Source organism: Kitasatospora sp. NPDC058218, assembly GCF_042882445.1.
Classification (GTDB): domain Bacteria; phylum Actinomycetota; class Actinomycetes; order Streptomycetales; family Streptomycetaceae; genus Kitasatospora.
The window spans coordinates 1-55,426 of the sequence record NZ_JBHVWC010000058.1 but is presented as its reverse complement, the minus strand read 5'-3'; the positions used below and the strand labels follow the sequence as shown (position 1 = coordinate 55,426).

Annotated in this window: 58 protein-coding genes and 1 pseudogene (1 of these 59 cut by a window edge); 32 read left to right on the top strand and 27 right to left on the bottom strand. The window is 72.9% G+C overall.

What is annotated here, in order from left to right; translation table 11 throughout:
* The 4 genes from hutI to hutU form a co-directional block, all read right to left on the bottom strand.
* Positions 1–908 carry the 5' portion of an imidazolonepropionase gene (hutI, locus tag ACFVYI_RS31445; protein WP_387891885.1) on the bottom strand. 262 nt of this gene lie to the left of the window's left edge, so 908 of the gene's 1,170 nt are visible here — the first part of the coding sequence; its start codon is at positions 906–908; the stop codon falls past the left edge of the window.
* Positions 909–1,014: 106 nt separating this feature from the next.
* A complete protein-coding gene (locus ACFVYI_RS31440) occupies positions 1,015–2,391 on the bottom strand; it encodes a formimidoylglutamate deiminase (protein WP_387891883.1) in 1,377 nt (458 codons plus the stop codon).
* Positions 2,382–3,578: an allantoate amidohydrolase gene (locus tag ACFVYI_RS31435; protein WP_387891907.1), complete on the bottom strand. Its 1,197-nt coding sequence runs from the start codon at positions 3,576–3,578 to the stop codon at positions 2,382–2,384. Before ACFVYI_RS31435 ends, ACFVYI_RS31440 begins: the two co-directional genes overlap by 10 nt.
* Positions 3,579–3,589: 11 nt before the next feature.
* Complete coding sequence (hutU, locus tag ACFVYI_RS31430; RefSeq protein ID WP_387891882.1) at positions 3,590–5,278, bottom strand: urocanate hydratase; 1,689 nt, start codon at positions 5,276–5,278, stop codon at positions 3,590–3,592.
* Between the two features lie 179 nt (positions 5,279–5,457).
* Between hutU and ACFVYI_RS31425 the strand changes: the two genes are divergently transcribed.
* Positions 5,458–6,030, top strand: a complete 573-nt coding sequence (locus ACFVYI_RS31425) for a Uma2 family endonuclease (RefSeq protein WP_387891880.1) — start codon at positions 5,458–5,460, stop codon at positions 6,028–6,030.
* A gap of 7 nt (positions 6,031–6,037) precedes the next feature.
* On the opposite strand, the gene ACFVYI_RS31420 is transcribed toward ACFVYI_RS31425, so the two are convergent.
* Complete coding sequence (locus tag ACFVYI_RS31420) at positions 6,038–6,367, bottom strand: hypothetical protein (protein WP_387891878.1); 330 nt, start codon at positions 6,365–6,367, stop codon at positions 6,038–6,040.
* A 69-nt stretch (positions 6,368–6,436) separates the two neighbouring features.
* Entirely contained in the window at positions 6,437–7,306 is an 870-nt protein-coding gene (locus ACFVYI_RS31415) for a MurR/RpiR family transcriptional regulator (RefSeq protein ID WP_387891876.1), read from the bottom strand.
* Positions 7,307–7,515: 209 nt separating this feature from the next.
* Between ACFVYI_RS31415 and ACFVYI_RS31410 the strand changes: the two genes are divergently transcribed.
* Positions 7,516–7,941, top strand: coding sequence for a hypothetical protein (locus ACFVYI_RS31410; protein WP_387891875.1), 426 nt, complete (start codon positions 7,516–7,518; stop codon positions 7,939–7,941).
* Between the two features lie 64 nt (positions 7,942–8,005).
* Here the strand turns inward: ACFVYI_RS31410 and hutH are convergent, their stop codons facing one another.
* A complete protein-coding gene (gene hutH / locus ACFVYI_RS31405) occupies positions 8,006–9,589 on the bottom strand; it encodes a histidine ammonia-lyase (protein WP_387891873.1) in 1,584 nt (527 codons plus the stop codon).
* A 75-nt stretch (positions 9,590–9,664) separates the two neighbouring features.
* On the opposite strand from hutH, the gene ACFVYI_RS31400 reads away from it, so the two are divergent.
* Together ACFVYI_RS31400 and fdhD are read left to right on the top strand one after the other, a co-directional pair.
* Positions 9,665–10,516, top strand: a complete 852-nt coding sequence (locus ACFVYI_RS31400; RefSeq protein WP_387891872.1) for a DUF4365 domain-containing protein — start codon at positions 9,665–9,667, stop codon at positions 10,514–10,516.
* Positions 10,517–10,591: 75 nt separating this feature from the next.
* Positions 10,592–11,416, top strand: coding sequence for a formate dehydrogenase accessory sulfurtransferase FdhD (fdhD, locus tag ACFVYI_RS31395; RefSeq protein ID WP_387891871.1), 825 nt, complete (start codon positions 10,592–10,594; stop codon positions 11,414–11,416).
* A gap of 66 nt (positions 11,417–11,482) precedes the next feature.
* Here the strand turns inward: fdhD and ACFVYI_RS31390 are convergent, their stop codons facing one another.
* Positions 11,483–11,977, bottom strand: a complete 495-nt coding sequence (locus tag ACFVYI_RS31390; RefSeq protein ID WP_387891869.1) for a MarR family transcriptional regulator — start codon at positions 11,975–11,977, stop codon at positions 11,483–11,485.
* Between the two features lie 124 nt (positions 11,978–12,101).
* On the opposite strand from ACFVYI_RS31390, the gene ACFVYI_RS31385 reads away from it, so the two are divergent.
* Positions 12,102–12,956, top strand: coding sequence for an alpha/beta fold hydrolase (locus ACFVYI_RS31385; protein WP_387891868.1), 855 nt, complete (start codon positions 12,102–12,104; stop codon positions 12,954–12,956).
* 83 nt (positions 12,957–13,039) lie between these two features.
* Complete coding sequence (locus ACFVYI_RS31380; RefSeq protein ID WP_387891866.1) at positions 13,040–13,663, top strand: TetR/AcrR family transcriptional regulator; 624 nt, start codon at positions 13,040–13,042, stop codon at positions 13,661–13,663.
* 72 nt (positions 13,664–13,735) lie between these two features.
* Here ACFVYI_RS31380 and ACFVYI_RS31375 read toward each other — a convergent pair whose 3' ends face one another.
* From ACFVYI_RS31375 to ACFVYI_RS31360, 4 genes and pseudogenes are all read right to left on the bottom strand, one after another.
* Positions 13,736–14,092: a hypothetical protein gene (locus tag ACFVYI_RS31375; RefSeq protein ID WP_387891865.1), complete on the bottom strand. Its 357-nt coding sequence runs from the start codon at positions 14,090–14,092 to the stop codon at positions 13,736–13,738.
* 751 nt (positions 14,093–14,843) lie between these two features.
* A pseudogene (locus ACFVYI_RS31370) lies at positions 14,844–16,001 on the bottom strand (diguanylate cyclase domain-containing protein); the annotation flags it as partial.
* Positions 16,002–16,474: 473 nt separating this feature from the next.
* Positions 16,475–17,599: an adenylate/guanylate cyclase domain-containing protein gene (locus tag ACFVYI_RS31365; RefSeq protein WP_387891863.1), complete on the bottom strand. Its 1,125-nt coding sequence runs from the start codon at positions 17,597–17,599 to the stop codon at positions 16,475–16,477.
* Between the two features lie 170 nt (positions 17,600–17,769).
* Entirely contained in the window at positions 17,770–18,663 is an 894-nt protein-coding gene (locus ACFVYI_RS31360; protein WP_387891861.1) for a biotin--[acetyl-CoA-carboxylase] ligase, read from the bottom strand.
* Positions 18,664–18,890: 227 nt separating this feature from the next.
* Between ACFVYI_RS31360 and ACFVYI_RS31355 the strand changes: the two genes are divergently transcribed.
* The 6 genes from ACFVYI_RS31355 to ACFVYI_RS31330 all read left to right on the top strand — a co-directional run bounded on the left by ACFVYI_RS31355 (position 18,891) and on the right by ACFVYI_RS31330 (position 24,536).
* Positions 18,891–20,471 (top strand): acyl-CoA carboxylase subunit beta, encoded by a 1,581-nt coding sequence (locus ACFVYI_RS31355; RefSeq protein WP_387891859.1) that lies wholly within the window; start codon positions 18,891–18,893, stop codon positions 20,469–20,471.
* Between the two features lie 25 nt (positions 20,472–20,496).
* Complete coding sequence (locus ACFVYI_RS31350) at positions 20,497–20,718, top strand: acyl-CoA carboxylase subunit epsilon (protein ID WP_387891857.1); 222 nt, start codon at positions 20,497–20,499, stop codon at positions 20,716–20,718.
* A gap of 137 nt (positions 20,719–20,855) precedes the next feature.
* Positions 20,856–20,981: a morphogenic membrane protein MmpB gene (gene mmpB / locus ACFVYI_RS31345; RefSeq protein ID WP_329487969.1), complete on the top strand. Its 126-nt coding sequence runs from the start codon at positions 20,856–20,858 to the stop codon at positions 20,979–20,981.
* 55 nt (positions 20,982–21,036) lie between these two features.
* Positions 21,037–21,636 carry a nucleoside triphosphate pyrophosphatase gene (locus ACFVYI_RS31340; RefSeq protein WP_387891855.1) on the top strand — a complete coding sequence of 200 codons (600 nt, stop codon included), beginning with the start codon at positions 21,037–21,039 and terminating at the stop codon, positions 21,634–21,636.
* Between the two features lie 166 nt (positions 21,637–21,802).
* Positions 21,803–22,540 (top strand): hypothetical protein, encoded by a 738-nt coding sequence (locus tag ACFVYI_RS31335; RefSeq protein ID WP_387891853.1) that lies wholly within the window; start codon positions 21,803–21,805, stop codon positions 22,538–22,540.
* A gap of 220 nt (positions 22,541–22,760) precedes the next feature.
* Positions 22,761–24,536, top strand: a complete 1,776-nt coding sequence (locus tag ACFVYI_RS31330; protein ID WP_387891851.1) for an acetyl/propionyl/methylcrotonyl-CoA carboxylase subunit alpha — start codon at positions 22,761–22,763, stop codon at positions 24,534–24,536.
* Between the two features lie 127 nt (positions 24,537–24,663).
* On the opposite strand, the gene ACFVYI_RS31325 is transcribed toward ACFVYI_RS31330, so the two are convergent.
* Positions 24,664–25,626: a DeoR/GlpR family DNA-binding transcription regulator gene (locus ACFVYI_RS31325; RefSeq protein ID WP_387891906.1), complete on the bottom strand. Its 963-nt coding sequence runs from the start codon at positions 25,624–25,626 to the stop codon at positions 24,664–24,666.
* 236 nt (positions 25,627–25,862) lie between these two features.
* Positions 25,863–27,380, bottom strand: coding sequence for an NAD(P)H-quinone dehydrogenase (locus tag ACFVYI_RS31320; protein WP_387891850.1), 1,518 nt, complete (start codon positions 27,378–27,380; stop codon positions 25,863–25,865).
* Between the two features lie 162 nt (positions 27,381–27,542).
* On the opposite strand from ACFVYI_RS31320, the gene ACFVYI_RS31315 reads away from it, so the two are divergent.
* From ACFVYI_RS31315 to ACFVYI_RS31305, 3 genes are all read left to right on the top strand, one after another.
* The gene (locus tag ACFVYI_RS31315; RefSeq protein WP_387891848.1) at positions 27,543–27,980 is read left to right on the top strand and encodes a gamma-glutamylcyclotransferase; all 438 of its coding nucleotides are present in this window, start codon (positions 27,543–27,545) and stop codon (positions 27,978–27,980) included.
* Between the two features lie 183 nt (positions 27,981–28,163).
* The gene (locus ACFVYI_RS31310) at positions 28,164–28,985 is read left to right on the top strand and encodes a purine-nucleoside phosphorylase (protein ID WP_387891846.1); all 822 of its coding nucleotides are present in this window, start codon (positions 28,164–28,166) and stop codon (positions 28,983–28,985) included.
* Positions 28,986–29,189: 204 nt separating this feature from the next.
* A complete protein-coding gene (locus ACFVYI_RS31305; protein ID WP_387891845.1) occupies positions 29,190–30,905 on the top strand; it encodes a phospho-sugar mutase in 1,716 nt (571 codons plus the stop codon).
* A gap of 83 nt (positions 30,906–30,988) precedes the next feature.
* Here the strand turns inward: ACFVYI_RS31305 and ACFVYI_RS31300 are convergent, their stop codons facing one another.
* Positions 30,989–31,663: a PH domain-containing protein gene (locus ACFVYI_RS31300; protein WP_387891843.1), complete on the bottom strand. Its 675-nt coding sequence runs from the start codon at positions 31,661–31,663 to the stop codon at positions 30,989–30,991.
* Positions 31,664–31,901: 238 nt separating this feature from the next.
* Here ACFVYI_RS31300 and deoC point away from each other — a divergent pair, with 238 nt between their 5' ends.
* The 5 genes from deoC (at position 31,902) to ACFVYI_RS31275 (ending at position 36,656) form a co-directional block, all read left to right on the top strand.
* Complete coding sequence (deoC, locus tag ACFVYI_RS31295; protein WP_387891842.1) at positions 31,902–32,888, top strand: deoxyribose-phosphate aldolase; 987 nt, start codon at positions 31,902–31,904, stop codon at positions 32,886–32,888.
* A 5-nt stretch (positions 32,889–32,893) separates the two neighbouring features.
* Positions 32,894–34,375, top strand: a complete 1,482-nt coding sequence (locus tag ACFVYI_RS31290; protein ID WP_387891840.1) for an aldehyde dehydrogenase family protein — start codon at positions 32,894–32,896, stop codon at positions 34,373–34,375.
* Entirely contained in the window at positions 34,368–35,270 is a 903-nt protein-coding gene (locus ACFVYI_RS31285) for an aldehyde dehydrogenase family protein (RefSeq protein WP_387891838.1), read from the top strand. The genes ACFVYI_RS31290 and ACFVYI_RS31285 overlap by 8 nt, the downstream gene beginning before the upstream one ends.
* Positions 35,271–35,553: 283 nt before the next feature.
* Positions 35,554–35,973 carry a hypothetical protein gene (locus ACFVYI_RS31280; RefSeq protein WP_387891837.1) on the top strand — a complete coding sequence of 140 codons (420 nt, stop codon included), beginning with the start codon at positions 35,554–35,556 and terminating at the stop codon, positions 35,971–35,973.
* A gap of 47 nt (positions 35,974–36,020) precedes the next feature.
* Positions 36,021–36,656 carry an ATP-binding protein gene (locus ACFVYI_RS31275; protein ID WP_387891836.1) on the top strand — a complete coding sequence of 212 codons (636 nt, stop codon included), beginning with the start codon at positions 36,021–36,023 and terminating at the stop codon, positions 36,654–36,656.
* Between the two features lie 219 nt (positions 36,657–36,875).
* Here ACFVYI_RS31275 and ACFVYI_RS31270 read toward each other — a convergent pair whose 3' ends face one another.
* Complete coding sequence (locus ACFVYI_RS31270) at positions 36,876–37,604, bottom strand: SigE family RNA polymerase sigma factor (RefSeq protein WP_387891905.1); 729 nt, start codon at positions 37,602–37,604, stop codon at positions 36,876–36,878.
* Between the two features lie 534 nt (positions 37,605–38,138).
* On the opposite strand from ACFVYI_RS31270, the gene ACFVYI_RS31265 reads away from it, so the two are divergent.
* From ACFVYI_RS31265 to ACFVYI_RS31250, 4 genes are all read left to right on the top strand, one after another.
* Positions 38,139–38,816, top strand: a complete 678-nt coding sequence (locus tag ACFVYI_RS31265) for a response regulator transcription factor (RefSeq protein WP_329487983.1) — start codon at positions 38,139–38,141, stop codon at positions 38,814–38,816.
* A gap of 69 nt (positions 38,817–38,885) precedes the next feature.
* Positions 38,886–40,520 (top strand): ATP-binding protein, encoded by a 1,635-nt coding sequence (locus ACFVYI_RS31260; protein WP_387891834.1) that lies wholly within the window; start codon positions 38,886–38,888, stop codon positions 40,518–40,520.
* The gene (locus tag ACFVYI_RS31255; RefSeq protein ID WP_387891832.1) at positions 40,517–40,924 is read left to right on the top strand and encodes a hypothetical protein; all 408 of its coding nucleotides are present in this window, start codon (positions 40,517–40,519) and stop codon (positions 40,922–40,924) included. The genes ACFVYI_RS31260 and ACFVYI_RS31255 overlap by 4 nt, the downstream gene beginning before the upstream one ends.
* Positions 40,925–41,123: 199 nt before the next feature.
* The gene (locus ACFVYI_RS31250; RefSeq protein ID WP_387891830.1) at positions 41,124–41,660 is read left to right on the top strand and encodes a VanZ family protein; all 537 of its coding nucleotides are present in this window, start codon (positions 41,124–41,126) and stop codon (positions 41,658–41,660) included.
* Here ACFVYI_RS31250 and ACFVYI_RS31245 read toward each other — a convergent pair.
* From ACFVYI_RS31245 to ACFVYI_RS31235, 3 genes are all read right to left on the bottom strand, one after another.
* A complete protein-coding gene (locus ACFVYI_RS31245; RefSeq protein ID WP_387891828.1) occupies positions 41,627–41,989 on the bottom strand; it encodes a ribosomal protein L7/L12 in 363 nt (120 codons plus the stop codon). The genes ACFVYI_RS31250 and ACFVYI_RS31245 overlap by 34 nt on opposite strands.
* Before the next feature lie 12 nt (positions 41,990–42,001).
* Positions 42,002–43,447: a hypothetical protein gene (locus ACFVYI_RS31240; RefSeq protein WP_387891826.1), complete on the bottom strand. Its 1,446-nt coding sequence runs from the start codon at positions 43,445–43,447 to the stop codon at positions 42,002–42,004.
* Positions 43,448–43,686: 239 nt separating this feature from the next.
* Positions 43,687–44,331 (bottom strand): PhzF family phenazine biosynthesis protein, encoded by a 645-nt coding sequence (locus ACFVYI_RS31235; RefSeq protein WP_387891825.1) that lies wholly within the window; start codon positions 44,329–44,331, stop codon positions 43,687–43,689.
* A 143-nt stretch (positions 44,332–44,474) separates the two neighbouring features.
* On the opposite strand from ACFVYI_RS31235, the gene ACFVYI_RS31230 reads away from it, so the two are divergent.
* Together ACFVYI_RS31230 and ACFVYI_RS31225 are read left to right on the top strand one after the other, a co-directional pair.
* Positions 44,475–44,975, top strand: coding sequence for a hypothetical protein (locus ACFVYI_RS31230; protein WP_387891824.1), 501 nt, complete (start codon positions 44,475–44,477; stop codon positions 44,973–44,975).
* A 115-nt stretch (positions 44,976–45,090) separates the two neighbouring features.
* Entirely contained in the window at positions 45,091–45,366 is a 276-nt protein-coding gene (locus ACFVYI_RS31225) for a hypothetical protein (RefSeq protein WP_387891822.1), read from the top strand.
* 48 nt (positions 45,367–45,414) lie between these two features.
* Here the strand turns inward: ACFVYI_RS31225 and aspS are convergent, their stop codons facing one another.
* The 5 genes from aspS to ACFVYI_RS31200 form a co-directional block, all read right to left on the bottom strand.
* Positions 45,415–46,695 carry an aspartate--tRNA(Asn) ligase gene (gene aspS, locus ACFVYI_RS31220; RefSeq protein WP_387891820.1) on the bottom strand — a complete coding sequence of 427 codons (1,281 nt, stop codon included), beginning with the start codon at positions 46,693–46,695 and terminating at the stop codon, positions 45,415–45,417.
* 307 nt (positions 46,696–47,002) lie between these two features.
* Positions 47,003–47,851 (bottom strand): helix-turn-helix domain-containing protein, encoded by an 849-nt coding sequence (locus ACFVYI_RS31215; protein ID WP_387891819.1) that lies wholly within the window; start codon positions 47,849–47,851, stop codon positions 47,003–47,005.
* Between the two features lie 14 nt (positions 47,852–47,865).
* Positions 47,866–48,354, bottom strand: a complete 489-nt coding sequence (locus ACFVYI_RS31210) for a DUF6879 family protein (protein WP_387891817.1) — start codon at positions 48,352–48,354, stop codon at positions 47,866–47,868.
* A gap of 385 nt (positions 48,355–48,739) precedes the next feature.
* Positions 48,740–49,210, bottom strand: a complete 471-nt coding sequence (locus ACFVYI_RS31205) for an NUDIX domain-containing protein (RefSeq protein WP_387891815.1) — start codon at positions 49,208–49,210, stop codon at positions 48,740–48,742.
* A 3-nt stretch (positions 49,211–49,213) separates the two neighbouring features.
* Positions 49,214–49,957: a helix-turn-helix domain-containing protein gene (locus ACFVYI_RS31200; protein ID WP_387891813.1), complete on the bottom strand. Its 744-nt coding sequence runs from the start codon at positions 49,955–49,957 to the stop codon at positions 49,214–49,216.
* Positions 49,958–50,398: 441 nt separating this feature from the next.
* Between ACFVYI_RS31200 and ACFVYI_RS31195 the strand changes: the two genes are divergently transcribed.
* Together ACFVYI_RS31195 and ACFVYI_RS31190 are read left to right on the top strand one after the other, a co-directional pair.
* Positions 50,399–50,551 (top strand): hypothetical protein, encoded by a 153-nt coding sequence (locus ACFVYI_RS31195; protein ID WP_387891811.1) that lies wholly within the window; start codon positions 50,399–50,401, stop codon positions 50,549–50,551.
* Complete coding sequence (locus ACFVYI_RS31190) at positions 50,548–51,738, top strand: methyltransferase domain-containing protein (protein WP_387891809.1); 1,191 nt, start codon at positions 50,548–50,550, stop codon at positions 51,736–51,738. The genes ACFVYI_RS31195 and ACFVYI_RS31190 overlap by 4 nt, the downstream gene beginning before the upstream one ends.
* Positions 51,739–51,799: 61 nt before the next feature.
* Here the strand turns inward: ACFVYI_RS31190 and ACFVYI_RS31185 are convergent, their stop codons facing one another.
* Complete coding sequence (locus ACFVYI_RS31185) at positions 51,800–52,000, bottom strand: DUF397 domain-containing protein (protein WP_387891807.1); 201 nt, start codon at positions 51,998–52,000, stop codon at positions 51,800–51,802.
* Positions 52,001–52,010: 10 nt separating this feature from the next.
* Entirely contained in the window at positions 52,011–52,901 is an 891-nt protein-coding gene (locus tag ACFVYI_RS31180; RefSeq protein ID WP_387891806.1) for a helix-turn-helix domain-containing protein, read from the bottom strand.
* 262 nt (positions 52,902–53,163) lie between these two features.
* Here ACFVYI_RS31180 and ACFVYI_RS31175 point away from each other — a divergent pair, with 262 nt between their 5' ends.
* From ACFVYI_RS31175 to ACFVYI_RS31160, 4 genes are read left to right on the top strand one after another with little or no spacing between them, the layout of a single operon-like run.
* Positions 53,164–53,535: an ATP-binding protein gene (locus tag ACFVYI_RS31175; protein WP_387891804.1), complete on the top strand. Its 372-nt coding sequence runs from the start codon at positions 53,164–53,166 to the stop codon at positions 53,533–53,535.
* Positions 53,532–53,810: a hypothetical protein gene (locus ACFVYI_RS31170; protein WP_387891802.1), complete on the top strand. Its 279-nt coding sequence runs from the start codon at positions 53,532–53,534 to the stop codon at positions 53,808–53,810. Before ACFVYI_RS31175 ends, ACFVYI_RS31170 begins: the two co-directional genes overlap by 4 nt.
* On the top strand, positions 53,798–54,037 hold the full coding sequence (locus tag ACFVYI_RS31165) for a hypothetical protein (protein WP_387891800.1): 240 nt from the start codon (positions 53,798–53,800) through the stop codon (positions 54,035–54,037). Before ACFVYI_RS31170 ends, ACFVYI_RS31165 begins: the two co-directional genes overlap by 13 nt.
* Complete coding sequence (locus ACFVYI_RS31160) at positions 54,034–54,186, top strand: hypothetical protein (RefSeq protein ID WP_387891798.1); 153 nt, start codon at positions 54,034–54,036, stop codon at positions 54,184–54,186. Before ACFVYI_RS31165 ends, ACFVYI_RS31160 begins: the two co-directional genes overlap by 4 nt.
* A 215-nt stretch (positions 54,187–54,401) precedes the next feature.
* On the opposite strand, the gene ACFVYI_RS31155 is transcribed toward ACFVYI_RS31160, so the two are convergent.
* On the bottom strand, positions 54,402–55,157 hold the full coding sequence (locus ACFVYI_RS31155) for a helix-turn-helix domain-containing protein (RefSeq protein ID WP_387891796.1): 756 nt from the start codon (positions 55,155–55,157) through the stop codon (positions 54,402–54,404).
* Positions 55,158–55,426: the final 269 nt, after the last annotated feature.

The following is a 55,426-nucleotide window of genomic DNA, read 5'->3' as shown; positions in this document are numbered from 1 at the left end:
TTGCAGTCCGTGGAGAGCGCGACGACGGCGCCCGCGTCGAGCAGCCGGCGCGCGTCCGGGTAGGCGGCGCGGGTGGAGAACTCCGCGCCGGGCAGCAGCGTCGCCACCGTCGCCGAGCCGGCCAGCGCCGCCACGTCCTCGTCGGTGAGGTGGGTGCAGTGGTCGGCCGAGGCCGCCCCCAGCTCGACGGCGAGCTGCACGCCCGGACCGTAGGAGAGCTGGTTGGCGTGCACCCGGGGGGTGAGGCCGCGCTCGACCCCGGCGGTCAGGATCGCCCGGGCCTGGTCCCCGTCGAAGGCGCCGTTCTCGCAGAAGACGTCCACCCAGCGGGCGTACGGCGCGCAGGCGTCCAGCATGTCGCCGGTGACCAGGTCCACGTACCCCGCCGGGTCGTCCGCGTACTCGGGGGCGACCACGTGGGCACCCAGGTAGGTGGTCTCGGGGGTGTACGAGGAGGCGATCCGCAGGGCCCGGGCCTCGTCGACGACGGTCAGCCCGTAGCCGGACTTGCACTCGATCGCGGTCGTCCCCTGTCGCAGCGCCTCGCGGACGAACCGGGCCAGGTTGGCGTCCAGCTCGGCGTCGCTCGCGGCCCGGGTGGCGGCCACCGTCGTCCGGATCCCGCCCGCGGTGTACGACTGGCCGGACATCCGGGCGTTGAACTCCGCGGTGCGGTCCCCCGCGAACACCAGGTGGGCGTGCGAGTCGACGAACCCGGGCAGCAGCGCCCGCCCGGCCGCGTCGAACCGCTCGTCCGCGGCGGGCGCCTCGGCCGCCGGTCCGACCCAGGCGACCGTGCCGCCGTCCACCACCACGGCCGCGTCGGCGAGCAGGCCGAGCGGCCCGGTCCCGTACGCGGGGTCGTTGGTGACCAGGCTGCCGATACCGGTGATCAGGGTGCTCGGCATGCCCTGGCTCTGCGGACTGCTCGGGGTGCTCACATCAGGCCTTTCGGGACTGGACCCCGGGGGCGGGCGGGATCAGCCCCCGCCCGCCCCCGGGAGTTACGGGGACTCAGCAGCTCAGCTCGGCGATCGAGGACCGCAGCGCGCCCGGGACGTCGGGCACCAGCCGGTGCGCGCCGTCCGTGACGATCTGCCGCCCGCCGACCACCACGTGTCGCACGTCGGCGGCCGAGGCGGCGAACACCGCGATCTCGGCGCCGAGCCGGCTCGGCGGCCCGGCCGTGCGCACCGAGTCCAGGGCGATCACGGTGAAGTCGGCCAGTGCGCCGGCCTCGATCCGCCCGGCCTCCGGCCAGCCGAGCGAGGCGTGCCCGTCCTCGGTGCCCGCCCGCAGCAGCGAGTTGGCCGTCCAGTGACCCCGGGTGCGGGTCCGCAGCCGCTCGTCCAGCTCCAGCGCGCGGGCCTCCTCGAACGGGTCGATGACGGCGTGGCTGTCACTGCCCAGGGTGATCGGGCAGCCCGCCGAGGCGAGCCGGCGGGCCGGGCCGATGCCGTCCGCGAGGTCCCGCTCGGTGGTGGGGCACATGCAGATGGCCGTCGAGGAGTCGGTGAGGAGCTTGATGTCCTCCTCGGTGAGATGGGTGGCGTGCACCGCCGAGGTGCGCGGGCCGAGCGCGCCGTGGTCGGCGAGCAGCCTGGTCGGGGTGACGCCGTGCGCGGCGAGGCAGGCGTCGTTCTCGGCGGTCTGCTCGGAGAGGTGGACGTGCAGCGGAGCCTGGCGGGCCGCCGTCCACTGCGCGACGGTGCCGATCTGCTCGGCCGGCACCGCCCGCACCGAGTGGATCGCGGCGCCGATCCGGGCGTGCTCGCGCGGCTTGAGCGCGTCCACCCGCTCGGCCCAGGCGTCGGCGTCGCCGTCGCTGAACCGGCGCTGCGGCTTGGTCGGCTCGGCGCCGAAGCCGGAGGACAGGTAGCAGGTGTCCAGCAGGGTGATCCGGATCCCGGCCCGGGCGGCGGCCTCGATCAGCGCCTCGCCCATCGCGTTCGGGTCGTCGTAGCGGACCCCGCCGGGCGCGTGGTGCAGGTAGTGGAACTCCCCCACCGCGGTGATCCCGGCCAGCGCCATCTCGGCGTAGACGGCGGTGGCGAGCGCCAGGTAGCTGTCCGGGTCGAGCGCGCCGGCGAACCGGTACATGGTGTCGCGCCAGGTCCAGAAGGTCCCGGAGCCGACCTGCACGTTGCCGCGCAGCGCCCGGTGGAAGGCGTGCGAGTGGGCGTTGGCCTGGCCGGGCAGCAGCAGCCCCTCCAGCCGGACGGCGCCGGGCGGGCAGGGCCCGCTGTCCGGCGTCACCGCGGTGATCCGGCCACCGGGACCGGTGGCGATCAGCACGTCCTGCTCGACCACCGGCCCGTTGACGTGCGGCAGCCAGGCGTACTGCGCCCAGAAAGTCGTCGTTCGCGCGCCTGCGGCACGGCCTACTGACACGCCAGGTCCTCCAGTACGTCGGCGAGGGCGGCCACGCCCGCCAGGCAGTCGGCCGTTTCCGCGTGCTCGGCCGGGGAGTGCGAGACACCGCTCGGGTTCCGTACGAACAGCATGGCGGTCGGGATCGCCGATGCCAGGATTCCGGCGTCGTGTCCCGCTCCGGTGGGCAGGATCGGGACGGGGGCCCCGTCCCGGCCGAGCCGCCGGGCGAGCCGGTCGCGCAGCGGGGCGTCGAACTCCACCACCGGGGTGTAGGACTCGCGGGTCAGCTCGACCCGGACGCCGTCGCGGTCGCCGCGCTCGTACGCGGCCCGCTCGATCTCCTCGACCAGCGCGGTGAGGGTCGCCTCGTCGGCGGCCCGGGAGTCCAGCCAGCCGCGCACCAGCGAGGCGATCGCGTTGGTGCCGTTGGGCTCGACCGCGACCTTGCCGAAGGTGGCCAGCGCACCGGCCGTCCTCGCCTTCTTCCGTGCCGCGAGCACGGTGTTGGCGTAGGTGAGCATCGGGTCGCGGCGGTCCTCGATCCGGGTGGTGCCGGCGTGGTTCGCCTCCCCGTGGAAGTCGAACCGCCAGCGGCCGTGCGGCCAGATCGCGCCGGCCACGCCGACCGGCTGGTCCTCGGCCAGGTAGCGGCCCTGCTCGACGTGCAGCTCGACGAAGGCGCCGATCCGGGCCAGCCGGTCGCCGTCCGCGCCGATCGCGGCCGGGTCGTAGCCGGCCTTCTCCATCGCGTCGGGCAGCCGGACGCCGGCGGCGTCGCGCAGCTCGTACGCCTGGTCGCGGCCGAGCACGCCCGCGCTCAGCCGCGAGCCGATGCAGGCCACGCCGAACCGGGCGCCCTCCTCGTCGCCGAAGTTGACGATGGCCAGCGGCCGGGTGAACTCCGTTCCCCGCCCGCGGAGTTCGTCCAGGGCGGCGAAGGAGGAGACCACGCCGAGCGGGCCGTCGAAGGCGCCGCCGTCGGGGACGGAGTCCAGGTGCGAGCCGGTGACGATCGCACCCTCGCCGGCCGGGTCGCCCAGCCAGGCCCACTGGTTGCCGTTGCGGTCCAGCTCGTAGGACAGACCGCGTCCCACGGCCTGCTCCTCGAACCAGGCCCGGCACTCGGCGTCGGCGGAGTTCCAGGCGAAGCGACGGTAGCCGCCGGAGGAGGCGGAGCGGCCCACCGGGAGCAGCTCCGCCCACATCTCTTCGAAACTCACAGCTCACCCATGGGGCTGTGCTCGTTCATAGGGATGCGCACGCCGCGCTCGGCTGCCACCTCGTCGGCCCGGTCGTAGCCGGCGTCGACGTGGCGGATCACGCCCATGCCCGGGTCGTTGGTGAGCACCCGGCGGATCTTCTCGCCGGCCAGCGCGGTGCCGTCGGCCACCGTGACCTGGCCCGCGTGAATCGACCGGCCGATGCCGACGCCGCCGCCGTGGTGGATGGAGACCCAGGACGCGCCGGAGGCGACGTTGACCATGGCGTTGAGCAGCGGCCAGTCGGCGATCGCGTCGGAGCCGTCCAGCATCGCCTCGGTCTCCCGGTAGGGGGAGGCGACCGAGCCGCAGTCCAGGTGGTCGCGGCCGATCACGATCGGTGCGGACAGCTCGCCGGAGGCGACCATGTCGTTGAACCGCTCGCCGGCCTTGTCGCGCTCGCCGTAGCCGAGCCAGCAGATCCGCGCCGGCAGGCCCTGGAAGTGCACCTTCTCCTGGGCCATCTTGATCCAGCGGTGCAGCGACTCGTTCTCCGGGAAGAGGTCGAGCACGGCCTTGTCGGTCTTGGCGATGTCCTGCGGGTCGCCGGACAGCGCCGCCCAGCGGAACGGGCCCTTGCCCTCGCAGAACAGCGGCCGGATGTACGCGGGGACGAAGCCCGGGAAGGCGAACGCGCGGTCGTAGCCGGCCAGCTGGGCCTCGCCGCGGATCGAGTTGCCGTAGTCGAACACCTCGGCGCCGGCGTCCATGAAGCCGACCATCGCCTCGACGTGCCTGGCCATCGACTCGCGCGAGCGCTGGGTGAACTCGGCGGGCTTCTCGGCCGCGTAGGTCGCCATGTCGTCGAAGGAGACGCCGATCGGCAGGTAGCTCAGCGGGTCGTGGGCACTGGTCTGGTCGGTGACGATGTCGATCGGCGCGTCCATCGCGAGCAGCTGCGGGAACAGCTCGGCGGCGTTGCCCAGCAGGCCGATGGAGAGCGGCTGCTTCTTGTCGCGGGCGGCGGTGGCCAGCTCCAGCGCGTGCGCGAGGTTCTTGGCCTCGACGTCCAGGTAGCGGTGCTCGATCCGGCGGGAGATCCGGGACGGGTCGCAGTCGATGCAGATCGCCACGCCGCCGTTCATGGTGACGGCCAGCGGCTGGGCACCGCCCATGCCGCCGAGCCCGGCGGTGAGGGTGATCGTCCCGGCCAGGGTGCCCTCGAACCGCTTGTTGGCCACGGCCGCGAAGGTCTCGTAGGTGCCCTGGAGGATGCCCTGGGTGCCGATGTAGATCCACGACCCGGCGGTCATCTGGCCGTACATGGTGAGCCCGAGGCTCTCCAGCCGCCGGAACTCCTCCCAGTTCGCCCAGTCGCCGACCAGGTTGGAGTTGGCGATCAGCACGCGCGGCGCCCACTCGTGCGTCTGCATGACGCCGACCGGGCGGCCGGACTGGACCAGCATGGTCTCGTCCTGCTTCAGCGTCTCCAGCGTGCGCACCATGGCGTCGAAGGAGCGCCAGTCCCGGGCCGCCTTGCCGGTGCCGCCGTACACCACCAGCTTCGACGGGTGCTCGGCCACCTCCGGATCGAGGTTGTTCATCAGCATCCGCAGGGCCGCCTCCTGCTGCCACCCCTGCGCCGTCAGCCCCGTCCCGCGCGCCGCACGCACCTCGCGCGGCCCGCTCGCCTGCTGCTGCACCATGTCCCGGCTCCCTACGGATGAATTCATTCAATCTCGACTCGGCTGAATATATCCAAACATTCAGCCTTCGACCAGACCTGAACACATCCGATCAGCACCCGCATGCTCGACCACTGAGCGCTACCCTGAATCCGGCTGGTGCCAGCCACTCGGCCCAGCGCCTATGAACGGAGGACGCGATGACGGCCATCACCGTGCGCCCCGGGAGACTCCGGGATGCCGCCGAGGAGATTGAGCGAAGCACCGGCCTCCGAGTGCAGATCGTCGGAGGAACCCTGGTGATGTCCCCCACTCCCCGCGGCAAGCACGCGGGAACCGTCCGCCTACTGCGCGATCAGCTCATCCGACGGCTGCCCGAAACCCTTGGCGCGTATGAGGTTTCGTCGATCTTCATGCCAGGCAACGAAGAGGACTACGTCACTCCCGACCTGGTCATCCTCCCCGTCGACTGGGACCGGGACGACGAGTGGCTGGCCGACCCGCGCGACACCGTCCTCGCCGTGGAGGTCATCTCCAACTCCGAGGGCGCCCAGGCCGTTGCCACCAAGACGGACTGGTACGCCACCGCCGGCGCTGCCACCCTGCTCGCGGTCGACCCCCGCAAGGGCCTGTGGACGCTCTACACCCACCCGCGCGACGGCGCCTACCAGGGCGTGCTGCACGGCAAGTACGGCGAGCCCGTCCCGCTCGCCGCACCGCTGCCGCCGGAGCTGCGTACCGACGATCTGCCGCTGTACGCCCCGAGGAGCTGACCCGCCCTCAGGCCGCCGCGTCGCCGTCCCAGTCGATGCCGATCTCGGCGAGCCAGCGCCGGTCGTCGGCGTCCGGGTCGGCCGGGGCCGGTGGGCGCGGCGGGCGGGGGATCTCCTGGACGGGGCCGAGGCCGTACTGGTCGACGGCGGCGGCCGCCCGGGCGTCGGGCTCGATGACGCCGACGTGGACGGCGCTCTCGTCGCCCGGTTCGAGGACGGTGAGTTCGGGCCCGGGCAGCCGCCGCAGGGTGACGCGGCGTCCGCAGGCCGGGCAGGACCACTCGTCGGCGCCCGAGGCGAGGCGGCCGACGAACTTCATCTCGTGGATCACGCGCATCACAGGCTCCCCCTGCCGGTCGGCCCTGCTCCGGGGCCTGTTGACAGGATTCCCGCCCGGGGCCCGGTCCTACTCCAAAAACAGTCCACGAGCCGTCGCGGACTGCTCGATCGCCTCCAACCGGGCCTCGGCGCCCGGGAGTTCGTCACACATGGTCTGCAGGAGCACCCGGCCGAGCATCATCGGCGCACAGGCGGTGTCGAAGACCAGGCCGGTGCCGACGGCGGCCGGCAGCATGAGGTCCGAGAGCTTGGCGACCGGCGCGAAGGCGCTGTCGGCGACGGTCAGCACCGTCAGCCCGCACTCGCGGGCCACCGCCAGGGCGTCCATCAGTTCGCGCGGGTAGCGCGGCAGGGCGAAGCAGAGCAGCGCGCTGGCGCCGGCGGCGGCGGCCTGTTCGAGGCGGTCGGCGAGCATGCTGCCGCCCTCGTCGAGCAGCCGGATGTCCGGGTGCACCTTGGCCGCGAAGTACGCGAAGCCGCGGGCCTGGGCGGAGGCGGCCCGCAGGCCGAGGACGGGCAGCGGGCGGGAGGCGGCGAGCAGCCGGGCGGCGCGGATGATCGGCTCGGGGTCGGCGAGGAGCTCGGCGAGCAGGCGCAGGTGTTCGATCTCGGCGAGCACGGCCTGCTGGTGCTCGTTGCGCACCACGTCGTCGGGGCTCTCCGGTGCGGCCGTCTCGCCCGCGCCGAGTTCGCGCAGCTGCTTGCGCAGCGCGGGGTAGCCGTCGTAGCCGAGCGCGACGGCGAAGCGGGTGACCGAGGGCTGGCTGACGCCGGCCAGCTCGGCGACCTCGACGCTGGACAGGAACGGCGCCTCGGTGGCGTGCCGGACGAGCGAGTGGGCGATCCGGCGCTGGGTGGGGGTGAGCCGGTGGCCCTCGAAGAGCTGGAGCAACCGGGCGGAGGGGCCGACCGTGCCGGTGTCGTCGGTGGCGGTCATCAGCGGTACCTCCGGGTGCGAGCTGTTCGGACGACGACTGTGCAGCAGTGCGCCGCCGCTGGCAAAGACGTCTCGTACGACGGGACGCCCCTTGAGACGTCCCGTCAGGTGGGACACCCCTCGGGATGACCCTGATTTCCCCCTGATCCACCCCGATTACGGTGCGAACCGATGGACTGATGCCCCGGTGCTGCCCCAGGCTGGGCACCATGGACTCTCGCCAGGACGAACTGCGTCGCGACCTCGAAGCCGCTCTGCAGACCCGCAAGGAACTGGGCAAGGAGTACGAGTCGGAGATCGTCGACTCCTTCCTGGCCCGACTGGACTCCCGGTTGGACGCCCGCCTCGACGCCCGGGTGGAGCGCCGGGTGGCGGAGCAGCTCCACGACTACGGCCCGGCGGAGCACCTGCGCCGGCGCTCCTCCGGCCGCTCGGGCTCGAAGCTGCCGCTGGTCTCGCTGGTCATGGGCATCCCGCTGACCGCCATCGCGACCAACAGCGGCACCAGTGGGTTCACCGGGTTCATGAGCCTGGTGGTGGTCTGGGCCGGCATCGCCGGGGTCAACTTCGCCGCCGTCATGGGCGAGAAGCGGGACGAGCGCCGGTCGAAGCCGCCGCGGGGCGAGTGGGACTGATCCCACCCGCCCCGGGGCGGCCGCCGGCCTCAGGCCTCAGGCCTCAGGCCTCGGACCGGCGGCCTCAGGCCAGCGGTCCGGTGACCTTCTCGACGGCCCGCACCAGCTCGCCGGAGGCGACCAGCGCGGCGGCGGCCTCCAGGTCCGGCGAGAGGAAGCGGTCGCGGCCGGCGCCGCCGACCCCGGCCTCCCGGGCCACGGCGAGCGCGGCGAGGGTGGCGGGCGCCGGGGTGCCGCTGGCGTCGGCCTGCCGGCGGATCTCCAGCGCGCGGGAGGCGGCGGTCAGCTCGACGGCCAGGATCCGGCCGAGGTTCTCGACGGCCTGGCGCAGCTTGCGGGCGGCCGACCAGCCCATCGAGACGTGGTCCTCCTGCATCGCGGAGGACGGGATCGAGTCGACCGAGGCCGGCACCGCGAGCCGCTTGTTCTCGCTGACCAGGGCCGCCTGGGTGTACTGGGCGATCATCAGGCCGGAGTCCACGCCCGGGTCGTCGGCCAGGAAGGCCGGCAGGCCGTGCGAGCGGGCCTTGTCGAGCAGCCGGTCGGTGCGGCGCTCGGAGATCGAGCCGAGGTCGGCGGCGGCGATGGCGAGGAAGTCCAGCACGTAGGCGACCGGGGCGCCGTGGAAGTTGCCGTTGGACTCGACCCGGCCGTCCGGCAGCACCACCGGGTTGTCGACGGAGGCGGCCAGCTCGCGGGAGGCGACCAGCGCGGCGTGGGTCAGGGTGTCGCGGCCGGCGCCGGCCACCTGCGGGGCGCAGCGGATCGAGTAGGCGTCCTGGACCCGCGGGGCGTCGTCCTGGTGGTGACCGGTGAGGCCGGAGCCCTTGAGGACGGCCAGCATGTTGGCGGCGCTCAGCGCCTGGCCGGGGTGCGGGCGGATCGGGGCGTGCAGCTCGGGGGCGAGCACCTTGTCGGTGCCGAGCAGCGCCTCCAGGGTCATCGCGGCGGTGATGTCGGCGGTGGTGAACAGGCGCTGGAGGTCAGCGATGGCCATCACCAGCATGCCGAGCATGCCGTCGGTGCCGTTGATGAGGGCCAGGCCCTCCTTCTCCAGCAGCTCGACCGGCTCGATGCCGGCCGCGGCGAGCAGCTCGCCGGCGGGCTTGTCGACACCGTCCGGGCCGGTCGCCACGCCTTCGCCCATCAGGGCGAGCGCGCAGTGCGAGAGCGGGGCGAGGTCGCCGGAGCAGCCGAGCGAGCCGAACTCGCGGACCACCGGGGTGATGCCGGCGTTGAGGATGGCGGCCATGGTCTGCGCGACGACCGGGCGCACGCCGGTCCGGCCGGAGGCCAGCGTCTTCATCCGCAGGAACATCAGCGCGCGGACCACCTCGCGCTCCACCGCCGGGCCCATCCCGGCGGCGTGCGAGCGCACCAGCGAGCGCTGCAGCTGGGCGCGGAGCTCGGGGCTGATGTGCCGGACGGCGAGCGCGCCGAAGCCGGTGGAGACGCCGTAGACGGGGCGCGGCTCGGCCGCGAGGGCCTCGATCCGGGCCCGCGCGGCCGCCATCTCGGCGAGCGCGTCCGGGCCGATCTCGACCCGGGCGTTGCCCCGGGCGACGGCCAGCACGTCCTCGGCGCTGACGTCGGCCTTGCCGACCTGGACGAGGGGCGCATCGGGGGCCACAGCACTGTGCATATCCATATGCATCATCACACCAGCTGAATGAAGATATGACAACCAGTGGAGCTGTCCGACCCGCACGATAGGTTCCCGCCCATGACACGGGTACCCGAGAGCCGCCGGACGGAACGCGCGGCCGTGAACGCCGTGCGCACCCTGCTGGAGGGCGCCCACCACATCGTCCAGGAGATCGACGGCTCCAACGACTTCGGCGAGGACCTCTACGTCACCTTCGCCGACGGTGGCAGCCGCACGCCGCACAGCATCGCCATCCAGGTGAAGGGCGGGCGGTCCTTCCGCCGCCGACAGGGGTACTCGGTGCCGGTCGGCGCCCACGGCGAGGAGTGGCGCGAGAGCAACATCCCGGTGATCTGCGTGGTGCACGACCCGGACGGCGACACGCTGCACTGGGCCAACGCCACCCAGCAGCTGCGCGCGGCGCAGGCCGGCGGCCGGACGGCCCGGACGGTGCGGGTCCCGGCCGGGGCCGCGCTCACCGGAGCCACCCTCGCCGAGGCGGTCCGGCAGTGGCGCCAGTACGTCCGCAACGCCCGGGGGCTGCACGCCTTCCTGGCCGACCTCACCGGCCGCGACTTCGACCCGGGCGACTACCTCTCGTACTTCGTCAACGACTGCGGCGAGGAGGCGGTCTTCCAGCAGCGGCCCGGCGAGGCCTTCGCCATGCTCTGGCACCGCGACCTGGACTGGCAGCCGCACCCGGTGACCGCCGAACGGACCGGGCGGATGCGCGACCGGGTCACTCCCGAGCTGCTGGCCCGCCTCGACCCCGCGACCGCCGCCGACCCGGCCCTGGTCGAGCAGCTCATGGCCCACCCGTTCCTGGACGTCCCGCTGGCCGGCACGGTCGTCCTCAACGACGCCGAGCTCTCCTGGCTCCGCGCCTGCTTCGCCGCCAGTGACTGGATGACCCGGCTCCCGACCCGCTGAGCCGCCGCCGATTTCCGCCACGCCGCCCCGATGCCGCACGCTGGGGTCGACGGACGGCACGGAGGCGGAGGACCGATGACGCGGGCGACGGCGCGGCGGCGAGTGGTACGGCTGCACGGGGACGACCGCAGCGCGCGGCCGGACGCCCTGGCGGCGGAGGAGCCGCTGGAGATCCGGGTCGGCGGCGAACCGCTGACGGTGACCATGCGCACCCCCGGACAGGACTTCGACCTGGTGGCCGGCTTCCTGGTCGGCGAGGGGCTGGTGCACGCGGCGGAGGACCTCGCGGCGCTGCGCTACTGCGCCGGGACGGACGAGGCCGGCGCGAACACCTACAACGTGGTGGACGCGGCCCTGCGCGGCGCCCGCCCCCTCCCGCTCTCCGCCCACCGCAACCTGCTCACCACCAGTGCCTGCGGCCTCTGCGGCCGCGACACGGTGGACGCCGTCCGCACCCACGTCCGCCACCCCGTCGCGGCCGACCCGCTGACCGTCCCCCCGGCGCTGCTCTACGGGCTGGCCGACCGGCTCCGGGCCACCCAACGGACCTTCGACTCGACCGGCGGCCTGCACGCGGCCGGCCTGTTCGACGGGACGAGCGGCGAGCTGCTCTGCGCCCGCGAGGACGTCGGCCGGCACAACGCGGTGGACAAGGTGGTCGGCTGGGCGCTGCGCGAAGGCCGGCTGCCGCTGACCGGGCACGTGCTGCTGGTCAGCGGCCGCGCCTCGTTCGAGCTCACCCAGAAGGCCGCACTGGCGGGCGTTCCGCTGCTGGCGGCCGTCTCCGCACCGTCCTCCCTCGCGGTGGACCTCGCCGAGGAGCTGGGTCTGACCCTGGTCGGCTTCCTGCGCGGCGAGCGCGCCAACGTCTACACCCGCCCGGACCGGATCACCGGCTGACCGACCGGCCCGCGCCCGCTGCCCGGGCCGCCACCCCGGCCGTCACACCCGCCACCCCGACCGCCGTCAGGCCTGCCCCGCCGCCCCCGTCGCGGCCTGCTCGGCCACCTCGGCCTTCAGCCGGCGCAGCGAGGCGGGGGTGAGCCGTCGCGCGAGCACGTCCAGCGCATCGCGCACCTCGGCCAGCTCCCGCGGGTCGTCGGTGCCGAGCGCCCGGGCGAGCGGACCGTCGATCGAGGTGGCGGCGACCTCCGCGCGGCGCGGGGAGATCCCGGGGGCGCGGCGGACGAGCAGCCGGCGGCGGTCCCGCGGGTCGGTCCCGGTGACGATCGAGCCCGCCTCCCGCAACCGGGCCACGGCCGCGGACACCTGACTCTGCGGCAGGCCGGTCCGGGCGGCGATCTCCCCGACCGCGCTGTCCGGGTGCTCGTAGACGTCGCTCATCACGACGACGACCGCCTTGACCCCGGCGGGCGGCCGCCCTCCCTCCGGCGCCGGGACGGCCTCCTCGCCGATCTTCATCAACGTCCGACCGAGCAGCAGCAGTTCGACTCCGTTCACATCCGCCACGGTACATCAGAAGAGATGCATCGAAAGAGATTCATCTATCTTGATGCATCTCTTTCGATGCTTTACGGTTGGAGCCGACGGCGGCCGCCAGGGCCGCCCCGGGGAGGGACCCGCCATGACCACCACCGTGACCACCGCTCCGCTCACCACCGCCGGCGCCCGCATCCACTACCGCGTCGAAGGCACCGGCCCGGTCCTGCTGATCGCCCAGAGCGGCGAGGGCGACGCCGACCGCAGCGCCGATCTGGTCGCCCGCCTGACCGACCGCCACACCGTGGTGACGTACGACCGGCGCGGCCTCTCCCGCAGCACCCTCGACGAGCCCGGTCGCACGCCGACCATCGAGGAGCACGCCGACGACGTCCACCGGCTGCTCGCCGCCGTCACCGACGAACCCGCCCTGATGCTCGGCTGCAGCCTCGGCGCCCTGATCGGACTGCAGCTCGCCCACGACCACCCCGGCCGGCTACACACCCTGATCGCCCACGAGCCGGCCGCGCCGCGGCTGCTGCCGGCCGAGGAGTGCGCCGGGACGCTCGACGCACTGGCCGGGATCCAGGACGTGTTCCACCGGGACGGCTGGCAGGCGGCCCTGCGCGGCGTGATGGCCGCCACCGGGATCGCGGCCCACCAGGAGCGCGAGCCCGACGCCCGCCCGCAGTCGTTCGGCCCGGAGCGCGAGGCCAACTTCACCGCGTTCCTCGGCCACGACCTGACCACCCTGCGCCGCAGCGGCTTCGGCACCGCCGAGGCCGACGCTCTCGCCGCCGGGCCGACCCGGGTGGTGCCGGCCATCGGCGAGACCACCGACCCGACGGTCTACAGCTACCGCTGCGCCGAGGTGCTGGCCGAGCGGCTCGGCACCGACCCCGTCCGCCTGCCCGGCGGCCACAACGGCAACCTGACCCACCCCCGGGCGTTCGCGGCCCGGCTGCGCGAGCTGCTCGCGGACGCGGTCCACACCGGCTGAGCCCCTGCGCCATCCGGGCGACGGGGCACCAGGGAGGTGTCAAGACGAGACGTATCGTTCCACCAAGTCCCTAGAATGGGCCCATGACCCGCAGCAGCTCACCCGATCCCGCCCGCCGCAGCAGCTCACCCGATCCCGCCCGCCGCAGCGAGCGCTCCCGCCAGGCCGTCCTCACCGCCGCCGCCGAACTGGTGGCCGAGGTGGGCTTCGGCAAGCTGACCATCGAGGCGATCGCCGCCCGGGCCGGCGTCGGCAAGCAGACCATCTACCGCTGGTGGCCCTCCAAGGGCGCGGTGGTCTTCGACGCCTTCCAGGCCGCCAACGAGGACGCCTCCGGCGGCCTGACCCTGCCCGACACCGGCGACCTCGCCGCCGACCTGCGCACCGTCCTGCGGCCGACGGCCGACCAGCTCGCCGACCCCGGCTTCGACACCACCGGTCGCGGCCTGATCTCCGAGTACCTGCGTGACCCGGCCCTGCTGCGCGAGTACCGCGAACGCCTCCTGGACCCGCTGCTGGAGGTCACCCGGGCCCGTCTGCGGAGCGCCCGCGAGGCCGGGCAGCTCGCCGCCGACGCCGACCTCGACCTCGCCGTCGAGCTGCTCTACGGCCCGATGTACTACCGCTGGCTGCACGGCCTCGGCCCGCTCGACCACGCCTACGCGGACCGCCTGGTGGACGCCGTCCTGCGCGCCCTGCGCCCGTGACCCGGGGCACGGCCGTCGGCCCGCGGCCCCGGAAGGCCCACGGGCCGACGAGGCCGACGGAATCGGCGGGGCCTACGACCGGTTGCGGCGGCGGAGCATCACGATCACCGCGATGATCACGGCGATCACGATCAGCACCACCACGATGCCGATCACCACGCCGATGAGCTTGCCGAAGAAACCCTTCTTCTTCTTCTTGGACTTCGACTTGTCCTTGGACCCGGCCAACCGGGTGCCGTCGCGGTGCTCGGCGACGGCCGGGGCGGCCGGGGCCGCCTGGGCGGCACTCCCCGCGGCGGCGGTGCCGGCGGCGACGGTGCTCACCGCGGCGGCGCGCGGCGCGGCCTCGGCGGCCGGGGCGGCGGCCAGCGTGGCACCGCCCAGCGCCAGTACCGCGGAGAGGACAAGGCTCGTCAGACGAGCGCGCATTGGTTCGACCCCCGATCCGGCTCGGCCCCCTTGGCCCGCCGACCGCGGACACCATCCCACGTCCGCGCCACCCCGCCCAGCCCTGCGACAGCCTCCGCACCGGACCGCGACCCGCTCGGAACAGACCGGTCACCGAACCGGCACAAGCCGCCGGATCCGGCCGCCGACCCCGCCCCGCCCCGCGTCACCCCGGCGGTGGGGAGGCCGGGCCGGACAGCGCCACCGCGACCAGGGCCCGCATCGCGCTGGCGACCTGCCCGAGCGGCAGGGTGGCGTCGTCGGCGAACAGCTCCAGCAGCCAGCCGCCCGCCGGGTTCTGGCCGCCCGCCGCGACCATCCCCCGGTAGCCGCTGACCACCAGCATGGCCTCCTCGGACGGGTCGTTCCCGGCCGCGCCCGCGCGCAGCGCGAAGGACCCGCCGCGCACGGCCCGCCGGGTCATCGGGTAGTGCCGCAGGTCGAAGACGGCGTCCGGGGCCTCGATCTGGGCCCGCTGGGTCTCCGCCCGCGAGCTGCTCGGCCCGCTGGTCATCCGGTACACGGCGTGCCGGGCGGTGCGCATCAGGTGCGAGCCGGGCGGCACGTAGGAGACCCACCAGCCGACCGCGTCCAGCAGCCGGGACGAGGTCTCCGCGACGACGGCCAGCTTGCCGATGGTGTCGGCCGGGTGGACCGACCGGGAGACGCCGTGCTGGTCGAGTGCGGCGAGCACGGCGGTGAGCAGCTGCCCCGGGTCGGCGCTGTGCGCGGCGCCGCGGAACCGCCGCCGGTCGCCCGAGCCGACCCGGCCGGGGGTGCGGCCCCGGGCGTCGGCCCGGTGGTGCGGGTCGGCGGCGTCGGCCAGCAGGACGGTCGGGTCCGGCGAGAAGCCGGGGCCGTGGCTGCGCCCGGCCACCACCGGGTGGGCGGCGCGGGCGGCCTTGGCCCGGTACTGGGCGGCGTCGGCGAGCCGGAACAGCCGGTCGGGGGTGGTGACCGGACCGATCGAGTCCCCGGTGGAGGCGACCCCGCAGGCGACGCCCTCGCCCTCGGCCAGCGCCAGCGCCCGTGCGCAGAGCTCCTCGGCGACGGCGACCACCTCGTCCGCCTTCTGGCCCTCCACCAGCAGGCAGAACTCGTCGCCGCCGAGGCGGGCGGCGAGGCTGCCGGGCAGCTTGGCGGCGGCCAGCGACAGCTGGTGGGCGAAGCGCTCCAGCAGCCGGTCGCCCATCTCGTGCCCGAGCTGGTCGTTGACCCGCTTCAGGCCGTTGACGTCGCAGACCACCAGCGAGACCACCGTGCCGTCGCGGTTGTGCGCCTCCAGCGCGCTCTCCAGCCGGGCGTCCACCGCCCGCCGGTTGGCCAGGCCGGTCAGCGGGTCGGAGAAGGCGAGCTTGCGCAGGTCGGCGAGGCGCTCGGTCTGGGCGAGTCCGGCCGAGATCTGGGCGGCGAGCAGGGTGGCGTAGTCGGCGTCGCCCTCGGTGAACTCCGGCGTCCCGGTGGACCTGGCCAGGTAGAGCTCGCCCCAGGCCTGCCCGTGGAGCACGATCGGGGCGACCACGCAGCAGGCCCGGCCGCGCCGGCGCAGCGCGGCGGCGCGCTCCTGGCAGTAGGCCCCGGCGGTGGGGTGCGAGTGCCCGGCGTGCGGCTCGGTGTTCTCGGCGCTCTGCAGCCAGGCGCGGGGCAGCCGGCCGGTGGTCCAGCGCTCCTCCAGGTAGGTGACGATCTCGGGGAAGTCGGCCACCGGGTAGGACTCGTCCTGCGGCAGCTCCTCCTCGCCCGGTGCCAGCTCCCCGTGGTTGACCAGCACCCGCAGCCGGCCGGACTCCCGGTCCCAGACCGAGACGGCCGCCATGGTGGCGCCGAGGGCCTCGGTGGCGCGGGCGGCCGCCGCGCGGACGGCCTCCAGCGGGGTGAGCGCCCCCGCCATGTCCTGGGCGAGCTCCACGACGGACGTCAGTCGCGGGTCGGGGGCGGCGGGCGGCTCTGTGCGGTCGCACACGCAGCCGCGGTCCGTCGTGATCGCCTCACTGCCCACCGGCTCGCCTCGTTCCCTGTGCTCGGTCCTGTTCGGCCCGTGGCTCACCCCACCGAGAACCGGACCCGTCCAGCCGCTTGCACCAAGACTATGGCGGTTTCGTTCGGTTATGCCCCGTTTGCCCGCACGGATCCTCGCGACCGGGACCGGTTTCAGCCGTACGGCTTTCGGACGACGGCCGCGGACCCCGCCGCGGGACCGGCCCGGACACCCCGCCCCGGACCGCTTCGTGCGAAGACCCGCCTACCCCGTACGCCGCCGAGCATTCCGGGCGGTGCGGGAAACCCGGCGCGCGACCGACCGCTCCTCGGGGAGGGCCACGCCCCGCTCCCTCGGGAGGGCCACGCTCCGCTTCGTCGGGAGGGCTACGCCCCGCGCGGCCGCCGCGACAGCAGCCACGGCTCGACCAGCCCGAGCCCGCGCACCGGGCGGCGCCACATCGGCTGGAGGTTGAACCGGTGCCCGGCGTCCGGTCCCGGTACCGGGAGCCCGGAGGCGGGCAGCCCGGCGGCGGTCGACAGGGCCTCGGCCAGCCCCGGGCCGTCCGCGTCGGCCGGGGCGACGCTGCCGTTCTGCTCCAGCGCGGCCGCGAGTTCGCCGTCGATCAGCACCGCGTCCTTGGGTGCGATCGAGGTGAGCCGGCTGGCGAGGTTGACCGTGGTGCCGAAGACGTCGCCCATCCGCGAGGTGACGGTGCCGAAGGCCATGCCGACCCGCAGCGCGGGGATGGTGTCGTCCTCGGCCAGGGCCTCGATCAGGCTGAGTGCGATCTCGGCGGCCGTCCCCGGGTCCTCGGAGACGTAGAGGATCTCGTCGCCGAGGGTCTTGATCACCCGGCCGCCCTGGCCGGCGATCAGGTCGGAGCAGGTGTTCTCGAAGGTCTCGACCAGCTCGCCGAGCTCCTCCTCCTCCAGCCGGCGGGAGAGCCGGGTGAAGCCGACCAGGTCGGCGAAGCCGACGGCCAGCCGGCCGCTGGTGATCTCGGTGTCCTCGGCGGCCTGCACCACCCGGCCGGTGACGGCGGCCAGCTGGCGGCGCCAGACGTACACGAGGAACTGCTCCAGCTCCGGCAGCAGCAGCTCGACCAGCGGGTAGGCCACGTCGGCGCGGGTCAGACCGGGTTCGACGGACTGGGTGAGGTTCTCCAGGAAGGTGTCCATCTGCCAGCCGGCCAGCCGGGCGGTGGTCTGCCCGGTCGAACGGGCCACCTGGATCGCCATCGGCTCGCTGAGCAGGCCCGACTCCACCAGACCGGCGAGCCGGCGCAGCGCGATCACGTCCCCGTCGGTGAGCGCCCGGGACTGCCCGATGTCCGGGAAGCCCATCGCCCGCCAGAAGCGGGTGGCCAGCTCCATCGGGACGTCGGCGGCCCGGGCGGCCTGGTACGGGGTGTAGCGGCGTGGTGCGTCCAGGATCAGGCGTTCCAGGTCGAGCGCGACCGTCTGGTCGTCGGAGCCCGCCGTACCGCCGTTGCCGCCGTCCTCTGCCACCGGTCCGTCCCCGTGCGGTTGCCGCACTTGCCTCGTGTCCTGCCTGTCCCGGGCGCGCCCGCCACCCTTCGGGCAGTGGCGCGCCTCACACTGCTGCCAGGTGGAATGTTCGCACGGAATCCCGCGATCCGGGGCATCCGCCCGGGTCAAGGAGAGGTGAAGAGTCCCGCTCAGCGCGGCTCGGGGCGCACGTGGACGACGTCTCCCGCGCCCACCGCCCGGCGTGCGCCGTCGGGCGTGCGGACCACCAGCCGGCCGTCGCCGTCGATCGCCACCGCCTCGCCGAGCAGCTCCCGGTCACCCGGCAGATGGACCTTGACCGGCCGGCCGAGGGTGGTGCAGCGGTCCGCGTAGGCGGACAGCAGGCCGCTGGCGTGCGGGTCGCCGGCGGCGGCCGTCCACTCGGTGTAGAGGCCGGCGAACTCGCGCAGCAGCGCGCGCAGCAGGGTGGGCCGGTCGGTCACCGCGGCGCCGGCCAGGGCCAGCGAGGCGGCGGTGGGCACGGGCAGTTCGTCCGCGCGCAGCGAGACGTTGATGCCGAGGCCGGCCACCACCGCGCCGCCGCTCAGTTCGGTGAGGATGCCGCCGATCTTGCGCTCCGCGCCGTCGATCCCGACCTGGAGGTCGTTGGGCCATTTCAGGCCGACCTCGACCTCGGCGACCCGGCTCAGCGTGGCGGCCGCCGCGACGCCGACCAGGATCGGCAACCAGCCGTACCGCTCGACGGGTACCCCGTCCGGGCGAAGCAGGACGGAGAGGAAGAGCCCGGAGCGGGGCGGCGCCGTCCACTGCCGCTCCAGCCGGCCGCGTCCGGCGCTCTGCGCCTCCGCGACCAGCACGGCGCCCTGCGGCGCGCCCTGCTTGGCGCGGGCGGCGAGGTCGCTGTTGGTGGAGCCGGTGTCGGTGACGACGTCCAGCGAGGTCCAGAGCCCGCCCGGCAGGACGAGGTCGCGGCGCAGGGCCTCGGCGTCCAGCGGTGGCCGGTCCAGATCGGTCCAGGGCGACGGCCCGGCGTGGCCGAAGCCGCGCAGTCCACTGCGGCGGGGGGTGACGGGATCGGTCATGACCACGAGACTAGGGCCTGGCCGGCGCCGTGGCCGTAGGCCGCCACATCGTCCCGCAGAACGGGCGTTGACACACTGTGTCGCTGGCCATAACGGGAAACCCCGCGCGCTGGCTACGCTACTCGACGGTAGTTCGTTGCGCCGCCCTGCCCTCATGCGCGTGTCCCCGCCCAGACCCGCGTACCACCGAACAGGCCGCGGCCCATGGATCAGGGAGAGCCCACCCGATGACCGAGGCCCCGTACGACCCCCACACCACCGCCGGCAAGCTCGCCGACCTGCGGCGCAGGATCGACGAGGCGGTGCACTCCGGCTCCGCCAAGGCCGTGGAGAAGCAGCACGCCAAGGGCAAGCTGACCGCCCGTGAGCGCGTCGTCGAGCTGATGGACGAGGGCTCCTTCGTGGAGTTCGACGAGTTCGCCCGGCACCGTTCGATCAACTTCGGCCAGGAGAAGAACCGCCCGTACGGCGACGGCGTGGTCACCGGCTACGGCACCGTCGACGGCCGTCAGGTGGCCGTCTTCGCGCAGGACTTCACCGTCTTCGGCGGCTCGCTCGGCGAGGTGTTCGGCGAGAAGATCGTCAAGGTGATGGACTTCGCGCTGAAGACCGGCTGCCCGGTCATCGGCATCAACGACTCCGGCGGCGCCCGGATCCAGGAGGGCGTGGTCTCGCTCGGCCTGTACGGCGAGATCTTCCGCCGCAACGTGCACGCCTCCGGCGTGGTCCCGCAGATCTCGCTGATCATGGGCCCCTGCGCGGGCGGCGCGGTGTACTCCCCCGCGATCACCGACTTCGTGGTGATGGCCGATCAGACCTCGCACATGTTCATCACCGGCCCGGACGTGATCAAGACCGTCACCGGCGAGGACGTCGGCATGGAGGAGCTGGGCGGCGCGCGCACCCACAACACCAAGTCGGGCAACGCGCACTACCTGGCCGCGGACGAGAAGGAGGCGATCGAGTACGTCAAGAGCCTGCTCTCGTACCTGCCCTCCAACAACCTCTCCGACCCGCCGTCCTTCCCCGAGGAGGCGGACCTCTCGGTCACCGACGAGGACCTCGAACTCGACACCCTCGTCCCGGACTCGGCGAACCAGCCGTACGACATGCACACCGTGATCGAGCACGTCCTGGACGACGGCGAGTTCCTGGAGACCCAGCCGCTGTACGCCGGCAACATCATCACCGGCTTCGGCCGGGTCGAGGGCCACCCGGTCGGCATCGTCGGCAACCAGCCGATGGACCTGGCCGGCTGCCTGGACATCGCCGCCAGCGAGAAGGCCGCCCGGTTCATCCGGACCTGCGACTCGTTCAACATCCCGGTGCTGACCTTCGTCGACGTGCCCGGCTTCCTGCCCGGCACCGAGCAGGAGTGGGACGGCATCATCCGCCGCGGCGCCAAGCTGATCTACGCCTACGCCGAGGCCACCGTCCCGCTGATCACCGTGATCACCCGCAAGGCCTTCGGCGGCGCGTACGACGTGATGGGCTCCAAGCACCTGGGCGCCGACCTCAACCTCGCCTGGCCGACCGCGCAGATCGCCGTGATGGGCGCACAGGGCGCGGTCAACATCCTGCACCGGCGCGAGCTGGCCGAGGCGGACGACGTCGAGGCCAAGCGGGCCGAGCTGATCGCCTCCTACGAGGACACCCTGCTCAACCCGTACCTGGCCGCCGAGCGCGGCTACGTGGACGCCGTCATCGCGCCGAGCGAGACCCGCCGGCACATCGTCCGCGGGCTGCGGGCGCTGCGCGGCAAGCGCGAGGTGCTGCCGCCGAAGAAGCACGGAAACATCCCCCTGTAAGCGGCTGTCGCGAGAGGATTGAGCCATGGCCCCGATCCACGTGCTGCACGGGCAGCCGACCCCCGAGGAGCTGGCCACCGTCCTGGCGGTGGTCCAGTCCCGGGCCGCCGCCGCACAGGCCGCCGCCGAGGCGGCCCGCCGGGCGGGCGCCGGCCCGGACTCCCCCTGGAACGACCGCGCCCGCCGGCTGCGCAACGCCCCCCGCCCCGGCGTCAACGCCTGGCGCACCTCGGGCTGGGCGGGCTAGGAGCGCCGTCCCGGGGGTGGGCCACCGGCCCGCCCCCGGGCTCCCCCGACCCCGTGCCCCCGGGCCGCCCGGATTGCCCCGAAAGCTGAGTACGCGTACTCAGGCGTCACCGCGGCGGCGCGGCGCACCCTGGAGGGGTGCTCTGGTCAGACCCCCGCGACGAGCCCTCCCCGGAGGCCCGGCGGCTGCAGGAGAGGCTGCGCCGCGCCGGCCACGTGCTCGCGGCCTGCCTCCTGCTGATCGCCGTCCTGCTGATGGTCTGAACGCCCCTCCCGAACCGTGCGGACGGCCACCGGGCCACCCCCTACCCTGGTGGGCATGACCGACCGCCGCACCCTCGTGCTCGCCTCCGCCTCCCCCGCCCGCCTCGGGCTGCTGCGCCAGGCGGGTCTCGACCCGCGCGTGGTGGTCAGCGGCGTCGACGAGGACGCGATCACCGCCGCCTCCCCCGCCGAGCTCGCCCTCGTGCTCGCCGAGGCCAAGGCCAAGGCGGTCGCCGCCGAGCTGACCGGCGGCGAGCTGGTGATCGGCTGCGACTCGGTGCTGGAGCTGGACGGGCAGGCGCTCGGCAAGCCCGCCGACGCCGCCGAGGCGCTGGCCCGCTGGCAGGCGATGCGCGGCCGGTCCGGGGTGCTGCGCACCGGGCACTGCGTGATCGACACGGTGACCGGCGAGCAGTCCTCGGCCACCGCCTCCACCACCGTCCGCTTCGGCACCCCGGACGATGCCGAGGTCGCCGCCTACATCGCCTCCGGCGAGCCGTTGCACGTGGCCGGCGCGTTCACCCTGGACGGCCGCTCGGCGCCGTTCGTCGAGGGCATCGACGGCGACCCGGGCAACGTCATCGGCCTCTCCCTGCCGCTGCTGCGCAGGCTGCTCGCCGACCTCGGCGTCCGGATCACCGACCTCTGGGTCTGACCCGCCGGCGTGCGGGCGGCGGCCGCCGCCGCCCGCTTCCCCGTGGAGGAGATCGTTCGAGGCACGCCGGGAGCGTGGTGGGGCGCCGTCAACGGTCCGTACCCGTGGCCGTCGCGGGCGCCCGCTAGGCTGACCGCCGCCGTTCGAACGGGGAGGGGACAGGCCGATGACCGACAGTCTGGTCAACGTGCTGCTGGGGCTGGTGGCGAGCGCGATCAGTGCCGCGCTCGGCTGGCTCGCGCAGAACCTGCGTCGCCGGAGGCGGCTGGAGCGGATCCGCTCGTTCTTCGGCCTGCCGGCCGGCGGCGAGTGCCTGATCGTGGTGAACCGCAGCGTCGGGGTCGGCGCGCACGCCCGGACGGTCACCCGGCGCGACGCCTACGCGCTGATGGAGCTGGCCGCCCTGGTGAAGGAGTGCGGCGCGCAGACCGAACTGGTCGCGCACGACGCCGTCCACCGCGGCCTGGGTGCCAAGACCGAGTTCTGCTTCGGCGGCCCGAGCAGCAACGAGCGGATGGCCGCCCACCTGGCCTGGGGACTGCCCGGGGTGACGGTCACCAGCGGGGCGGACGGGCCGAGCAACGTCATCGTGGCGGGCGAGCGGACGTTCACCGTCGACTGGGACGACGAGGTGTACGCGCTGTTGGCCCGGCTCTCCACCCCCGAGGGAGGGCGCCCGGTCTTCCTGATCTCCGGCCAGACCGGTATCGCCAACCACGCCGGCGTCCGCTACCTCGTCGCCAACCACCGCCGGCTCGCCCGCCGGTACGGTGAGGACGGCACGTTCGCCCTGGTCCTCAAGGTCGTCAACCCGAAGGCCTACGGACCCGATGTGGTGGAACTGGCCGCCGACGTCACCGCGCAGGCCCGTGAGCGGACCGCCTCCGCGGCCCCTGCCGGGTGAGTGTGGCCAAGGCCACCGTGCCGCCGCGCCGCCCCGCCGCCGTCCGCACCGGACGGTGCCCGGCGGCGGCACCGGTGGCCACCTGGGAAGACCCGGACCGGGCCGCGGATCGGGCCCCGAATCGCATCACCCTCCGTGTGGGATAGTTCACAACCTGGGGCTACTCGCCGGTACCACCCAGAAATCCATAAACTCGACCAGGTTCAAGAAGGGAGCCACAGTGCGCAAGGTGCTCATCGCCAACCGCGGGGAAATCGCCGTCCGCGTCGCCCGGGCCTGCTCGGACGCCGGTATCGCCAGCGTCGCCGTCTACGCCGAGCCGGACCGGGATGCGCTGCACGTCCGCGCGGCCGACGAGGCTTACGCGCTGGGCGGCGACACCCCCGGTACCAGCTACCTCGACATCGCGAAGGTCCTGAAGGCCGCCGCCGACTCCGGAGCGGACGCCGTCCACCCCGGCTACGGCTTCCTGTCGGAGAACGCCGACTTCGCCCAGGCCGTCCTCGACGCGGGGCTGACCTGGATCGGCCCGCCGCCGCAGGCCATCCGCGACCTCGGTGACAAGGTCACCGCCCGGCACGTGGCGCAGCGCGCCGGTGCCCCGCTGGTCGCCGGTACGCCGGAGCCGGTCTCGGGCGCCGACGAGGTCGTCGTCTTCGCCCAGGAGCACGGCCTCCCGGTCGCCATCAAGGCGGCGTTCGGCGGTGGCGGCCGCGGTCTGAAGGTCGCCCGCACGCTGGAGGAGATCCCGGAGCTGTACGAGTCCGCGGTGCGCGAGGCGGTCGCCGCCTTCGGGCGCGGCGAGTGCTTCGTCGAGCAGTACCTGGACAAGCCCCGGCACGTCGAGACCCAGTGTCTGGCCGACCAGCACGGCAACGTGGTGGTCGTGTCGACCCGTGACTGCTCGCTGCAGCGCCGGCACCAGAAGCTGGTCGAGGAGGCCCCCGCGCCGTTCCTCACCCCCGAGCAGAACGCCGAGCTCTACCGGGCGTCCAAGGCCATCCTGAAGGAGGCCGGCTACGTCGGTGCCGGTACCTGCGAGTTCCTGGTCTCCCAGGACGGGCTGATCTCCTTCCTGGAGGTCAACACCCGCCTCCAGGTGGAGCACCCGGTCTCCGAGGAGGTCACCGGGATCGACCTGGTCCGCGAGATGTTCCGGATCGCCGACGGCGAGGAGCTCGGGTACGACGACCCGGAGGTGCGGGGTCACTCGATCGAGTTCCGCATCAACGGCGAGGACCCGGGCCGCGGCTTCCTGCCCGCGCCCGGCACGGTGACGCTGTTCGCGCCGCCGTCCGGCCCGGGCGTGCGGCTGGACGCGGGCGTGGAGAGCGGCTCGGTCATCGGCCCCGCCTGGGACTCGCTGCTCGCCAAGCTGGTCGTCACCGGCGCCAGCCGCCAGCAGGCGCTGCAGCGCGCCGCCCGCGCGCTGTCCGAGTTCAAGGTCGAGGGCATGGCCACCGCCATCCCGTTCCACCAGGCGGTCGTGACCGACCCGGCGTTCGCGCCCGAGGTGCACGGCGGCGAGGGGCCGTTCACGGTCTTCACCCGCTGGATCGAGACCGAGTTCGACAACACCATCCCCGCGTTCGCCGGTGCGCCCGGCGAGGGCGAGGAGGCCGAGGGCCGGGAGACCGTGGTGGTCGAGGTCGGCGGCAAGCGGATCGAGGTCTCGCTGCCGTCCTCGCTGGGCGTCGCGTCGGCCCCGGCGGCCGGTGCCGGCGGTGCGGCCAAGGCCAAGCGCCGGGTCGGCGCCAAGAAGGCCGGCTCGGCGGTCAGCGGTGACACGCTGGCCTCGCCGATGCAGGGCACCATCGTCAAGGTCGCCGTCGAGGAGGGCCAGGTCGTCGCCGAGGGCGAGCTGATCGTCGTCCTGGAGGCGATGAAGATGGAGCAGCCGCTGAACGCGCACAAGGCGGGCACCGTGGTCGGCCTCAAGGCCGAGGTCGGCGGGAGCGTCAGCAGCGGCGCCGCGCTCTGCGAGATCAAGGACTGACGGCTTCGGCCGCCGGACCGGTCCGTACGCCCCTCGGGGTGTGCGGACCGGTTCCGTTTCCGGCCCTCGCGGCACCGGTGCGCGACGGCGCATGCCGGCGGTGGCACCGGTCCGGCGCGGGTGCCGGTCAGCGCCCGCGCGGGACGGCCCCCAGCTCGGCGAGCCGGGCCGGCAGCGGGCCGCCCGGCCCGCCGGGGCCGCCGTGCGCGCCGGGGCGGCGCTGGCCGGGCAGCGGGGCACCGCCGGGCGGCGGGGCGACCCGCCGGGCCAGCGGGCCGGGCTGGGTCTGGTGGACGGGCCCGCTGCCGGTGCCGTGCACGGGGGCGTCCCCGGTCGGCGCGGCGCCCAGCGGCGCCAGGTCGATCTGCACCCCGCAGTCGGCGAGCGCGTCCAGCTCGCGTGCGGTGGCGTCGTCGGCGGCGGCGTGCTCGTCGGTGACCAGCCGGGTGATGGTCTCGGTCGGGACGGTCTGGAACATGGTGTCCGCGCCGAGCTTGGTGTGGTCGGCGAGGACGATGACCTCGGCAGCCGACTGCACCAGAGCCCGGTCCACGCTCGCGGAGAGCATGTTCGTGGTCGACAGCCCGCGCTCGGCGGTCAGCCCACTGCCGGAGATGAACGCCTTGGAGACCCGCAGCCCGTGCAGCGACTGCTCGGCACCGCTGCCCACCAGGGCGTAGTTGGAGCCCCGCAGGGTCCCGCCGGTCATCACCACCTCCACCCGGTTGGCATGGGCCAGCGCCTGGGCCACCAGCAGGGAGTTGGTGACCACCGTCAGCCCGGGCACCCGGGCCAGCCGGCGGGCCAGCTCCTGCGTGGTGGTGCCGGCGCCGACCACCACGGCGTCGCCCTCCTCCACCAGGCCCGCGGCGAGATCGGCGATGGCGCTCTTCTCGGCCGCGGAGAGGTGGGTCTTCTGCGGATAGCCGGGTTCGCGGCTGAAGCCGCCGGGGAGCACCGCGCCGCCGTGCCGGCGGTCGAGGAGCCCTTCTGCCTCCAGCGCCCGTACGTCACGACGTACGGTCACTTCGGAGGTCTGGACGACGCGGGCCAGTTCGCGGAGCGACACAGCTCCGTTGGCGCGCACCATTTCGAGGATCAACTGGCGACGTTCTGCTGCAAACACAGAACCGACGGTAACCTGCGTGACCGTCTGCTTTCAGGCGTTTGCAGCTAGTAGCGGGAATTGCTCACGCACGAGCGGCGCGTGACCGTACAATACGCGCCGTCAGCAACCCGGGACTGCGCCCGCCGTCCGGGTGACGACCCCCGCCGCGCGAAGGGCGGCCGCCGAACGGCAGCCGCCCTCAACTGTGCGTCGGGTGCTCAGGATTCGCCGTCGGCCCGCTTGCGGATGTGCAGCTGGCGGGCGGCCTCGGCGGTCGAGCCGGAGACGGACGGGTAGACGGTGAAGGCGCTGGCCACCTGTTCGACCGTCAGATTGGCGTCCACCGCGAGTGCGATCGGGTGGATCAGCTCGCTGGCGCGCGGGGCGACCACCACGCCGCCGACCACGATGCCGGTGCCCGGACGGCAGAACAGCTTCACGAAGCCGTCCCGGATGCCCTGCATCTTGGCCCGCGGGTTGCCGCGCAGCGGCAGCTTGACCTCGACCGCGTCCATCTTGCCGCAACTCACGTCGGCGGCGGTGTAGCCGACGGTGGCGATCTCCGGGTCGGTGAAGACGTTGGAGGCCACGGTCTTCAGGTTCAGCGGCTGCACCGCGTCGCCGAGCGCGTGGTACATCGCGATCCGGCCCTGCATGGCCGCCACCGAGGCGAGCATGAAGACGCCGGTGCAGTCGCCGGCCGCGTACACGCCGGGGGCGCTGGTGCGGGAGACCCGGTCGACCTTGATCTGGCCCCAGTCGTTGAGCTTGACCCCCGCCTCCTCCAGGCCCATCTCGGCGGTGTTGGGGATCGAGCCGACCGCCATCAGGCAGTGCGAGCCCTTGATCACCGTGCCGTCGGAGAGCGTCACCTCGACGTGGTCGCCCACCCGTCCCTCCTCGCCCGCCTCCGGCGAGGAGGGTCCCTGCGGGTCCCCCACCCGTGCGGACACCCTCTTCACCGTTTCGGCCCGGCTGCGGCTCATCACGTTCATGCCGCGGCGGCGGAAGACCTCCTCCAGCACCTCGGCGGCGTCCGGGTCCTCGCCCGGCAGCACCCGGTCGCGGCTCGACACCAGGGTGACCTTGGAGCCGAGCGCCTGGTACGCGCCGGCGAACTCGGCGCCGGTGACGCCGGAACCGACCACGATCAGCTCGCGCGGCAGCTCCTCCAGGTCGTACACCTGGGTCCAGGTCAGGATCCGCTCGCCGTCCGGCTGGGCGTCCGGCAGTTCGCGCGGGTGCGCGCCGGTGGCGATCAGCACCGCGTCCGCGCGCAGCGACTGGACGCTGCCGTCGGGGGCGTCCACCAGCACCTCGCGGGAGCCGTCCACGGCCTGCCCGCCGCCGCCGAGCCGGCCCCGGCCGCGCAGCACGGTGACGCCGGCGCGGGTCACCGACTGGGTGATGTCGTGGGACTGCGCGATGGCGAGGCGCTTGACGCGTCGGTTGACCTTGCCGAGGTCCACGCCGACCACCCGTGCCTGCCGCTCCAGCGGCGGGGTGTCGTCGGCGACGATGATGCCCAGCTCCTCGTAGGAGCTGTCGAAGGTCGTCATCACCTCCGCGGTCGCGATCAGCGTCTTCGACGGAACGCAGTCCGTGAGCACCGCCGATCCGCCCAGACCGTCGCGGTCGACGACGGTCACCTCCGCGCCGAGCTGGGAGGCGACGAGCGCCGCCTCGTAGCCGCCGGGTCCGCCACCGATGATCACGATCCGAGTCACGCCCCCCATTGTCCCGTACGCCGAGCGCGCCGCCACGCCGGGGTCGGGCTCCTGTCCGATCGCACGACCGCTCCGGACCGGCCCGAGGCCGGCGGCGGCGGCGCGGTGCGCGCACCCCCGCGCCGCCGCTTCCCCCCTACGCCGGTCGACGGACGGTCTAGGCTGCACCCCATGCCCCTCTACGCCGCGTATGCCACGAACCTCGATGCACGGCAGATGACCCGCCGCGCTCCGCACTCCCCCTTGCGCGGTACCGGGTGGCTGGACGGCTGGCGGCTCACCTTCGGCGGCGAGCAGCTGGGCTGGGAGGGCTCGCTGGCCACCGTGGTCGAGGACGAGAAGGAGCAGGTCTTCGTCTCGCTGTACGACGTCGCGCCGATGGACGAGGAGGGCCTGGACCGCTGGGAGGGCGTCCAGCTCGGCATCTACCGCAAGATCAAGCTGCGCGCGCACACCCTGGACGGTGACATCCAGGTCTGGACGTACGTGCTCAACGACTACGAGGGCGGCCTGCCCGCCGCCCGCTACCTGGGCCTCGTCGCCGACGCCGCGGAGAGCGCCGGCGCTCCGCACGACTACGTCCTGGACCTGCGCCGCCGCCCCTGCTGACCGCTCGCGCGGCGCGGCCGGGGCACGCCGGGGCCGCGCGACGCGACGCGCCTGTGCGTTGCTCCGGCCCGGGGCCCGGAACCAGGCCTCCGAGCTGTACTTTCACGCCATCCGGGTAACGATCCGGCACGTCGTACCAGGATTTTCTACGCGCGTAGCCGATTCCCGTCTATCCTCGGACGTGTGAACGCATCTCCTCAGTCGGTCGTCTCCGCCGACCCCTACGCCGCCGCCCAGGCCGCCGCCGAGCGCCTGCGCGAGCTGACCGGCGCCGAGCGCCACGACGTCGCCCTGGTGATGGGCTCCGGCTGGGTGCCGGCCGCCGACGCCCTCGGCGAGACCGTGGCGGAGTTCCCGGTCACCGACCTCCCGGGCTTCCCCGCCCCCGCCGTGGCCGGCCACGCCGGCACGATCCGCTCGGTGAAGATCGGCGACAAGCGCGCCCTGATCTTCCTGGGCCGCAACCACTACTACGAGGGCCACGGCGTGGCCACCGTGGTCCACGGCGTGCGCACCGCGGCCGCCGCGGGCTGCGGCATCATCGTGCTGACCAACGGCTGCGGCGGTCTGCGCGAGGGCTGGGTCCCCGGCCAGCCGGTCCTGATCAGCGACCACATCAACCTGACCGCGGACTCCCCGATCGTCGGCGCCAACTTCGTCGACCTGACGGACCTCTACTCCAAGCGTCTGCGCGACCTCTGCCGCGAGGTGGACTCCACCCTCGACGAGGCCGTCTACGTGCAGTTCCGCGGCCCGCACTACGAGACCCCGGCCGAGGTCCACATGGCCCGGGTGATCGGCGGCGAGCTGGTCGGCATGTCCACCACGCTGGAGGCCATCGCCGCCCGTGAGGCCGGTTCCGAGGTGCTCGGCATCTCGCTGGTCACCAACCTGGCCGCCGGCATCACCGGCGAGCCGCTCAACCACGCCGAGGTGCTGGAGGCCGGCAAGGCCTCCGCCGAGCGCATGGGCGCGCTGCTGGCGAAGGTCCTCGAGCGGATCTGACCCAGGGCGTGTCTGACAATCCGCGCCCGGCGCGCGGTGTTGATTGTCAGACACACCCCGACGCACGATCGTGAGCGACGGGGTCCGCGAGCGGCTGTGATCCGCTGATCACACCCGCCCGCGGGCCCCGTCCGCGTGCGCCCCCACTTCTTGCGGAACCCTCCGGCCGACCGAACCGACGCACTTCCCGATGGAGCTGCAGCCATGACGCAGGCACCCACCACCGATCTCCTCGCCCGGGCCCGGACCTGGCTGGCCGAGGACCCCGACCCGCAGACCCGTGAGGAGCTGGCCGCGCTGCTCGCCGAGGCCGAGGGCCCGGACGCCGAGTCGGACAGCAAGATCGCCTGGTCGCGGCTGGCCGAGCGCTTCTCCGGCCGGCTCCAGTTCGGTACCGCCGGCCTGCGCGGCGAGCTGGGCGCGGGCCCGATGCGGATGAACCGCGCCGTGGTGATCCGGGCCGCCGCCGGCCTGGTGGCGTACGTGAAGAAGGAGAACCTGGGCGACCTCGTCGTCATCGGCTACGACGCCCGGCACAAGTCGTACGACTTCGCCCGGGACACCGCCGCCGTGGTGGTCGGCGCCGGCCTGCGGGCCGCGCTGCTGCCGCGCGCCCTGCCCACCCCGGTGCTCGCCTTCGCCGTCCGCCACCTGGGCGCGGCCGCCGGCGTCACCGTCACCGCCAGCCACAACCCGCCGCAGGACAACGGCTACAAGGTCTACCTGGGCGACGGCTCGCAGATCGTCCCGCCGGCCGACGCCGGGATCGCGGCCGAGATCGACGCGATCGGCTCGCTCACCGAGGTCCCGCTCGCCGCGGACGGCTGGGACGTCGTCGGCGAGGACGTGGTGGACGCGTACCTGACCCGCGCCGTCTCCATCGTGGACCCGCACAGCCCGCGCGACCTGGACGTCGTCTACACCCCGATGCACGGCGTCGGCCGGGACACCCTGGTCGCCGCCTTCCGGCGGGCCGGCTTCCCCGCGCCCACCGTGGTCGCCGAACAGGCCGAGCCCGACCCGGACTTCCCGACCGTGGCCTTCCCCAACCCGGAGGAGCCGGGGGCGATGGACCTCGCCTTCCGCACCGCCGCCTCGGTCGGCCCGGACATCGTCATCGCCAACGACCCGGACGCCGACCGCTGCGCGGTGGCCGTCCCGGCCAACGGCACCGCCGACGGCAACGGCACCGGCTGGCGGATGCTGCGCGGCGACGACGTGGGCGCGCTGCTCGGCGCCGCCCTGGTCGCCAAGCGGGCCACCGGCACCTTCGCCACCACCATCGTCTCCTCCACCCTGCTCGGCCGGATCGCCGAGGCGGCCGGCCTGGGCTACGCCGAGACGCTGACCGGCTTCAAGTGGATCGCCCGGGCCGACGGCCTGCGCTACGGCTTCGAGGAGGCGCTCGGCTACTGCGTCGACCCGCAGGGCGTGCGCGACAAGGACGGCATCACCGCCGCCCTGCTGGTCGCCGAGCTGGCCGCCACCCTCAAGCGCTCCGGCCGCACCCTCGCCGACCTGCTGGACGACCTGGCGCTGGAGCACGGCCTGCACGCCACCGACCAGCTCTCCGTCCGGGTGGAGGACCTCTCGCTGATCGCCGAGGCGATGCGGCGCCTGCGCGAGCAGCCGCCGACCGTGCTGGCCGGCCTGACGGTCACCCGGGCCGACGACCTGACCGCGGGCTCCGCCGACCTGCCGCCCACCGACGGCCTGCGCTACTACCTGGCCGGCGAGGCCGTCCGCTCGGCCCGGATCGTGGTCCGGCCGTCCGGCACCGAGCCCAAGCTGAAGTGCTACCTGGAGGTCGTCCTCCCGGTCGGCTCCGCCGCCGACCTGGCCGCCGCCCGGGCGCGCGCCGCGGAGCTGCTCGGCGCGATCAAGCGCGACCTGGCCGTGGCCGCCGGCATCGACGGCTGACCGGACCGCGCACAACGAACCCGCGCACGACGAAGGGGCCCCCGGCGGGGGCCCCTTCGTCGTGTCGTCGGCGCGCGACCGCGTCAGACCACGATCGCGACGATCAACGCGGCCAGGCCCGCCAGGGTCGGCGCGATGATCCACCAGCACCAGCGCACGACCACCGGGCCGGCCGCCTCGGGGCGGCCCGCGTTCCGCTCGGCCATCTCCTGCAGGATCGCGACCACCTGGTCGGACCAGGCCCGGTTCGGGTCGGGCGCGCCCTCGACCACCGACGGCGCCGGCCGGCCGAAGGTCGTCCCCAGCCGGGAGGCGTGCTGCTCCCCGCCGCGCTGCTGCATCCGGTTGGCCCGCTTGCGCTGGCGCAGCGACACCGGCACGGCCCACACCTGGTACTTGTGGCCGTCGGCCAGCAGCTCCACCGAGTACCCGGCGCGCAGTGCGTCCACGGCCGCCCACGGCGCCGTGATCGTCCGCAGCGGGTTGCGCACCACCAGCCGCCGCTCGTTCGCCCGCACCGCCGGCCGCAGGGTGTACGCGATCACCGGGAGGGCGAACACCGGCACCGCGGCCAGCGACACGTACGGGGTCTTCCCCGTGCCGTTCAGCGCCGCGTCCCCGATCAGCCACCCGGCCACGGCCAACAGCAGCACACCGGAGATCACACCGGGAATGGAGCGGTACACGCGGTCCGCGTACACGGGCTCCCCGTCGGAGCCGGCCGAGCCCTGGTGGGGCTTGCCGTCGGATTCGGTCATGGCGACGATTCTGCCCCATGCTCCCCCTGATCTACAGGGGCGGCGATCACCGTGGCGACCCCGGCCGTCCTCCGCCCCGCCCGGGTGGGTGCGCCCACCGTTCGCGCCCACCGTCCGCGTCCGCCCGGCTCCGGCCCGTCGGCGATCGGCCCGGGGCGGGGCCGAGATCTCGGTCCGGCATCGAAAGGTGGGGGGCCTAGCGGTTGACTACGCGCGTAGATATGCTGGTGTGGTGACTATGTCCACTCTTGCAGCCAATGCCCCCGGCGCTGCGGGCAGCGGTCTTCAGGACGTTGCGGCGTCCGAGGCCTCGCTCCGCCGCTTCCTGCACGGCCTGCCCGGCGTCGACCAGGTCGGCCTGGAGGCGCGCGCCGCCACTCTCGGTACCCGCTCGATCAAGACCACGGCGAAGGCGTACGCCATCGACCTGGCCATCTCGATGATCGACCTGACCACGCTCGAAGGCGCGGACACGGCCGGCAAGGTGCGCGCACTGTGCGCCAAGGGCCGGACCCCCGATCCGTCCGACCCGACCACCCCGCGCGTCGCCGCCATCTGTGTCTACCCGGACATGGTCGCCACCGCGAAGGACGCACTGCGGGGCACCGACATCCAGGTCGCCTCCGTCGCCACCGCCTTCCCCGCCGGGCGCGCCGCGCTCCCGGTCAAGCTCGCCGACACCGCCGACGCGGTCGCGGCCGGCGCCGACGAGATCGACATGGTGATCGACCGGGGCGCCTTCCTCTCCGGCCGCTACCTGGACGTCTTCAACGAGATCGTCGCCGTCAAGGAGGCGTGCAAGCGCCCCGACGGCACCGCCGCCCACCTCAAGGTGATCTTCGAGACCGGCGAGCTGCAGACGTACGACAACGTGCGCCGCGTCTCGTGGCTGGCGATGCTGGCCGGCGCCGACTTCATCAAGACCTCCACCGGCAAGGTCGCCGTCAACGCGACCCCGCCGGTCACCCTGCTGATGCTGGAGGCCGTCCGCGACTTCAAGGCGCAGACCGGCGTCCAGGTCGGCGTGAAGCCCGCCGGTGGCATCAAGACCACCAAGGACGCCATGAAGTACCTGGTGATGGTCAACGAGACCCTCGGCGACGACTGGCTGACCCCGCACTGGTTCCGCTTCGGCGCCTCCAGCCTCCTCAACGACCTGCTGATGCAGCGTCAGAAGCTGACCACCGGACGGTACTCCGGCCCCGACTACGTGACGGTGGACTGATCACCATGGCCAAGAAGAAGAACATCGAGGAGCCCGCGGCCCCCCAGCGCGGCGGCCTCTTCACCTACGCCCCGGCTCCCGAGTCGTCCGCCGCCGCAGGTGACATCGCCACCTCCTACGGCCACTTCATCGGCGGCGAGTTCGTCGACTCCTCCGGCAGCGAGGCCCTGAAGACGGTCAACCCGGCCACCGAGCAGGTGCTCGCCGAGTTCGCCCAGGGCACCGACGAGGACGTCGACCGCGCGGTCGCCGCCGCCCGCAAGGCCTTCACCGACTGGTCGGCGCTGCCGGGCAGCGAGCGCGCCAAGTACCTGTTCCGGATCGCCCGGATCATCCAGGAGCGCAGCCGCGAGCTGGCCGTGCTGGAGTCGATCGACAACGGCAAGCCGATCCGCGAGACCCGCGACGTCGACCTGCCGCTGGTCGCCGCGCACTTCTTCTACTACGCGGGCTGGGCCGACAAGCTCGACTTCGCCGGCTACGGCCCGAACCCCCGCCCGCTGGGCGTGGCCGGCCAGGTCATCCCGTGGAACTTCCCGCTGCTGATGCTGGCGTGGAAGATCGCCCCGGCGCTGGCCACCGGCAACACCGTGGTGCTGAAGCCGGCCGAGACCACCCCGCTGACCGCGCTGCGCTTCGCCGAGATCTGCCGCCAGGCGGGCCTGCCGAAGGGCGTCGTCAACATCGTCACCGGTGACGGCCGCACCGGCGCCGCGCTCACCGCGCACCCGGACGTCAACAAGGTCGCCTTCACCGGCTCCACCCCGGTCGGCCGGGCGATCGCCAAGCAGATCGCCGGTACCCGCAAGAAGCTCTCGCTGGAGCTCGGCGGCAAGGCCGCGAACATCGTCTTCGACGACGCGCCGATCGACCAGGCGGTCGAGGGCATCGTCAACGGCATCTTCTTCAACCAGGGCCACGTCTGCTGCGCGGGCTCGCGCCTGCTGGTCCAGGAGTCGATCCACGACGAGCTGCTCGACGCCCTGAAGCGCCGGATGGGCACCCTGCGGGTCGGCGACCCGCTGGACAAGAACACCGACATCGGCGCCATCAACTCGGCCGCCCAGCTGGCCCGGATCACCGCGCTGACCGACGCCGGCGAGGCCGAGGGCGCCGAGCGCTGGTCGCCCGCGTGCGAGCTGCCGGGCACCGGCTTCTGGTTCAGGCCGACCGTCTTCACCGGCGTCAGCCAGGCCCACCGGATCGCCCAGGAGGAGATCTTCGGCCCGGTCCTGTCGGTGCTGACCTTCCGCACCCCGGCCGAGGCGGTCGAGAAGGCCAACAACACCCCGTACGGCCTCTCCGCCGGCATCTGGACGGAGAAGGGCTCGCGCATCCTCTGGACCGCCAACCGGCTCAAGGCCGGCGTGGTCTGGGCCAACACCTTCAACAAGTTCGACCCGACCTCGCCGTTCGGCGGCTACAAGGAGTCGGGCTACGGCCGCGAGGGTGGCCGCCACGGTCTGGAGGCCTACCTCGATGTCTGATGTCGTGAGCCGTCTTGATGTCCTCAAGACCTACAAGCTGTACGTCGGCGGGAAGTTCCCGCGCTCCGAGAGCGGGCGGGTGTACGAGGTGACGGACTCGAAGGGCGAGTGGCTCGCCAACGCCCCGCTGGGCACCCGCAAGGACGCCCGGGACGCCGTGCAGGCCGCCCGCGCGGCGGTCAAGGGCTGGGCCGGCACCACCGCGTACAACCGCGGCCAGGTGCTGTACCGCGTCGCCGAGATGCTGCAGGGCCGGCGCGAGCAGTTCGCCGCCGAGGTGGCGCTCTCCGAGGGCGTCGGCCCGAAGAAGGCCGCCGCCCTGGTGGACGCCGCCATCGACCGCTGGGTCTGGTACGCGGGCTGGACGGACAAGGTCGCCCAGATCGCGGGCGGGGCCAACCCGGTCGCCGGGCCGTTCTTCAACCTCTCCACCCCGGAGCCCACCGGCGTGGTCGGGATCGTCGCCCCGCAGGCCGGCTACGGGCACTCGCTGCTCGGCCTGGTCTCGGTGATCGCGCCCGCCATCGCCACCGGCAACACCGTGGTGGTCGCGGCCGCCGCGGACGCCCCGCTGCCGGCCCTGTCGCTGGGCGAGGTGCTGGCCACCTCGGACGTCCCCGGCGGCGTGGTCAACATCATCTCGGGCCGTACCGCCGACATCGCGCCCACCCTGGCCTCGCACCAGGACGTCAACGCGGTGGACCTCACCGGCGCCATTGCCGCCGACGGTCCCGGCGCGGCGGGTGCGCTGGAAGCGGCTGCCGCGGATACCCTGAAGAGGGTGGTCCGTCCGGAGCTGGACCCGTTCGCCCAGGACTGGACCAATGCTCCCGGTACCGACCGGCTACTCTCCTACCTGGAGACGAAGACGGTCTGGCACCCGATGGGGATCTGACCTCCTCGTCACCCCGCGGGCTCACGGGCCCGCAGAGCAACAACTCCACAGACTGGCCGTCCCCAGTGCCCTCACCCCCCCAGGGCCCGGACGGTCATTGGACGGACCCGCGCCTCTCCCCCCCTGGCGCGGGTCCGTCGACTTTCCCCGGCGTTCGCCTCCGGCGCCCCCCGTACCGCGGGGCCGTCGACTTTCGTCGCCGCCGCGCCATCCTTTCGGCGCTCCCGGCCGGGCCCCGCCCCCGCGCAGACTGGGGCGACACCGCACACCGAGGGGGCGCACCGTGGGAGAGATCCTCGGCGAACTGATGGCACTGTTCGCGGACGGGTTCGTCCGCACGCTGCGGGTGGCCCGCACCCGGCGCCGGCTGGCCGCCGGCAAGCCGGTCCGGATCCCGTGCTCGGCCCGCTCCGACGGCCCCGGCTGGCCGGCGCGCTACGTCAACGGGGGGATCCGCGTCACACCGGGAGCCGCGAGCGCCGCCTTCGGCTCGCGCGAACCCGGCGGCGCCGGCCCGATCGCGCTGGCCGCGGGCGGGACCTTCCACGCCCCCGAACCCGACACCTGGCACGACCAGGACTGGGCCGCCACCGCCTACCGGGCGCCCGGCACCGGGCAGCCGGTCTTCCTCCAGGTCGACAGCCGGTACCTGCCGCTGCTGCACCTCGCGCTCGCCGCACCGCAGGCGCCGCAGAAGGTGTGATCCGACGGGTTTCGGCATCCGGCCCGAATGCGTCAGACTGGTGTCCCGTGAGTGACTCCCCGCTGAATCCCGTGCCGATAGCCCGCGCCCGAGTGGTCCTGCTGTCCGGGCCCTCCGGATCGGGGAAGTCCTCACTGGCGGAGCGCAGCGGCCTGCCGGTGCTCCAGCTCGACGACTTCTACAAGGACGGGGACGACCCCACCCTGCCGCTGCTGCCCGACGGCGCGGTCGACTGGGACTCCCCGCTGGCCTGGCACCGCGAGCAGGCCGTGGCCGCGATCCGCAGCCTGTACGAGACCGGCCGGGCCGAGGTCCCGGTGTACTCGATCCCGGCCAACGGCCGCGTCTCCACCCGGGTGCTGGACCTGGCCGGCGCGCCCGCGTTCATCGCCGAGGGCATCTTCGCCGCCGAGATCGCCGGTGACTGCGCCGCCGAGGGCCTGCTGGGCGACGCACTGTGCCTGCGCAACGGCGCGCTCACCACCGCCTGGCGCCGGCTGCGCCGGGACGTCCGGGAGAGCCGCAAGTCGCTGCCCGTCCTGGTGCGCCGCGGCTGGCGCCTGATGCGCGCCGAGCGCTCGATCGTCGGCCGGCAGGTCGGGCTGGGCGCCCACCCCTGCACCGGCCCGGAGGCGGACCGGCGGATCCGCGCGGCGGCCGGGCGACACCTCTCGGCGGTCTGAGCCCGCTCCGGCGCGGGGCCGCGGGGCCGCGGGGCCGCCCCGGACACGAACGCGAAAGAACGGCGGGCCCGGTGCGTCTCCCCCGCACCGGGCCCGCCGCCTTCCCGGACGGCCGTCGGGCTCCCCCGGCGGCGCCGCTCCCCCGAGCCGGCGTCACCAGTTCCCTGACCGTCCTCACCCGTCCCCCGACGGGAGTCCCTGCCCCTCTCGGGGCCCTTCTCAGGCGACCAGCTCGCCGAACGCCCGGGCGGTGTCGCCCGACTTGTTCAGGTGCTCGTCGTCGCGCAGCCGGCGCAGCGCGCGCCAGATGCTGCTCTTGACCGTCCCGACGCTGATGTTGAGCACGTCGGCGATCTCCGGGTCGGTCTTGCCCTCGTAGTAGCGCAGCACCAGCATGGTCCGCTGGTTCTCCGGCAGCTTGGCCAGCGCCTGCCAGAGCACGGCGCGCAGCTCGGTGCCGCCCATCGCGTCGGTGTCGCCGACCGTCTCCGGCAGCTCCTCGGTCGGGTACTCGTTGACCTTGCGGCGCCGCCAGGCGGAGATGTGCAGGTTGGTCATGGTGCGGCGGAGGTAGCCCCCCACCGCGGCCTTGTCGGTGATCCGGCCCCAGGCCCGGTAGGTGCTGAAGAGCGCGCTCTGCAGCAGGTCCTCGGCCTCGTAGCGGTCACCGGTGAGGTGGTACGCCGTGGCGTACAGGGAGGCGCGGCGCTCGCGCACGTACGCGGTGAACTCCTTGGTGTGGTCCTCCGCGACGGCCGAGTGCTCCCCCTGCGCGTCTCCCTGTCCCGCCTCGGTGGTGCGGGCCGCCGCGGGGTTCAGCCGCAGCAGCGTCGCACCCGCGGACTCGCGGCCGGCCGACTCCCCCGAGTCGACCTTCCGCAGCCCGCTTCCCCCGATCCCCCGGGTTCCCCCGTTCCCCCCCAGGGTGTCCTTGCCCTCGACGCGCACGGGGAGGATCCCCCGCAGCGTGAGGGTGTTGGCGGAGTCGACCACGTTCCCCCGGTGGCCGATTCCGTACAGCTCCCCCTGCCTGCCGCCGCCGCTCACCCGGCGGGCGACAGTATTTCCACCGGCGCTGTGTGCGCACCCCCGCACGATCACGGCACCGGAGGTCTCGTCGGTCCTGACCTCGTACCGGGTCCGGTGGGTGACCGATGACGAACGCGCGGTGCGGTCAGCCGGGTTGGTCCGGGTCTGCAGCCTGGCGTTCATCGTGCGCCCCCTTGGTCGGTACGAGCGGTTCCTGTTGCCGCCGTTCAGCCGGCCTGTTGGCCCGCTGTCCTGCGGCGACATGGAAAATCTTGCCCGCCGGTTGTGATGACGCTGTCCGTCGACTGTCACAGGGCTGTCACAGGGGCGGGCCTTTCGTCCCGCATCGCCTCCCGCCGTGACGGACGCCGGTGGCTCGGGTTCCGGTTCCCGCTCGGGCAGCGGCAGGCGCCGGGGGGTGATTCGGCGCTCCGGGTGAGCCAGAATGAGGCCGTGCCTTTCCTCCTACTGATCGAGGACGACGACGCCATCCGTACCGGCCTCGAACTCGCCCTCACCCGCCAGGGCCACAAAGTGGCCACCGCCGCCTCCGGCGAGGACGGTCTGAGGCTCTTCAAGGAGCAGCGGCCGGACCTGATCGTGCTGGACGTCATGCTGCCCGGAATCGACGGCTTCGAGGTCTGCCGCCGGATCCGCCGCACCGACCAGCTGCCGATCATCCTGCTCACCGCCCGGTCCGACGACATCGACGTCGTGGTCGGCCTGGAGTCCGGCGCGGACGACTACGTCGTCAAGCCGGTGCAGCCGCGCGTCCTGGACGCCCGGATCCGGGCCGTGCTGCGGCGCGGCGAGCGGGAGAGCTCGGACTCCTCCGCCTACGGCACGGTGGTGATCGACCGCGCGGCGATGACCGTCACCAAGGACGGCGAGGACCTCCAACTCACCCCGACCGAGCTGCGACTGCTGCTGGAGCTCAGCCGCCGGCCCGGACAGGCGCTCTCCCGTCAGCAGCTGCTGCGCCTGGTCTGGGAGCACGACTACCTCGGCGACTCCCGGCTCGTGGACGCGTGCGTCCAGCGGCTGCGGGCGAAGGTCGAGGACGTGCCATCGGCGCCGACGCTGATCCGCACGGTGCGCGGGGTCGGCTACCGCCTGGACCCGCCGGCGTGAACGCCCCCGACCACCGCCCCCCGCTCCTGATATCCCGCCTCTCCTGAACTTCCGCAACGACAGGCTCCCGTGACTGACCTTCAGACGACGACCAGCCGCTTCTCCTCGGGCCCGTGGCGACGGCTGCGCTCCCTGCGGGTGCGGCTGATCGCGGTGTTCGCCGCGGTCGCGCTGCTCGCCGCCGTCTCGGCCTCCGGCATCGCGTACTGGCTGAACCGGGACGCGGTGCTCAAGCGCGCCCAGGACACCGCGCTCAACGACTTCCGGGTCTCGCTCACCCGCAACGTCTCCGAGCTGCCCTTGAACGCCACCTGTGCCGAGCTGATCCAGCTGGCCACCAGCGTCGCCAGCTCCGGGCTCAGCTACGAGGTGGTGGTCTCCGACCCCGCCCGCCCGGACTGCGTCGCCTCCTCGGACCCGGTGAACTACACGCTCGCCGACGTCCCGGCCAAGCTGCAGGACACCGTCGCGAAGCCGCGCGAGGTCACCGAGAACAACCCGTACGCGTACCACCTGTACTGGCAGCGGCAGAACCTGGACGGCCGGCCGTTCGTGATCGGCGGCACCAGGGTGGTGCCGACCGGGCCGACGGCGTACATGTTCAAGTCGCTGGAGAACGAGCGGGCCGACCTGAACACGCTCGGCTGGTCGCTGGCGATCGCCACCCTGCTGGCGCTGATCGGCTCGGCGCTGCTCGCCCAGGCCGCGTCGGCGACGGTGCTGCGCCCGGTCAAGCGGCTCGGCGAGGCGGCCCGGCGGCTCGGCGAGGGCCATCTGGACACCCGGCTCGAAGTGGAGGGTTCGGATGAACTCGCGGACCTCGCGAGGACGTTCAACCGCACCGCGGAGTCGCTGCACGAGCAGGTCGAGGAGCTGAGCGCACGGGAGGCGCAGAGCCGGCGGTTCGTCGCCGACATGTCGCACGAGCTCCGCACCCCGCTGACCGCGATGACGGCCGTGACGGACATCCTGGAGGACGAGGCCGAGTCGCTGGACCCGATGATCGAGCCGGCCGTGCGGCTGGTGGTCAACGAGACGCGTCGGCTCTCCGACCTGGTGGAGAACCTGATGGAGGTGACCCGCTTCGACGCCGGTACGGCCAGGCTGGTCGCCGACGAGGTGGACATCGCCGATCTGATCATGTCCTGCATCGACGGTCGGGCCTGGTACGACGCGGTCGAGCTGGACGCCCCGCGCGGTGTCCGGGCCGTGGTCGACCCGCGCCGGCTGGACGTCGTCTTCGCCAACCTGATCGGCAACGCGCTCAAGCACGGCGGCTCGCCGGTGCGGGTGACGGTCCGGGAGGAGGGCCCCCGGGAGAGCGGCCCGGCGGACGAGTCGGTGGGTGGCCCGCTCGGCGGACCGCTCGGCAGCCCGCTGGGTGGACCGCTCGGTGACCCGGAGGGCGGGGTGGAGGGCGGCCCGGCGGTCGGCTCGGTGATCGTCGAGGTCTCGGACAGCGGCCCCGGCATCCCGGAGGACGTGCTGCCGCACGTCTTCGACCGGTTCTACAAGGCGGACAAGGGGCGGGCGCGGTCGGAGGGCAGCGGCCTGGGCCTGTCGATCGCGATGGCCAACGCACAGATCCACGGGGGGACGATCACGGCCGCCAACGGGGAGGTGGGGGCGGTGTTCACGCTGACGCTGCCGCGGACCCAGCCTCCTCCGCCGCCGGCCGCCGACTCCGAGGAGAGTGCGCAGTGACCTCCCGTCCGTCCATTCCGGCGTGGCCGGCCCGTCCGTCCCGCCCTGCCCGCCCGGCGCGTGCGGTCCGGGTGTCCCGTCCGGCCCGGGTGTTCGGCGCCGCCGGGCTGGTGGCCCTGGCCGCCCTCGCCGCCGGGTGCGGCATCCGCCCGACCGCCGTCCCGGTGGACGCGGGCGCGCCCGCCAGCCGGACGGCCTGCCCGACCGCGCCGACCATACCGACGGCCCCGGCCGCGCCGTCGCCGGTCGGCCCGACGGCACCCGCCGCGCATGCCTCGGTGAAGCCGTTCGCGAGCCCGGCGCCGTCGGTCACGCGGGCCTCCGGACCGTCCACCCCGCCGGCGGACAAAGTGTTCAGCGCGGTGGCGTCGCCGTCCCCGACCGCCTCGCCCACCTGCCGCTGATCGATTCCGCCCAGTTCCGACCCGATCGGACCGGGCTGGGGCTGCTTCGGGCCGCCCCGGGCCGCTCCAGGCCGCTCCAGGCCGCTCGCCGGGCGTGCGGCGGAATGTTCACGCCGGGCGTGGAACCGCCGCGCCACCGGCTCACGTCCTTCCCCGCGTGCAGCGAGATGGCACCAGGGCACGCGAGCAGCGTTCCGTCGTGCGGACCGAGACCGGACCGGCGGCGGCCGTCCACCGTCCCCTACGGATGGCGGGCCTCGTCGGCCTCGTCCTCCACCTGGCCCTGGCCGGCTGGTCGGTGCTGAGACCCTTGCCGGTGGCCTGGGTCTACGACGCCAACCTGACGCCGCTGGCCTCGCTCCGCTCCTCCACCGCCTGGCAGTTGCTCGGCGAACTGCTCCTGCTGGCCCCGCTCGGCGTCCTGCTCCCGCTCGCCGGCGGCCGCCTCCGGGCCCCCTGGCTCCCCTCGTTCCTCCGCACCACGGGTGCCTCCGCGCTGCTGGCCACCGCCCTGGAGTTCCTCTCCTCCTGGACGCCGGGCCACGTCCTGAACGTCGACCACATACTGTTCGCCACCGTCGGTGTGGTCATCGTCCACCTGGCCCTGGTGCCCGCCTGCCGGTCCCTGCTGCTCCGGCCCCGCCGGCCGCGGGCCGTCCGGCCGGCGCCCGCCCCGGCCCCCGCGCCGACCCCCGCTCCCGTCTACGCGGAGCCCTTCTCGTCCCACGGCCACTGAGGCGGCTCGCTGCTCGCCGGACAGTAGTAGGCCCCGGGAGCGGCCACCGCGCACGGGGCGGGGTCGATCAGCCGCCCGCGCTCGGGGGCGTCCCGCCCGCACGCCCGGCACCGCACCGCGACCCGCCCCCCGGCCGCCCGCAGCCGGGCCACCACGGCGTCCAGGTCCCGCAGGTTTCCCTCCCGCACGGGGGCCGGCAGGTCGTCCAGGAGCAGCTTGCCGTGCCAGAGGCTCGACCCGGTCACCACGCGGACGGCGCGGAGCAGCTCGATCCGCCGCTCACCCGCGCCGGCGCCGATCAGCTCCGCGACGAACTGCGGTTCCTCCACCGGGCCGGGAGGTCAGCGACCGAGGTGGCGAGCACGCTGGCGGCGGCGCACGACCAGGATGCCCAGGGTGCCCACGCCCATCGCGATCGCCGTGGCGCCGGTGATCGCCATCGGCGCGGAGGAGGACCCGCCGCCGGTCGACGCCAGCGTCGAGGTCGGAGCCGGAGCCGGAGCGGCCGCGTCGGCCGGGTGGCCCGGCGCCGAGCCGGTGACCTGCACCGCCGCGACCACCGCGGCGGCGGACGGCGAGGTCGCGACCGGAGCCGGAGCAGCCGGCGGGCTCGCCGCCCCGGTGGGGGTCGCGGTGGCCGTGACCGTGACCGTGGGTGTGGGCGACGCCGGGGCGGACGGCGTGCCGGAGCCGCTCGGCGCCACGACGGTGAACCCGACCGCCCGGCTGGAGGTCGTGACGCCGAGCCCGCCGCCCTCCGGCAGGCTGTAGCCGGTCAGCAGCACCGAAGCGGTACCGACCGGCGCGTCACCGGCGAAGGCCAGCCGGACGTCGATCGTGCGGGACGCGCCGTCCCGCAGGTCGACGAGGTCGGCCTCCTTGTTGCCCGAGCTCAGCCCCAGGTGCAGCCGGCCCGTCGCGGGGTCCTCCGACCGGGGCCTGGCGGCCAGCCACTCGCCCTGCGGGGTCCGGAATTCGAGCCGGACCACGTCGGCGGGCATCGGGTGCTCCACCTGGACGGTGACCTCGGGGAGGACGTGGATGTCCTTGCCGCTGTGGTTGGCGACGACCAGCTTGAAGGGCTTCGCCTGGCCTCCCGCGGTGAAGGAGCCGGGGACGCCTTCGACGCTCAGCTCCGCCGGACCGGGCGCGGTGGCCGGCGGCGGGGTGCTCGGACCGCCGACCGGGGCGATGGTGAAGCGCCCGTACTCGCTGGAGGGGCTGGAGATCCGCTGCTCCGGGGGCAGCGTCGGGTCCGACACCACGGCCCGGAATCCGGCCGTCGCCGCGCCGCCGACGGCATCGGCGGTGACGGCGAGGCGCAGCCGGTAGGTGACCGAGGCCCCGGCGGGCACGCTGATCCTGGTGGCGAAGGTGTCGAGCTCCCACACGGCGCCGACGCGCTGGCCCGGGCTGAGCAGGGCGCTCTTCCACTGGGTGGCGCCGGGCGCCTGGAACTCCAGCTTGAGCTGGGTCTCCTTGATGCCGGAGTTGACGTCCGCCAGGGTGAACCCGGTCGTGGCGTCGACCGCGTGGTCGGCGGAGTTCCTCAGGGTCGCGGTGAACTCGACCGGCGCCGCACCGGCGGTGAAGGTGCCGGGGAGACCGTCCAGCGTGATCGACACCGGACCGCTCTGCGCCCGGGTGCTCCCGGGCCCCTGCGGGCCCTGGGTGCTCCGGGGAGCCGACGGGGCCGCGAGGGCGGCCGGGGCGGAGGCCAGGGCGGCGCCGGAAACCAGGGTTGCGGTGGCGGCCAGGGCGAGGAAGCTGCGGTGCTGAGTACGCAATGGAACCTCACGGAGGAGAGCGGGCCTAGCCCGGCAGAGAGGGGGTCGCCAGGACTGTGTGGGAACCCGTCGCAGGCCATGACCGTCCCGCTGCTTCTTCGCCCCCAAACTCCAGCAACGGCGGCATCATATCCGAACGTGTGGACCATTCATGAAGGAGTTTCGGTCGCCGGGACGAACACTCGGCGCGGACCCGGGAAAGCGCCCGCGCCGCCCGGTTCCCCCGGTCCCCCGGCCCGTTACCGGGCTCGCCGCACCCTGCCGCCGACCTCGATCAGAGCGCCGGACCGGACGTCCGTGACGAGCTGCGAACCGAGCCCCTGGGTGATCGTCAGACCGCGTCCGAGTTCGGCCGTGAGCAGCAGCGCGGCGGCGCCGGTGGCCTCGTCCTCGTCGATCCCGTCACCGCGACCGGGGAAGGCGCGCGCCCGTACGGTGCCCGCCCGCTCGTCCTGCCAGGCCCAGGCGTAGATCCACTCCCCCGGCGGCGGGACGTCCAGGGCGTCCACCTCGGCCGCGGAGCCGTACTGCTTCAGCGTGCGCCCCGGCGCCCACGCGGCGCGGGCCTCGATGCGGGTGAACTCGGCGTCGTGGCGCACCCGTACGGTGCCGGCGGCGGTCACCAGCTCGTCCACGCCGAGCAGCCAGGCCGCGCCGACGCACGGGTGGCCGGCGAACGGCAGGCGGACACTCGGCGTGTAGATGTCGATCGCGCCGCGCTCGGCGTCGTCGACGAAGACGGTCTCGCTGAAGCCGAGTTCGCGGGCGACGGCCAGCCGGTCCGCCTCGCCGGGGACGGCCGCGCCGGCCCGGACCACACCGAGTTCGTTGCCGTGCTCGCCGTCGGGGCCGCAAAAGACCCGAAGGACCTCATAGTCAGTCATTCGTCCACCCAACCACGGGCGGGGGGCGGATTCAGCAATGAGTCCGTGACGAAAACGCGGCGGCGAATGTCGGTGGGCTCCAGTACTGTGCGCTCTCGTCCCCATCGGTTTTCCCCTTCTCACCTCCCACAGGAATTGCTTCCGTGAACCTCGACTTCACCCTTGAACCCCTTTTCTCCTGGTATGTCGTGCTGCTGGCGATCAGCGGCATCGCCATGGTCGTCCTCGGCGCGATCAACCTCGGCGGCGGCCTGAGCGCCGGCTGGCGCGTCATCAACGTGATCGCCGGTATCGCGTTCGCGGGCTACGCGTACTACCTCGCGTTCGTCTTCGAGGGCGGCGAGTACCGGATGTTCTTCCAGGCGTTCATCCTGCCGGTGCTGCTGATCGTCAACGCCGTGAAGGCGATGGTGGCCCGCAGCAACGCCCCGGCCCCGCAGCCGGTCCCGTACCCGGGGGCGTACGACCCGAACGCGCAGTACAACCCGAATGCGCAGTACAACCCGAACGCCGCGCAGAACCCCTACGCGCAGCCGGTCCCGCCGCAGGGCGCCCCGGCCCCGTACGCCGCCCCGGTGCCGCCGGCCGCCCCGGGTGCCCAGCCCGGCGCGCAGCCGCAGCCCCCGCAGTACCCGGCGGGCTGATCCCGGTGGTCGGCGCCGCTCTTCCGGTGGCCGGCCACCCCTGGTCGAATGGCGGAGCACCGGTTCACGCATCCGCCGCCGAACCTGTTTCGGCAGTACCCCGCAGAGGCCGACGATGACACCTGACGATGCGGACCCCGCGCCCTCCCCGGACCGCAGCGAGGAGCCGCCCGACCTGGGCGACGCCCATGTCGGGCTGCTCGTGGCCCTGGGCGCGGTGGCCATCACCTGGTGGGTCGCCGAGCGGCCCGGGTGGTCCCTGGCCATCGTGGCCGTCCTCGCCGTCTGGTTCGTGGTCGCGTTGGCCTTCATCACCGCGCTCGGCGGCCGCGGCCGCAGTGCCGTCCGCCGCGCCTACGCCGCCACCTTCGGCTGGCTGACGTACTTCTGACGCGTCCGCCGCCGCCCCGCCCGGGGCGACGGCGGACGGCTGGGCGGGTCAGGGCGTCAGGCGGTGCAGGTCCCGGGGGAAGAGCGTGGTGCGGCGGATGTTGTCCGCCTCCGTGAGCCGGGCCGTCCAGCGTTCCAGGCCGAGTGCGAAGCCCCCGTGCGGGGGCATCCCGTGGGCGAAGGAGCGCAGGTAGCCCTCGTACGGCTCCACCGGTTCGCCCCGGGCGGCGAGCGCGGTGAGGTAGTCCTCGTACCGGTGCAGCCGCTGGCCGCCGGTGACCAGCTCCAGCCCCCGGAAGAGCAGGTCGAAGCTGTTGGAGTACTCCGGCCGGCCCGGCTCCGGGTGGGTGTAGAACGGCCGCTTGCGCATCGGGTACCCGACCACGAACAGGAACTCGCTGCCGTGCTCGCGCCGCGCCCACTCGCTGAGCCACCGCTCGTGCGCGGGCGCGAGGTCCGGTTCGTCGGCGCCCAGCAGCCGCATCGCCTCGGCGAAGTGGATCTGCGGGATCTCGGCCGGTACGACGGGCAGTTCCACCGAGAGCAGCTCGACCGCGTCCGCCGCGCGGACGGCGACGGAGGCCAGCATCCCGGCCACGGCCTCGCGGACGACGGCCATCACCTCGCGGTGGTCGGTGATGAAGCCGAGTTCGGCGTCGAGACTGGTGTACTGGGCCAAGTGGCGCGCGGTGTCGTGCGGTTCGGCCCGGAACACCGGGCCCGTCTCGTAGACCCGCTCGAACACCCCGACCATGGCCTGCTTGAAGAACTGCGGCGACTGCGCCAGGTAGGCCGGGCGGCCGAACCAGTCGAGGGCGAAGACGTTCGCACCGGACTCGGTGGCCGAGGAGACCACCTTCGGCGTCTGGATCTCGGTGAAGCCGAGACCGTCGAGGGCGGCGCGGAATCCGGCCACCGAGGCCGCCGTGATCCGGTGCGGGGCGGCGAGGCGCGGGTGGCGCAGGGTGACCGGCGCGCCGTCCAGGATCACCGGGAGCGCGGCCGGGACGGTCGGGCGGAAGAGGCTGAACGGCGGCGGCTCGGCGAGGCTGGAGAGCACCTCGACGACGGGCCCGGTCAGTTCGACGCCGTTGGGCGCCTGGGCGTTGGCCGTCACCGTGCCCCGGATCCGCAGGACGGTCTCCTCGGGGATGTCGGCCACCCCTTCGGGGGCCACCACCTGGGCGAGGCCGGAGCGGTCCCGCAGGACGAGGAAGGTGACGGACTTCAGTGCGCGGCGGCGGTGCAGCCAGCCGCAGAGTTCGATGGACTCGCCGACATGGCCGGGTAGTTCGGCGGCCAGGACACGGGCGGTCGTCGGGTGGATCATCGCGGCCCTCCACGGGCGTCGTGGTGATCCCTTGGGAGTGCGGGCGAGAAGGGGACTCGCGGTGCCACCGCACTTTCGCCGCCGCCGATGAAGACGGCGGCCTCGTTCCGGCCCGATGACGGGGGCCGACCGGCGGGGCATTTCCTCCCCGCACTCGGGAGTGTCTTCCCTCCGGGCGGTGAGGCCGCCTTCACAGCAACCGGCGACTCTCTCGGCTCACGGGGCCTGGAGGTACTCGTCTCCCTCGACGTGTTGAGGAGGAGCGTAGGTCGCGCCCGAGCGCCCCGCAACGGGATTCCCCGTCGCCTCAGCCCAGCGCCTCTCCCGCTGCGGCGATCAGGGCGCGGGCCTGCTCGCCGTGGACGGCCTGCTCGGCCAGTTCGCCGAAGGCCTGGACGTACAGGGCGATCTCGGTGGGCTGGCTGATGGTGAGGTACCCGGAGACCAGCTCCACGTTCACCTGGGCCGCGTCGTAGATCCAGAAGCCCTCGACGGGCATCCGCACGCGGTCCGGACTCATGGGCACGACGCCGAGGCTCACGTTGGGCAGCGTGCCGACGGTGAGCAGGTGGGCGAGCTGCTCGCGCTGGACGTCCCGGCCGCCGGGGCCGGAGCGCAGCACGGATTCCTCCACCAGGAAGGCGAACCGGCGGTCGCCTTCGTAGAGGATCCGCTGCCGCTCCATCCGCACATCCACGGCGGCGTCCACGTCGTCCACGGTCAGGCGGCGGCGCTGGATCGCCCGGAGCACCGAGGCGGTGTACGCGCGGGTCTGGAGCATTCCGGGGACCAGCCAGGAGGAGTAGGCGCGGAAACGGCGGGTGCGCTGGTAGCGCGGGAGAACCGCCTCCTGTGCCCGCTTCAAGCCGTCCTTCTCCATGCGCCGCCATTCGACGAACATGCCGTCGACCGCCCGCAACGAGGCGATGAGGTCCGGCGCCCGGTCGTCGGCCCCGGACGCCCGACACCAGGCCAGAAGATCGCCGGGCGAGGGCAGCGTCCGGGCGTTCTCGATCCGCGAGGACTTGGACGGATGCCAGCCACAGAGCTGGGCGAGCTCCCGCCCGGACAGGCCTGCCTCCCGCCGGATCTCGCCGAGTCGATCGGCGAGATCCCGACGGGCCTGCTGAACACTTGACGATGCTGGATCGGACATGCGCTTTCGGCCGCTCAGCGCGGCCGGTACTCCTCGTGGGGAACGGCCCGCTGCCACACGGATTCGAAGGCTGATCCGCACAGCTCGGCCAGGGCTTGGTCGGTCACGTACTCGCGGCCGTCGATGTCGAGTTGGCCGTCGCCGGTGAAGTGGTGGAAGAGCACGGTCTCGTCGTCGAAGACCCAGAAGTCCGGTCCGGGGAGCGCGAGATCGCGGGTCTGGCGCCTGGGCAGCCAGCGCACCAACTCCCCTGCGGCGCGATTGCCGAACGTCTCGTCGTACTCGAAACGGACGTAGTCGCTGATCGGCTCCGAGACGATGCGTGCCCGCCGGACGACCACGCCTCGGGCCACCGCCGCGCCGACCACGTCGTGCCAGGACCCCCACCAGGAGGCCCGGTGGGCATGGTCCGTTCGATGCCCGCTCTGCCAGGCGATGAAGGCTGGATCGTCCCGCATGTAGCTGTCGCGCATCTCCAGGTGCACGGCCGAACGCCGGGCCACGGCCAGAGCCTCACGAGCTGGTGGTTGCACACTCTCCCCCGAAGCATGAGCGGGCGACGTTCCGCCGCAAGACTTCTCCCGGGATGCTCGCGGGGTCAAGAACGCTGCCCCGGCGCCCGGAGGCACCGGGGCAGCGCAGGGGCGCATCCGTGCAATCCGCTGCAACCGCATTGGGGCAACTCTCCGGCCTTCGAGCGGCTCGAAGTGCTGACCGGGAAGTACGGGGACGAGGGCGACAAGCTTCTCTTCAAGATCCTGCGGCGCGGGGAGCATGAGGCAACCGGCGAGGCCGACCTTGCTCTCCGATACGACCACGCTGTGCCTCTCGCCCGGGTGGTTGCTGCCTACGGCAGCCAGCTCCCGACGAACGGCGTCGTCACTCCGCTCAGCCGAGGTAGGGAGCGGCCCTCTGCTCCAGGAAGTGCTGGATTCTCAGCTGTTGGGTGTGGTGCATCGGGAGACCGGCGATCTCGTCGGGCGCGACGAACCGTAGATCGGTGGACTCGTCGGAGATGCGTAGCTCGCCGTTGACTGCCCGGGCGGTGAAGCAGACGTTGAACTGCTGTCGCACCTCCCCGTCGGAGTAGGCGATGACGTGCCGGGGGTCGGTGTAGGTACCGACCAACCCGGTGATCTCCACTTCGAGCCCGGTCTCCTCCCGGACCTCACGCACCGCCGTCCCCGGCAGCGACTCGCCGAAGTCCATCGTCCCACCGGGCAGCGCGTACAGGCCGTTGTCGGTACGCCGCTGGAGCAGAATGCGGCCGGCGTCATCCGTAACGACCGCGGAAGCCGCCACCACAAGCCGATTGGGCCTGGGCGCATCGGGATCGTCGTAGTACTCGGTCCGTGCCACGTCTCAGTTCTCCTCAACTGGTCGCGCCGCACTCCACACCGCATCGAAGCTCGAAGTGTAAGTGTCGAACAGCCCGTTCGTACCTGCACGACGCAGATGCCAAACGAGGGCACCGAAGGCGTTGACACCCCACACATGGGCGTTCACAAGGATCTGATCGTCCGCCCGGTACAGGCTGTTGTAGAGCGTGGTTCCGTGTGTGCGAATCTCGATACCGGGAGTCCCGAGCAGCGGCCGGTAGTGCATCAGGGCGATCATGCACCGGGACTCGATTCCATGGCCGAACCGTTCCTCCGCACCTCGCTGCCTGACCCTCTCACTGTCGGAGTCACCGAGCGCCAGCCTGACTGTGCACCCGTCGGCAGCGCGCTCGCTGAGCAGTCTGTTCAGCCGTGGATACGCCTCATGGAGAAAGACTGCGGCGTAGACCAGAACATCAATGCGCTCAGTGGCCCTGCCCAGCAAGTCGACGAACGCGGACACCGGCACGTCAGCACGCTGCTCGTACAGGGCGACCAGTTCGGGACTCACCGCCCGCGCGGCGCGTGGCTGCCGAAGGCCGGGCCAGAGTGCGAACAGGTCCTCTCCTAGGACTTCCGCAGCAAGTACGGCCGTCTTCAACCGGGGTGAACGGTTCTGGTTCACCCACCGTTCGACGGACTTGGCGTCGACCCCGGCCTTCTCTGCCAACGCACCGTACGTCCAACCACCGGACGTCATGGCGACCTTCAGTCTTTCGTTGAGCACCCTTTCCGCCCCTCGCAGATGCCGGACTCGCCAAGGGACGTTCTACCGCACCGGGGACGTTCCGAAGTGTCCTTCGAGCGAGGTTCCACCGTCCTGGGCAACAGCGGAATCCTGGTGCCAACCCGGTCGACCGAGGCCTCCGTGGAGCCGAAATGCCCTCACAGGACCCGGCCCGGGCGCTTTGAAGGCATTCGGCGGGACAGGGCCGGTCGACACAAAGCGGCAAGCGAGACCGAGGGAATCGCTTGGCCCGACTGAGTACGGAGGACAGCATGCTCATGCGAGACGGGAGACCTGGCAGCGGTGGCGACACCTCGGATGGCGATGGGCCCGGCGAACGCCCGAAGCCGTCCGATCGACCGCCCGGTCCGATGCCGCCCGAGGGTCCGCGCCCAGCGGCCTGATCCACCTCGACACCGCAGCAGTAGAGGGAGAAACACCATGGCATGGGGAACCGGCAAGGGCGGCGGCTCCGGCGGAGGCAGCGGCCCCAACGACGGCGGGCAGGGCAAGCACGCCGGCGACAAGGATCCGGGGAAGTCCGCGCCCAATCCTGACACCGACAAGCCGAAGCCGGAGCCGAAGCACAAGTGAGCTGGAACCAGCAGCAGGAGCAGGCCGCCGTCCGCGGCCTGCTCCTCGCCGTACGTGATGAACTCGGCCACGCGGTGGCCGGCGAGTGGCAGGCGGCGGCGCTCGCCGCACCACGACACCGCTTCCTCCCGGAGCTGATCTGGCTCCGGGACGACCAGGGCCGGTACATGGCTTGTGACCGGCTGGCGAGCCCGGAGGTCTGGTTCACCGCGGCCTACGCCGACGATGCGGTGGTGACGCAGGTCAACGACGGCGAAGCACCTGCGGAGGACGACGAGCCGTGGCCGTCGTCCTCCGCCTCCGCGCCGTCAGTGGTATTCCGCATGCTCGAAGCGCTCGATCTCTCGGCGGGCATGAAGGTGCTGGAGATCGGTACCGGCACCGGCCTCACCGCAGCCTACCTCGCGCACCGGCTGGGCGACTCCAACGTGGTCACCGTCGAGGTGGACGAGGCGCTCGCCGAGCGAGCACGGGCAACGTTGAAGGCGAACTCCCTGAGCCCCAGCGTGATCTGTGCGGACGGCCAGGACGGCTGGAAGCAACAAGCACCGTACGACCGGGTGTCGGCCACCTGCTCGGTCACACGCGTGCCGATCGCGTGGATCGAACAGACCAAGCCCGGCGGCGTAATCCTCACACCATGGGACAACCCGTGGATCTGCTGGGGTCTGCTGAGGCTCGCGGTGAGGGGGGACGGCGCGGCGGAGGGCCGGTTCAGCCCGTACAGCGCCTTCATGACGCTGCGCGCCCAGCGGCAGCAGCTACGGATCTACCGCGACGTGGTGCGGGACGAGCACCGCCCGGACGAGTCCTCGACCGGCCTCGACCCGCGACTCGTGGCTGGGGAAAGTTGGGAAGCCGACTTCGCGGTCGGCCATCGACTCGGTGACGTCTGGTACGTCTGGCACGACGAGCCGGAGATGGAAGGGGTACAGCGGCGGCTCTGGCTCGCCACGACGGACTGCACGTCGTGGGCCGCCGTCGACTGGGACGGGGACGAGAACGCCAACCGGTACGCGGTGTGGCAGTACGGCTCTCGGCACCTGTGGGACGAGGCCGAGGCGGCATACGGGTGGTGGGGCAGCCACGGGCGCCCCGGCCCCGAGCGCTTCGGTCTCACGGTGAACGGCGAGGAGCACCGGATCTGGCTGGACGCCCCGGAGAACGGCTGGACGCTACGCGGTTGAGGAATGCGAACAAGGGGGCGGGGCGGCCAAGCGGCCGCCCCGCCCCCTTCGCGTGCACAGTTCAGATGAGGTGGTCGAACTCGCCGGCCTTCACTCCGAGGATGAAGGCACGGAGCTTGGCCGCGTCTGTCGTGACGACCACGTCAGGGTCGTCCGACTCGCGAAGATGACGCAGGTCGCCAGCGCCAGAGGCCAGTTCGAGGCAGTTGTTGGAGCCTTCACCTTCGCTGTATGAGGACTTCTGCCAGGAGAGATGGAACATCGGGTGCCTTTCAGCTCTGGAGCAGATAGAGGAGATGCTGAATGAGCCCCAGCGAACTGCGAGCGGAAAGGTCGCGCAGAGGCCCGCTCGTATCGACGGCAGGCAACGCAACATCACTCAGCTGCTGGAGCTTTCGACGGTAGGCCACGATGTCGGCCTGATCTCCAAGATGCTCGGCATGCCTTGGTGCGTCCAGAATAACGGTCGAAAGATCAGCACAACCAGGGTCACAGAGGAGGAACGAGGCCGAGAGAGGTGCGTGGTTCGGCGCTGTGAACGGGATGACCTGGATGGTGACGCTGGGAAGCTCTGCCATGTCGACGAGGTGCAGCAACTGAGCCCGCATGACGTCGTCACCGGCGAATCGCATGCGCAATGCAGCCTCATGAATAACGAACCGGAACTCGCGCCGCCCGCCATCAGTCAGAATCCGCTGCCGTTCCATCCGGAACCGGACCTGCGTCTCCTGATCCCAGACACTCGACCGGTTCGAGCTCTCGTAGATCGCCCTCGCATATCCGGGCAACTGAAAGGCGCCCGGGATGTAGAGGCTGTCGTAGCTGGCCAGCGAGACCGCCCGGTCCTCGACCTCTGCCAGATCCAGCGCGAGCGTCGGGACCTTCCCCTTGAACTCCGTCCACCAGCCCTTGCCATCGCTGGCGCCAAGCTCGTGAAGGATCGAAGCATAGGTCTCATCCGTGCACCCATAGGTACCGAGCAGCGTCGTCAAGCGCGCCGGGTCGAGCCCAGTACGAGCCGCCTCGATGTGGCTCAACTGCGGTCCACCCATGCCGATCGTGGCACCGGCGTCCTTCACCGCCAGCCCAGCAGCCTCACGCAGTCTCCTCAGCTCAGCGCCGAACCGCTTCTGCCGCTCGCTGATTTGAGTCCTGAGAGCCAAGGGTCTTCCTTCCGTGTCGGAGCAGTTTCCCGCTTCGAGAGCACCGGGCGCCACTCACAAGAGTGAGGTCACCCAGCCCGAGGGGCCATTTCGGGCGATCGTGTTGCACGCGTGGAACTCGTGCCCCTACTCTCAGTGTTGCACCGATCACACGACGGAGTGTCAGTAATGCCCTGCCCGGGCGCCGCAGAGCAGCCATGTGCGGCCTGGCTCACGGTCACATCTCCGCCGCGAACTCCCTCTCCTCTTCCGGAGGTTCTTCGTGCGTGCCTTCAACTCCCCTCCCCCCGACTGGTCCGCCGCCCGCCACGAGCTGCGCGAGGCCCTCGCCCTCTCCAACTGGCCGCCGGACGTCATCTCCGACGCCGAACTCGCCCTGCATGAACTGTTCGTCAACGCCTGGCGCCATGCGGGCAGCCAGGCGCCCCTCGTGGTCGTCGTCCTCCTGAACCGCACCCTCCGGGTCTCGGTCACCGACGACAGCCCCGAGCTCCCCGAGCAGAGAACGTCCGCCGACCCGTACGAACTCTCCGGTCGCGGACTCCACTTGGTCCGCTCCCTCACCCACCGCTTCGGCACCGACCCGCGCAAGTCGGGCAAGTCCGTCTGGTTCGAGCTGGACGCCGCCGCGTGAACCCCGACCGCCGGCCGATCCGGCCCACCGACCCCCGCGTCCGCGCCTACACCGAGGCGCAGATCACCACTCTCCTCGCCGAACTCCACGAGCGCGGCCGCAAGTTCGGCATCGTCTGGCCGAGCTCCGGCACCGACCGGACCATCGACGGCCGCGTCCTCGTCCGCTTCGGCACCGCGCCCTCCACCACCCTCCTGAACCTCCTCAACCTCCTCCTCGACGCCGAGCGCACCGCCGACCAGGCCCCCGAGCGAGGTGACCCGTGGGCGTCCTGATCCCCCTCCTCACCCAGGCCATCCACACCGAGCGCACCACCATCGCCTACCTCGCCGTGGAGGCCGTCCCCGACGCCGCGCTCCAACTCCGCGTCGCCGTCGACCTCGACGTCCACGCCGGCCCGGGCGAGCACCTCGCCATCCCCCTCACCCGCGACCAGGCCGACGAACTGCTCCACGAACTCGCCGCCCGCCTCGGCCGCCGCGTCATCGGCGTTCAGCGGTGAGCCTCGGCAGCTCCGCCGGCTTCCTCGTCGCCACCGCCTTCGTCACGCTCCTCGCCCTCGCGCTGCTCACCGTCGTGCTCGGCGTGATCACCGCGCTCAAGGTGAACCGGCGCAGCGACGACGACTCCACCTCCGGCATACCCCGCTGATCACCCCTGCCGGTCACCCCGCCCGGCGGCTGCCGCCCCAGCCGCCGTGCCCCTCTCCCCCACACAGGAAGTCGGCCCGCCCGACTTCCCACTCCACCCCCACCCTCCGGGGGCATTGCAGACTTGCCTCTCACCGTCCGGGCAAGCGAAAGCAGGGCCTCCCCTCAGGGAAGCCCTGCCCCACATCACGCCAACCCCGTCGACTCCGCCTCCCCCTATCCGCGCTCCGAACTCGGCGCCGCAGCACCGCCCGAGGGCGCTTCAGGCTTCGTGTGGAGGATGTCGCGGGCCTGCTCCGCCGCGCGGGCGATGCTCTCGGAGACGAAGTCGAGGAAGCGGGCGACGTTCTCCAGCCGCACGGCGGCGGGCGTCTCGGGGCCGAGGACGCCGACGCCCTGCCGTGCGGTCTCGACGATCTGAGCGGTGGACCGGGCGCTGGCGATCATCGACTGGTACCAGATGTCGTCGTCGACGACGTAGCGCTCACGGCGTCGCTCGTCGCGCTCCCGACGGACGAAGCCCTGGCTCTCCAGGAAGGCGATCGCCTTGGAGATGGAGGCCGGGCTGACCTGGAGGCGCTGGACGAGTTCGGACGCGGTGAGGCTGCCCGTGTCGGTGAGGGTCAGACAGGCCATCACCCGGGACATCATCGTGGGCATGCCCGACCCCATGAGGACGGTGGTGAACGTCTCCTCGTACGCGCGCACCGCCTCGGCGTCGCGTCCGTGGGCCTGCTCGGGTGCGCCCGGCCCCCGGGGGGCGGTCTGCCCGCGTCGGTGGGTGCGGCGTTCGGTGGCACGGTGGGCCAGGTCGGCGCGGTAGGCGGTGGGGCCGCCGTTGCGCATCACCTCCCGCGTGACGGTCGAGGTCGGGCGGTCGAGACGTCTGGCGATCTCGGCGTAGGCGAGGCCGTCGGCCACTCCCAGCGCGATCTGCTGGCGTTCCTGCTGGGTGAGCCTGCCTCCCGGCATCGCGGTCTCCTTCGTGTGTCCGTGGTGCCCCCAGCATAGCGTTCACTCTCAACTCATTGCAACGAACAGGGCGGTCGTCGTTGCATTTGATTCCAGACCTTCGCAACGATATCTAGGCTTTGACCTGCAGTGATACTGATTCGGCGCAACGAACTTGTTGCCGAGACATGGAAAGCAACGTAGCTTTTGCGGAGTCAGAAACGACCAGCGCAGCAGGAGAGACCATCATGCAGAAGTTCGCCACCACCGCCCCGATCGCCGCCGTCCTC

Bases quoted from the DNA above. Each gene is read 5' to 3' on its own strand.
- ACFVYI_RS31435 (WP_387891907.1), bottom strand. From the start codon at position 3,578: ATGTGGGCGGAGCTGCTCCCGGTGGGCCGCTCCGCCTCCTCCGGCGGC.
- hutU (WP_387891882.1), bottom strand. From the start codon at position 5,278: ATGGTGCAGCAGCAGGCGAGCGGGCCGCGCGAGGTGCGTGCGGCGCGC.
- ACFVYI_RS31425 (WP_387891880.1), top strand. From the start codon at position 5,458: ATGACGGCCATCACCGTGCGCCCCGGGAGACTCCGGGATGCCGCCGAG.
- ACFVYI_RS31420 (WP_387891878.1), bottom strand. From the start codon at position 6,367: ATGCGCGTGATCCACGAGATGAAGTTCGTCGGCCGCCTCGCCTCGGGC.
- ACFVYI_RS31415 (WP_387891876.1), bottom strand. From the start codon at position 7,306: ATGACCGCCACCGACGACACCGGCACGGTCGGCCCCTCCGCCCGGTTG.
- ACFVYI_RS31410 (WP_387891875.1), top strand. From the start codon at position 7,516: ATGGACTCTCGCCAGGACGAACTGCGTCGCGACCTCGAAGCCGCTCTG.
- hutH (WP_387891873.1), bottom strand. From the start codon at position 9,589: ATGGATATGCACAGTGCTGTGGCCCCCGATGCGCCCCTCGTCCAGGTC.
- ACFVYI_RS31400 (WP_387891872.1), top strand. From the start codon at position 9,665: ATGACACGGGTACCCGAGAGCCGCCGGACGGAACGCGCGGCCGTGAAC.
- fdhD (WP_387891871.1), top strand. From the start codon at position 10,592: ATGACGCGGGCGACGGCGCGGCGGCGAGTGGTACGGCTGCACGGGGAC.
- ACFVYI_RS31385 (WP_387891868.1), top strand. From the start codon at position 12,102: ATGACCACCACCGTGACCACCGCTCCGCTCACCACCGCCGGCGCCCGC.
- ACFVYI_RS31380 (WP_387891866.1), top strand. From the start codon at position 13,040: ATGACCCGCAGCAGCTCACCCGATCCCGCCCGCCGCAGCAGCTCACCC.
- ACFVYI_RS31375 (WP_387891865.1), bottom strand. From the start codon at position 14,092: ATGCGCGCTCGTCTGACGAGCCTTGTCCTCTCCGCGGTACTGGCGCTG.
- ACFVYI_RS31360 (WP_387891861.1), bottom strand. From the start codon at position 18,663: ATGACCGATCCCGTCACCCCCCGCCGCAGTGGACTGCGCGGCTTCGGC.
- ACFVYI_RS31355 (WP_387891859.1), top strand. From the start codon at position 18,891: ATGACCGAGGCCCCGTACGACCCCCACACCACCGCCGGCAAGCTCGCC.
- ACFVYI_RS31350 (WP_387891857.1), top strand. From the start codon at position 20,497: ATGGCCCCGATCCACGTGCTGCACGGGCAGCCGACCCCCGAGGAGCTG.
- ACFVYI_RS31340 (WP_387891855.1), top strand. From the start codon at position 21,037: ATGACCGACCGCCGCACCCTCGTGCTCGCCTCCGCCTCCCCCGCCCGC.
- ACFVYI_RS31335 (WP_387891853.1), top strand. From the start codon at position 21,803: ATGACCGACAGTCTGGTCAACGTGCTGCTGGGGCTGGTGGCGAGCGCG.
- ACFVYI_RS31325 (WP_387891906.1), bottom strand. From the start codon at position 25,626: ATGGTGCGCGCCAACGGAGCTGTGTCGCTCCGCGAACTGGCCCGCGTC.
- ACFVYI_RS31320 (WP_387891850.1), bottom strand. From the start codon at position 27,380: ATGGGGGGCGTGACTCGGATCGTGATCATCGGTGGCGGACCCGGCGGC.
- ACFVYI_RS31315 (WP_387891848.1), top strand. From the start codon at position 27,543: ATGCCCCTCTACGCCGCGTATGCCACGAACCTCGATGCACGGCAGATG.
- ACFVYI_RS31305 (WP_387891845.1), top strand. From the start codon at position 29,190: ATGACGCAGGCACCCACCACCGATCTCCTCGCCCGGGCCCGGACCTGG.
- ACFVYI_RS31300 (WP_387891843.1), bottom strand. From the start codon at position 31,663: ATGACCGAATCCGACGGCAAGCCCCACCAGGGCTCGGCCGGCTCCGAC.
- deoC (WP_387891842.1), top strand. From the start codon at position 31,902: ATGTCCACTCTTGCAGCCAATGCCCCCGGCGCTGCGGGCAGCGGTCTT.
- ACFVYI_RS31290 (WP_387891840.1), top strand. From the start codon at position 32,894: ATGGCCAAGAAGAAGAACATCGAGGAGCCCGCGGCCCCCCAGCGCGGC.
- ACFVYI_RS31285 (WP_387891838.1), top strand. From the start codon at position 34,368: ATGTCTGATGTCGTGAGCCGTCTTGATGTCCTCAAGACCTACAAGCTG.
- ACFVYI_RS31235 (WP_387891825.1), bottom strand. From the start codon at position 44,331: ATGACTGACTATGAGGTCCTTCGGGTCTTTTGCGGCCCCGACGGCGAG.
- ACFVYI_RS31225 (WP_387891822.1), top strand. From the start codon at position 45,091: ATGACACCTGACGATGCGGACCCCGCGCCCTCCCCGGACCGCAGCGAG.
- aspS (WP_387891820.1), bottom strand. From the start codon at position 46,695: ATGATCCACCCGACGACCGCCCGTGTCCTGGCCGCCGAACTACCCGGC.
- ACFVYI_RS31215 (WP_387891819.1), bottom strand. From the start codon at position 47,851: ATGTCCGATCCAGCATCGTCAAGTGTTCAGCAGGCCCGTCGGGATCTC.
- ACFVYI_RS31195 (WP_387891811.1), top strand. From the start codon at position 50,399: ATGGCATGGGGAACCGGCAAGGGCGGCGGCTCCGGCGGAGGCAGCGGC.
- ACFVYI_RS31185 (WP_387891807.1), bottom strand. From the start codon at position 52,000: ATGTTCCATCTCTCCTGGCAGAAGTCCTCATACAGCGAAGGTGAAGGC.
- ACFVYI_RS31155 (WP_387891796.1), bottom strand. From the start codon at position 55,157: ATGCCGGGAGGCAGGCTCACCCAGCAGGAACGCCAGCAGATCGCGCTG.